General features: G+C 35.5%; 51 protein-coding genes and 1 tRNA gene (1 of these 52 running past the window's edge). 23 read left to right on the forward strand and 29 right to left on the reverse strand.

Translation table 11 applies throughout. From position 1 onward, the window contains the following. The first annotated feature begins 286 nt into the window (after positions 1-286). The 3 genes from CXF59_RS06385 to CXF59_RS06395 are packed head-to-tail and all read left to right on the forward strand — an operon-like array spanning position 287 to position 6,975. Entirely contained in the window at positions 287-4,114 is a 3,828-nt protein-coding gene (locus tag CXF59_RS06385) for a gliding motility-associated C-terminal domain-containing protein (protein ID WP_101137019.1), read from the forward strand. A gap of 56 nt (positions 4,115-4,170) precedes the next feature. Then, a complete protein-coding gene (locus CXF59_RS06390) occupies positions 4,171-5,088 on the forward strand; it encodes a type IX secretion system membrane protein PorP/SprF (protein WP_101137020.1) in 918 nt (305 codons plus the stop codon). A gap of 18 nt (positions 5,089-5,106) precedes the next feature. Then, on the forward strand, positions 5,107-6,975 hold the full coding sequence (locus CXF59_RS06395; RefSeq protein WP_101137021.1) for an OmpA family protein: 1,869 nt from the start codon (positions 5,107-5,109) through the stop codon (positions 6,973-6,975). Positions 6,976-7,048: 73 nt separating this feature from the next. Here the strand turns inward: CXF59_RS06395 and CXF59_RS06400 are convergent, their stop codons facing one another. Further along, complete coding sequence (locus CXF59_RS06400) at positions 7,049-7,630, reverse strand: tRNA-(ms[2]io[6]A)-hydroxylase (protein ID WP_101137022.1); 582 nt, start codon at positions 7,628-7,630, stop codon at positions 7,049-7,051. A gap of 110 nt (positions 7,631-7,740) precedes the next feature. Here CXF59_RS06400 and CXF59_RS06405 point away from each other — a divergent pair, with 110 nt between their 5' ends. Further along, positions 7,741-8,985, forward strand: a complete 1,245-nt coding sequence (locus tag CXF59_RS06405; RefSeq protein ID WP_101137024.1) for a glycosyltransferase — start codon at positions 7,741-7,743, stop codon at positions 8,983-8,985. Positions 8,986-9,024: 39 nt separating this feature from the next. Beyond that, on the forward strand, positions 9,025-9,222 hold the full coding sequence (locus tag CXF59_RS06410) for a hypothetical protein (protein ID WP_101137026.1): 198 nt from the start codon (positions 9,025-9,027) through the stop codon (positions 9,220-9,222). A 525-nt stretch (positions 9,223-9,747) separates the two neighbouring features. Here the strand turns inward: CXF59_RS06410 and CXF59_RS06415 are convergent. The 10 genes from CXF59_RS06415 to CXF59_RS15710 all read right to left on the reverse strand — a co-directional run bounded on the left by CXF59_RS06415 (position 9,748) and on the right by CXF59_RS15710 (position 19,364). Then, the gene (locus tag CXF59_RS06415; protein ID WP_101137027.1) at positions 9,748-10,632 is read right to left on the reverse strand and encodes a hypothetical protein; all 885 of its coding nucleotides are present in this window, start codon (positions 10,630-10,632) and stop codon (positions 9,748-9,750) included. Between the two features lie 413 nt (positions 10,633-11,045). Beyond that, the gene (locus CXF59_RS06420) at positions 11,046-12,692 is read right to left on the reverse strand and encodes a pyruvate dehydrogenase complex dihydrolipoamide acetyltransferase (protein ID WP_101137235.1); all 1,647 of its coding nucleotides are present in this window, start codon (positions 12,690-12,692) and stop codon (positions 11,046-11,048) included. Between the two features lie 7 nt (positions 12,693-12,699). Beyond that, on the reverse strand, positions 12,700-13,698 hold the full coding sequence (gene pdhA, locus CXF59_RS06425) for a pyruvate dehydrogenase (acetyl-transferring) E1 component subunit alpha (protein WP_101137028.1): 999 nt from the start codon (positions 13,696-13,698) through the stop codon (positions 12,700-12,702). A 144-nt stretch (positions 13,699-13,842) separates the two neighbouring features. Beyond that, on the reverse strand, positions 13,843-14,325 hold the full coding sequence (cdd, locus tag CXF59_RS06430; protein WP_101137029.1) for a cytidine deaminase: 483 nt from the start codon (positions 14,323-14,325) through the stop codon (positions 13,843-13,845). An 83-nt stretch (positions 14,326-14,408) separates the two neighbouring features. Then, positions 14,409-15,578, reverse strand: a complete 1,170-nt coding sequence (gene porV, locus CXF59_RS06435) for a type IX secretion system outer membrane channel protein PorV (RefSeq protein WP_101137236.1) — start codon at positions 15,576-15,578, stop codon at positions 14,409-14,411. Positions 15,579-15,685: 107 nt separating this feature from the next. Further along, complete coding sequence (locus tag CXF59_RS15690) at positions 15,686-15,817, reverse strand: hypothetical protein (protein WP_369828536.1); 132 nt, start codon at positions 15,815-15,817, stop codon at positions 15,686-15,688. A 167-nt stretch (positions 15,818-15,984) separates the two neighbouring features. Next, positions 15,985-16,662, reverse strand: a complete 678-nt coding sequence (locus CXF59_RS15695; protein ID WP_369828537.1) for a hypothetical protein — start codon at positions 16,660-16,662, stop codon at positions 15,985-15,987. Between the two features lie 267 nt (positions 16,663-16,929). After that, positions 16,930-17,199, reverse strand: a complete 270-nt coding sequence (locus CXF59_RS15700; RefSeq protein ID WP_369828538.1) for a C25 family cysteine peptidase — start codon at positions 17,197-17,199, stop codon at positions 16,930-16,932. A gap of 16 nt (positions 17,200-17,215) precedes the next feature. Further along, positions 17,216-18,886 (reverse strand): type IX secretion system sortase PorU, encoded by a 1,671-nt coding sequence (gene porU, locus CXF59_RS15705; RefSeq protein WP_369828539.1) that lies wholly within the window; start codon positions 18,884-18,886, stop codon positions 17,216-17,218. Positions 18,887-19,037: 151 nt separating this feature from the next. Continuing rightward, positions 19,038-19,364: a hypothetical protein gene (locus CXF59_RS15710; RefSeq protein ID WP_369828540.1), complete on the reverse strand. Its 327-nt coding sequence runs from the start codon at positions 19,362-19,364 to the stop codon at positions 19,038-19,040. A 295-nt stretch (positions 19,365-19,659) separates the two neighbouring features. On the opposite strand from CXF59_RS15710, the gene gldJ reads away from it, so the two are divergent. Further along, complete coding sequence (gene gldJ, locus CXF59_RS06445; protein WP_101137030.1) at positions 19,660-21,339, forward strand: gliding motility lipoprotein GldJ; 1,680 nt, start codon at positions 19,660-19,662, stop codon at positions 21,337-21,339. Positions 21,340-21,400: 61 nt separating this feature from the next. Beyond that, positions 21,401-22,687 (forward strand): UDP-N-acetylmuramoyl-tripeptide--D-alanyl-D-alanine ligase, encoded by a 1,287-nt coding sequence (gene murF, locus CXF59_RS06450; RefSeq protein ID WP_101137031.1) that lies wholly within the window; start codon positions 21,401-21,403, stop codon positions 22,685-22,687. 158 nt (positions 22,688-22,845) lie between these two features. On the opposite strand, the gene CXF59_RS06455 is transcribed toward murF, so the two are convergent. The 7 genes from CXF59_RS06455 to CXF59_RS06485 all read right to left on the reverse strand — a co-directional run bounded on the left by CXF59_RS06455 (position 22,846) and on the right by CXF59_RS06485 (position 28,824). Next, positions 22,846-22,920: transfer RNA gene (locus CXF59_RS06455), tRNA-Val, on the reverse strand. Positions 22,921-23,008: 88 nt separating this feature from the next. Next, positions 23,009-24,229: a folylpolyglutamate synthase/dihydrofolate synthase family protein gene (locus CXF59_RS06460; protein ID WP_101137032.1), complete on the reverse strand. Its 1,221-nt coding sequence runs from the start codon at positions 24,227-24,229 to the stop codon at positions 23,009-23,011. A gap of 59 nt (positions 24,230-24,288) precedes the next feature. Further along, complete coding sequence (locus CXF59_RS06465) at positions 24,289-25,086, reverse strand: energy transducer TonB (protein ID WP_101137033.1); 798 nt, start codon at positions 25,084-25,086, stop codon at positions 24,289-24,291. Between the two features lie 34 nt (positions 25,087-25,120). Further along, on the reverse strand, positions 25,121-25,513 hold the full coding sequence (locus CXF59_RS06470) for a biopolymer transporter ExbD (RefSeq protein WP_101137034.1): 393 nt from the start codon (positions 25,511-25,513) through the stop codon (positions 25,121-25,123). 2 nt (positions 25,514-25,515) lie between these two features. After that, positions 25,516-26,220 carry a MotA/TolQ/ExbB proton channel family protein gene (locus CXF59_RS06475; RefSeq protein ID WP_101137035.1) on the reverse strand — a complete coding sequence of 235 codons (705 nt, stop codon included), beginning with the start codon at positions 26,218-26,220 and terminating at the stop codon, positions 25,516-25,518. A gap of 239 nt (positions 26,221-26,459) precedes the next feature. Further along, positions 26,460-27,686, reverse strand: a complete 1,227-nt coding sequence (locus CXF59_RS06480; RefSeq protein ID WP_101137036.1) for a Glu/Leu/Phe/Val dehydrogenase dimerization domain-containing protein — start codon at positions 27,684-27,686, stop codon at positions 26,460-26,462. Positions 27,687-27,753: 67 nt separating this feature from the next. Next, the gene (locus CXF59_RS06485) at positions 27,754-28,824 is read right to left on the reverse strand and encodes an anhydro-N-acetylmuramic acid kinase (protein ID WP_101137037.1); all 1,071 of its coding nucleotides are present in this window, start codon (positions 28,822-28,824) and stop codon (positions 27,754-27,756) included. Positions 28,825-29,047: 223 nt separating this feature from the next. Between CXF59_RS06485 and CXF59_RS06490 the strand changes: the two genes are divergently transcribed. The 6 genes from CXF59_RS06490 (at position 29,048) to CXF59_RS06525 (ending at position 35,371) form a co-directional block, all read left to right on the forward strand. Then, positions 29,048-30,187, forward strand: a complete 1,140-nt coding sequence (locus CXF59_RS06490; protein WP_101137237.1) for an acyl-CoA dehydrogenase family protein — start codon at positions 29,048-29,050, stop codon at positions 30,185-30,187. Positions 30,188-31,161: 974 nt separating this feature from the next. Next, on the forward strand, positions 31,162-31,335 hold the full coding sequence (locus CXF59_RS15290; protein ID WP_232758720.1) for a hypothetical protein: 174 nt from the start codon (positions 31,162-31,164) through the stop codon (positions 31,333-31,335). 184 nt (positions 31,336-31,519) lie between these two features. Next, positions 31,520-32,008, forward strand: coding sequence for a hypothetical protein (locus CXF59_RS06505; RefSeq protein ID WP_101137038.1), 489 nt, complete (start codon positions 31,520-31,522; stop codon positions 32,006-32,008). After that, positions 31,996-32,706, forward strand: coding sequence for an NRDE family protein (locus CXF59_RS06510; RefSeq protein ID WP_101137039.1), 711 nt, complete (start codon positions 31,996-31,998; stop codon positions 32,704-32,706). The genes CXF59_RS06505 and CXF59_RS06510 overlap by 13 nt, the downstream gene beginning before the upstream one ends. A gap of 9 nt (positions 32,707-32,715) precedes the next feature. Then, on the forward strand, positions 32,716-33,750 hold the full coding sequence (locus tag CXF59_RS06515) for an ATP-grasp domain-containing protein (protein WP_232758722.1): 1,035 nt from the start codon (positions 32,716-32,718) through the stop codon (positions 33,748-33,750). Positions 33,751-34,393: 643 nt separating this feature from the next. Beyond that, positions 34,394-35,371 (forward strand): M28 family peptidase, encoded by a 978-nt coding sequence (locus CXF59_RS06525; protein WP_101137041.1) that lies wholly within the window; start codon positions 34,394-34,396, stop codon positions 35,369-35,371. Here the strand turns inward: CXF59_RS06525 and CXF59_RS06530 are convergent. Further along, positions 35,346-35,945, reverse strand: a complete 600-nt coding sequence (locus CXF59_RS06530; protein WP_101137042.1) for a GNAT family acetyltransferase — start codon at positions 35,943-35,945, stop codon at positions 35,346-35,348. The genes CXF59_RS06525 and CXF59_RS06530 overlap by 26 nt on opposite strands. 126 nt (positions 35,946-36,071) lie before the next feature. Here CXF59_RS06530 and CXF59_RS06535 point away from each other — a divergent pair, with 126 nt between their 5' ends. Together CXF59_RS06535 and CXF59_RS06540 are read left to right on the forward strand one after the other, a co-directional pair. Continuing rightward, complete coding sequence (locus CXF59_RS06535) at positions 36,072-36,749, forward strand: SDR family oxidoreductase (RefSeq protein ID WP_101137043.1); 678 nt, start codon at positions 36,072-36,074, stop codon at positions 36,747-36,749. Positions 36,750-36,804: 55 nt separating this feature from the next. Beyond that, positions 36,805-37,404, forward strand: a complete 600-nt coding sequence (locus tag CXF59_RS06540) for a SprT-like domain-containing protein (protein ID WP_101137238.1) — start codon at positions 36,805-36,807, stop codon at positions 37,402-37,404. Between the two features lie 187 nt (positions 37,405-37,591). Here the strand turns inward: CXF59_RS06540 and CXF59_RS06545 are convergent, their stop codons facing one another. From CXF59_RS06545 to gcvP, 6 genes are all read right to left on the reverse strand, one after another. Then, positions 37,592-38,353 (reverse strand): ABC transporter ATP-binding protein, encoded by a 762-nt coding sequence (locus tag CXF59_RS06545; RefSeq protein WP_101137044.1) that lies wholly within the window; start codon positions 38,351-38,353, stop codon positions 37,592-37,594. Beyond that, a complete protein-coding gene (locus CXF59_RS06550; protein WP_101137045.1) occupies positions 38,350-39,099 on the reverse strand; it encodes an ABC transporter permease in 750 nt (249 codons plus the stop codon). The genes CXF59_RS06545 and CXF59_RS06550 overlap by 4 nt, the downstream gene beginning before the upstream one ends. Before the next feature lie 87 nt (positions 39,100-39,186). After that, positions 39,187-40,038: a glycosyltransferase family 2 protein gene (locus CXF59_RS06555; protein WP_101137046.1), complete on the reverse strand. Its 852-nt coding sequence runs from the start codon at positions 40,036-40,038 to the stop codon at positions 39,187-39,189. 80 nt (positions 40,039-40,118) lie between these two features. After that, positions 40,119-40,640 carry a methyltransferase gene (locus CXF59_RS06560; protein WP_101137047.1) on the reverse strand — a complete coding sequence of 174 codons (522 nt, stop codon included), beginning with the start codon at positions 40,638-40,640 and terminating at the stop codon, positions 40,119-40,121. 168 nt (positions 40,641-40,808) lie between these two features. Next, on the reverse strand, positions 40,809-41,870 hold the full coding sequence (locus tag CXF59_RS06565) for a 3-oxoacyl-ACP synthase III family protein (protein ID WP_101137048.1): 1,062 nt from the start codon (positions 41,868-41,870) through the stop codon (positions 40,809-40,811). Between the two features lie 290 nt (positions 41,871-42,160). Beyond that, the gene (gene gcvP / locus CXF59_RS06570) at positions 42,161-45,004 is read right to left on the reverse strand and encodes an aminomethyl-transferring glycine dehydrogenase (protein WP_101137049.1); all 2,844 of its coding nucleotides are present in this window, start codon (positions 45,002-45,004) and stop codon (positions 42,161-42,163) included. Between the two features lie 136 nt (positions 45,005-45,140). Here gcvP and CXF59_RS06575 point away from each other — a divergent pair, with 136 nt between their 5' ends. Further along, a complete protein-coding gene (locus CXF59_RS06575) occupies positions 45,141-45,953 on the forward strand; it encodes a hypothetical protein (protein WP_101137050.1) in 813 nt (270 codons plus the stop codon). A gap of 57 nt (positions 45,954-46,010) precedes the next feature. Here the strand turns inward: CXF59_RS06575 and CXF59_RS06580 are convergent, their stop codons facing one another. Beyond that, entirely contained in the window at positions 46,011-48,038 is a 2,028-nt protein-coding gene (locus CXF59_RS06580; protein WP_101137239.1) for a M3 family metallopeptidase, read from the reverse strand. 202 nt (positions 48,039-48,240) lie between these two features. Here CXF59_RS06580 and CXF59_RS06585 point away from each other — a divergent pair, with 202 nt between their 5' ends. After that, entirely contained in the window at positions 48,241-48,912 is a 672-nt protein-coding gene (locus CXF59_RS06585) for a hypothetical protein (protein ID WP_101137051.1), read from the forward strand. An 83-nt stretch (positions 48,913-48,995) separates the two neighbouring features. Here CXF59_RS06585 and purE read toward each other — a convergent pair whose 3' ends face one another. The 3 genes from purE to CXF59_RS15295 form a co-directional block, all read right to left on the reverse strand. Continuing rightward, positions 48,996-49,484: a 5-(carboxyamino)imidazole ribonucleotide mutase gene (purE, locus tag CXF59_RS06590; RefSeq protein WP_101137052.1), complete on the reverse strand. Its 489-nt coding sequence runs from the start codon at positions 49,482-49,484 to the stop codon at positions 48,996-48,998. Between the two features lie 123 nt (positions 49,485-49,607). Further along, on the reverse strand, positions 49,608-50,765 hold the full coding sequence (locus CXF59_RS06595) for a 5-(carboxyamino)imidazole ribonucleotide synthase (protein WP_101137053.1): 1,158 nt from the start codon (positions 50,763-50,765) through the stop codon (positions 49,608-49,610). A gap of 55 nt (positions 50,766-50,820) precedes the next feature. Further along, positions 50,821-51,072 (reverse strand): hypothetical protein, encoded by a 252-nt coding sequence (locus CXF59_RS15295; protein ID WP_232758724.1) that lies wholly within the window; start codon positions 51,070-51,072, stop codon positions 50,821-50,823. A gap of 389 nt (positions 51,073-51,461) precedes the next feature. Here CXF59_RS15295 and hpt point away from each other — a divergent pair, with 389 nt between their 5' ends. The 6 genes from hpt to murC all read left to right on the forward strand — a co-directional run. Next, positions 51,462-51,992: a hypoxanthine phosphoribosyltransferase gene (hpt, locus tag CXF59_RS06605; protein ID WP_101137054.1), complete on the forward strand. Its 531-nt coding sequence runs from the start codon at positions 51,462-51,464 to the stop codon at positions 51,990-51,992. A 16-nt stretch (positions 51,993-52,008) separates the two neighbouring features. After that, entirely contained in the window at positions 52,009-52,581 is a 573-nt protein-coding gene (locus tag CXF59_RS06610) for an adenylate kinase (RefSeq protein ID WP_101137055.1), read from the forward strand. An 80-nt stretch (positions 52,582-52,661) separates the two neighbouring features. Next, the gene (locus CXF59_RS06615; protein WP_101137056.1) at positions 52,662-53,933 is read left to right on the forward strand and encodes a hemolysin family protein; all 1,272 of its coding nucleotides are present in this window, start codon (positions 52,662-52,664) and stop codon (positions 53,931-53,933) included. Between the two features lie 165 nt (positions 53,934-54,098). After that, a complete protein-coding gene (gene obgE, locus CXF59_RS06620) occupies positions 54,099-55,100 on the forward strand; it encodes a GTPase ObgE (protein ID WP_016988876.1) in 1,002 nt (333 codons plus the stop codon). Between the two features lie 771 nt (positions 55,101-55,871). Further along, a complete protein-coding gene (locus tag CXF59_RS06625) occupies positions 55,872-56,576 on the forward strand; it encodes a lipopolysaccharide assembly protein LapB (RefSeq protein ID WP_101137057.1) in 705 nt (234 codons plus the stop codon). 49 nt (positions 56,577-56,625) lie between these two features. Further along, on the forward strand, positions 56,626-57,671 hold the 5' portion of the coding sequence (gene murC / locus CXF59_RS06630; RefSeq protein ID WP_101137058.1) for a UDP-N-acetylmuramate--L-alanine ligase. 310 nt of this gene lie beyond the right edge of the window; 1,046 of the gene's 1,356 nt are visible here — the first part of the coding sequence; it begins with the start codon at positions 56,626-56,628; its stop codon lies off the right edge, out of view.

A 57,671-nucleotide genomic window follows, 5' to 3' on the forward strand; every position in this document is an offset into this window, starting at 1 on the left:
CAAACCCTATTCATCTATTTGAATAGGGTTTTTTAGTTTTAATCTGATTCCATAACGAATCAGATTCCAAGTAATTGTTGTTGATTTGTTTGAGGAGGTTTTTCTATTCGAAGTATAGTCAAGGTTTGTAATTAATTTGTCAGGTTATAATTGTCAACCTAAATGTTAATTATTTATTAATTTTTCATTGTGTTAATCAAAATAAACCGCTACTTTTATTTTTTTAATTTAATGTTTGGTCTATTATATTATTGACCTCTGATTTTAATCTAATAAAAAATATTATATGAAACATAAATTACTTTTACTTTTATTGTTTTTTTCGTCTTTCGGAACTGTCGTTATTGCTCAAAAAGCGGGAAAAATTAAATCAAGTTCTATTCTAAATTCGGGACTTCCAAACACGCTTAAGATAGGTAAAATAAAAGCGATAATACCTCCTCCATTGGCAACGGCAGGAAGTGGTTGTAAGGAAGAGTCTGCTAATAATATTACAGTTGTAATGGCTGCTTCGGGTGGAAGTGGAGATATTATAGAATGGTTCGCTGATCAAACGTCTTCGACTATCTTGCATTCAGGATCTATATACAGTCCAAGTATTGGTAAGACAACTACTTATTATGTATGGAGTCATTCTGGAGCAGATTATAGTATAAGAGTTCCTGTAGTGGCGTCAGTATTTGTAGCTCCAGCAACAGTGACATTAACTGTTTCTCCTACTGAGAGTCCTATTTGTGAAGGAACTTCTGTTACTTTTACTGCAAATGGGGGCGCTGATTTGTTTGAATTTTCGGTTAACGGCATTGTTACACAAGCAATGTCCGTAACTAAAACATACACGACAAGTACGTTAAAAAAAGGTCAAACAGTTAGTGTTAGAACAAGGTATGGAATAACCTTAGACGGAATATTAACAGAGACAGCTTGGGGTAAAGGATTAGCTGAAGATAATGTTCAATCTGCATCTTTGTCGCCAGGCGCTGTAAATAGCTATATTAATGGGATTAAAATCAGTCCAAGTGAAAAAGAATTAGTATTTGGATTGCCAGGAAACTTACAAAATGGTGGTAGTATTTTATTGTTTTTAGATACAAAACCTTCTGGTTTCAATTTAGTGAACTTCGGGGATGTTTCAAGTATTTCGTCGACGGTAAGAGGCTTTAATTTTTTTAACGATAATCCAAGTACGTTTGATTCTTATTTCGAAGCAGACTATTGTCTAGTCATTGCAAAAGATGATTTAGGAACAAGTTATCTCGCAGATGTTATAGAACTTAAAACGGGTAATTCTATTATTGGTTCTCCACAACCTATTATAAGTGTTAAAGAAGGTAATTTAGGTATTAATGTTTATGATCATGGTTTCGAAGTATCCGTTTTGAAATCACTAATTGGCTATAGTCAAGGAGACATTAAATTTTTTGCATTTACAATGCAAAATGATATTGTCACTAATTCCTTTTTAAGTCCAGAGCTTAGCAGTTCTTCGGATTACGGAAGCGTAGCTATAGATTTTAATACAAAAGACCCGAATCCAGTTGTTGTTTCCGCAGATGCGTTGATTCCTTGTTATAAAGAGGCAAGTATATTGATTAGCTTAGTAGAGCCACCTACGGCTGCTACCGTTGGGCCAGATCAGTTTAATTGTATATTAAACAGTAGTTCTCTTGGGGGGAATTCTCCTGCGATTGGTACTGGTGTTTGGACTTTGAAATCAGGACCGGGTACGGCAAGCTTCAGCGACGCAAACAGCGGGACATCCACTGCTACTGTTGATTTAGAAGGGATTTATGCTTTCACATGGTCGATCTCGAATGGTGTTTGTCCAACGTCGACTGCGGATATAATTGTAGAATTTAATATTCCGCCGCTGACTCCGACAGCAAGTGATCTTACTGAATGTGCTTCGTTACCAATCCAAACTCTAACCGCTATAGCTACTTCCCAAACAGGAGAGACAATAGTATGGTATGACGCAGCTACTGGAGGGAATGTAGTAGCGGATCCTTCTTTAAGCGCTTTAGGAACAATTACTTATTACGCTGAGTCAGCAAAAGACAGTACGCCTTGTGTTAGTAACTCACGAACGGCAGTTACTTTAACGATTAATCCAAACCCAATCGTTCCTGTAAGTGGGGGGGACCAAACTGCATGTGCTTTATCTCCAGTTCAAACTTTGACAGCTGCAGCTGCAGCAGAAGGTGGTGAATCAGTAGTATGGTACGATGCAGCTACTGGTGGAAATGTAGTGACAGAGCCTTCATTAAGTACATTAGGAAGCATTACTTATTACGCAGAATCTGAAGATGACGTAACATCTTGCGTAAGTGCATCACGTACAGCAGTAACTTTAACTTTAAATACTAAACCAATTGTTCCCGTAAGCGACGGTGACAAAACGGAATGTGCTTTGTCACCAATTCAGACTTTAACTGCTATCGCTACAGCGCAAGCAGGAGAATCAGTAGTTTGGTACGATGCAGCTACCGAAGGTAATGTAGTGCCAGATCCTTTTTTAAGCGAATTGGGAATAATTACTTATTATGCGGAATCAGTAAACAACACTACCCCCTGTGTTAGTAGCGCACGTACTGCAGTTACCTTAACTATTAACCCAAATCCTATCGTTCCTGTAAGTGGTGGAGATCAGGCGGAATGTGCTTTGTCACCGATTCAAACCTTGACGGCTACAGCGACAGTAGAAGTTGGAGAATCAGTAGTGTGGTATGATGCAAATACTGATGGAAATATTATAGCAGAGCCTTCGTTAAACTCATTGGGAAGTATAACATATTATGCGGAGTCTGTAAATGATGCGACATCTTGTGCTAGCACATCACGTTTAGCAATTAGTTTGACTATTAATCCGAGACCAGAAGTACCTGTAAGTGGAGGGGATTTAACGGAATGTACCGATGGAACAACGACACAAACTTTAACTGCAACTGCAGAGGGTAATTCAATATCTTGGTATACAACTGATACTGGTGGAAGTGCCGTTTCAGAGCCAACGCAGGTGGGAGTGGGAAGCACTACTTATTATGCAGAAGCGTCAGACGGAGTTTGCCAGAGTCTTACTCGTACTGGTGTCACTTTGACAATCGTAGGTATAGTAACAAATCCAACAGCAAACGATCAAACTATTTGTTCAGATGGAACGACTGATCAAACTATAACTGCAATAGCAGTTGGTGATAGCATTACTTGGTATACAGACTTGATTGGAGGCACTTTGGTTTCTAACCCTATACAAGTTGGTGTAGGTACAGCCACGTATTACGCTGAATCATCAATTGGAAATTGCTTAAGCGATGCTAGGACAGAAGTAACGGTAAGTATAACAGCAACTCCTGCAATACCTACAGCGACAGTTAGTAGTCAACCTACTTGTGCCGATTCAACGGGGGAAATAACAATCGTATCGCAAGCGGGTGTTGAATATAGTATTGGGGAAGCGTTTCAAGACAATCCAGTTTTCGCAAATCTACAGTCAGGTATCTATACAGTTAGCGTACGTTTTAAAAACAACACTTTATGCGAGATTAAAGGAGCTGATCAAATTATAAATCCAATTCCTGCAGAAATTCAATTTGAGAGTATGGGAGACTGTATTAGTAAGGAATATATAATTACCGCGTCACCATTGGCAAGTTCGTATGTTCCAAACAATGTAGAATATCAATGGAGAGATAATTTGGGGAATCCTATTGGGACAAATTCGAATACTTTGAACGGGTCAGATATTATTGCATCTAGTAGTGCAGAAGTTACTTTTCCGTTAAACTATACTTTAACAATTACTTCAACTGCTACTGGTTGTGAAACTACTAATAATATATTTATTGAATCTGTATTTTGTAATATTCAAAAAGGAATCTCTCCAGACGGAAACGGCTCAAATGATTATTTTGATTTGAGATTACTGGATGTTAAGAAGCTTCAAATATTTGATAGATATGGTATTAAAGTTTATAGCCAGATGAATTATACTAACCAATGGAAAGGTCAATCAGATAATGGTAATGAACTTCCAAGCGCAACCTATTATTATGTCATGGAATTTAATAACAGTGTGCCTAAAACAGGTTGGATCTATCTAATCAGAGAAAAATAGTTATTTAATTAAATTATGTTGGTATTTAATGTCGACAAAATGAAAAACAAATTGATATGAACAAAATATTTTTTGCTACTCTTTTAGTTCTTGTTACCTGGGTAGATGTAATAGGGCAACAAAACCCACATTATACTCAATATATGTATAATATGAATGTGATTAATCCCGCATATGCTGGTTCAAAAGAAAGTATTTCCTTTGGGGCGTTATATAGAAAGCAGTGGGTAAATATTGAGGATGCACCTACCTCATTTACTTTTTCGGGACATGCTCCAACAGGTAATAATGTGGGTTTGGGATTATCGGTTATTTCCGATAAAATAGGCCCTGTCACAGAACAAAATGTGTTTGGGGATTTTTCTTACACGTTAAAACTAAATGACACACATAGGCTTGCATTAGGTCTTAAAGCAGGTGTCTCATTTCATAAAGTTGGGCTTAGAGAAATTCAATCTTCTTTGCCAGATCCTTCCGAAGGCGTTTTTGGTGAGGATATTAATGATACTTCATTAAATTTTGGAGCAGGTGCTTTTTATTACACGGATAACTATTATGTTGCTTTTTCAATCCCTAATATGATGAATGCTGCTCATTTAGATTATAATGGGCGAGAATATGGCTCTGATGTTTCCCATTATTTCTTAACTGCCGGATACGTCTTTGATGTTAATTATGATTTGAAGTTTAAACCTTCTTTGATGTTAAAATCAGCATTTAATGTATCACCTTCTTTGGACGTCAATGCGAATTTTTTGTATATGGAGAAAATTGAAGTTGGTGCAAGTTACAGACTCGAAGATAGTTTTGGAGCTATGGTTAATTTTGCTATTACGCCTGAGTTAAGAATTGGATATGCTTACGATCATATCGTTTCTGATTTGAAGGTAACCAGTCCGTCTTCACATGAATTTATTCTGTTGTATGATCTATTTGTTCCGAAAAAAGTTTCACGTTCACCAAGATTTTTCTAATATTAAACTTTACGATTAATGAAAAAATTTACCATACTATTGTTTTTAGTGCTTACGGGTATGTCACTAATAGCACAAAATAAAGATACCAAGAACGCGGATAAATTGTTTGAGCAGTATGAATATGTTCAAGCAGCTAAGGAATATCTATCGTTAGTTGAAAAAGGGAATACAGACACTTATGTGTATAAACAGCTTGGCGATTCTAATTTTAACATGGCTAATACTGTAGAGGCTGAAAAATGGTATGAAAAGGCAATATTTGCTAAACAAGATGCCGAACTATATTATAACTATGCACAGGTACTAAAATCGAATGGTAAGTATGAAGAGTCTAATGTTCAGATGAAGCAATTTGCAAGTATGAAGCCAAATGATCAAAGGGCTATTGATTTTATAGCTGATAAGGATTATCTCTCCAAACTTTTGAAAAAGGAGAACTTATTCATGGTTAATAAATTAGAAATAAACTCTGAAAAATCTGATTTTGGAGCAGTGATGTACGGTAACACTTTGTATTTTGCGAGTGCAAGAAATGTAGGTGGGAAAACATACGGTGTGAACGACGAGCCATTTTTAGATATTTATCAATCTATGTATAATACAGATGGGACCTATTCAGAACCAAGCTCTGTTTCAGAACTTAACACGAGATTTCATGAAGGGCCAGTGTCGTTGTCTAAAGATGGTAATACTATTTATTTTTCCAGTGAAAGTTTCAATGATGATTTGTATCAAAAAGACAATGTAAATAAATTAAAGATTAGCCAGGTTAACTTATACAAAGCGACAAAAGAAAATGGTAAGTGGACTGTAATAACTCCGCTGTCTTTTAACAGTAAAAGTTATTCAACCAATAACCCATCAATAGCTCAGGACGGAAAGACGCTTTATTTTTCTTCAAATATGCCTGGATCAATAGGTGGTATCGATATATGGAAGGTTGAAGTGAATTCCGATGGGAGTTTTGGGACACCTGAAAATTTAGGAAATAAGATAAACACTCTCGGAGACGAGAGTTTTCCTTTCATTTCGGACGATAATTTGTTGTATTTTTCCTCGAAAGGGTTAACAGGTTTTGGAGGGTATGATATCTTTGCAGTGGATTTGAAAAATGGTAGTCAGCCTAATAATATTGGCAAACCTATTAATTCAGAAAAGGATGATTTTGCTTTTACTTTAAACAAAGAGAACAATATAGGTTTTATATCAAGTAACCGTTCTGGTGTTGACAATATATACAGTGCTATTCCAATCTGTAAATCACAAATAATAACAGTTGTTAAAAATTCCAAGACAGGTAATCCATTATCTAACTCTAGAGTAGCTCTTTTGGATAAAAATGATATAGTTGTAGATAAATTATTGTCTAATGAGAATGGCGAAGTAACATTTGGTGTAGATTGTAACAAAGAGTATGTTGTAGGAATAAATAAGGATGGTTTTATTTCTCAAAAAAGCGTTGCTTTGAAAACTGCGAGCGGAAGTTCAAGAGTAGATATCTCTTTGGTTCCTATAGAAGAGGTCGTTGTTACTGAAATTGAAATTATTTTAAATACGATTTATTTTGAAAATAACAGAAGTGGTATAACAACTCAGGCTGCTGAAGTTTTGGATAAGTTAGTTTACATAATGGCTGAAAACCCTGAATTGGCAGTTTATGTAAAATCACATACAGACTCAAGAGGTAAAGACGATTATAATATGGGTCTTTCCGATAGAAGAGCGAAATCTACTATCGATTATATCGTTTCTAAAGGGATTAATCCTGAAAAGATATCAGGAAAAGGTTTTGGAGAATCTGAATTAAAAATAGAGTGTGATCCTAAATGTAGCGAAGACGATCACGCTACAAACAGGCGTTCGGAATTCATGATAGTAAAATAGTAATAATTTTGTTGCATAAAAAAAGGGATTGTCGAAAGACATCCCTTTTTTTATATACTTATTTCTTTATTGGCTATCCGTGAACGGATTCGTTTTTTCCGTAGTTTACAATGATGGATGTTTCAAAATTAATCCATTCTTGCCAACGCTTGTCAACATCAACATTGTCAGCATATTTTCTAGCAAAGCCAAGAAATGTGGTATAGTGCCCAGCTTCTGATATCATCAAATCTCTATAAAATTTTGCCAATTCAGGATCTTTTATGTTTTCTGACAGTACCTTGAATCGCTCACAGCTGCGAGCTTCAATCATAGCTGAAAACAGCAAACGATCGCATAGGGCATCTTTTCTGCTTCCGTCTTTTTTCATAAACTTAAACAGCTCGTTTACATAATGGTCTTTACGCTCTCTTCCTAAAGTTAAACCTTTGCTCTTTATTAAGTCATGTACCATCTGGAGATGTTCCAGCTCTTCACGGGCAATAACTAATAGCTCAGTTACTAATTCTTCCAGTTCTGAGTTATAAGTAACGAGACTTATTGCATTTGATGCGGCTTTTTGTTCGCACCAAGCATGGTCTGTCAAAATTTCTTCAATATTTGATTCGACTATATTTACCCACCTTGGGTCTGTTGCTAATTTTAATCCTAACATGTCATATTATTTAATTAATGCAAAATTAGTGTTTTCTTTCTGATTTCTTAGTTAAATGATGATTTAGAGATCTAAATAGTATTATTTTGTAGTTGAAATTAAATACAAAGATGAATCAGTTTAAAAAACTTTTAATAATCGGTAGCGTTTGGCCTGAACCCAACTCTTCTGCAGCCGGGACCCGGATGCTGCAATTAATTTCTCTTTTCAAAGAGGAAGGATTTGTTGTAACATTTGCGAGTCCTGCGATGGATAGCGATTTCATGGTAGACCTTGAATTAGTAGGAGCTGTTAAAAAATCGATTACTTTAAATTGCTCCAGTTTTGATACGTTCGTAAAAGAACTTAATCCATCTTTGGTGTTGTTTGACCGGTTTATGATGGAAGAGCAGTTTGGTTGGCGCGTAAGCGAAAACTGTCCTAATGCTCTGCGATTATTGGATACCGAAGATTTGCATTGTTTGAGGGTAGCTCGCCAGAAAGCATTCAAAGAGAGTAGACCTTTTATCGAAGCTAATTTGTTTTTGGAAGAAGTAGCCAAAAGAGAAATAGCCAGTATTTTGCGTTGTGATTTGTCTTTGATGATTTCTGAATATGAAATGTATTTGCTTACGGAAATATTTAAAATTGATAGGTTGCTGTTACTTTACTTGCCTTTTTTATTGGAACCATTAAGCAGTACGGATTTGGGTAAACTGGCATCATTTGAAGAAAGAAAGAATTTTGTTTTCATTGGTAATTTTCTTCACGAACCCAATTGGAATGCGGTTCAATATTTGAAAGAAACTATTTGGCCATTGATAAAAGGAAGGCTTCCAGAAGCGGTTTTGAATGTTTATGGGGCTTATCCTTCGCAAAAGGTATTGCAATTAAATAATTTCAAGGAGGGTTTTATGATAAAAGGTCGTGCCGCTAATGCAAATGAAGTGGTTGAACATGCCCGTTTGGTTTTGGCACCTTTGCGTTTTGGAGCAGGAATTAAAGGGAAATTATTAGAAGCTATGCAATGTGGAACGCCAAGCGTTACCACATCTGTTGGAGCCGAATCGATGCATGGTGACTTGCGATGGAATGGTTTTATAACGGATGATCCAGAAAATTTTGTAAATGAAGCGGTACTGTTATATGAAGATGAAGAGCTTTGGCTTCAAGCTCAAAAAAACGGAATTGATATAATTAATCATCGTTATTTAAGAGATTTATTTAAGGATGATTTTAAAGAAAAAATAAAATTGCTACAAGCTAATTTACAACAACATCGGCTAAACAATTTTATGGGGTCATTGCTGCAACATCACACTTTGAAAAGTACTAAGTATATGTCGATGTGGATCGAGGAGAAGAATAAAAAGTAGTGATATAATTAGTGTTTTGGCTTGATTTAATTGTTTTTTATGGATTATAAACTTTTCTTAGCTAGTTTTTTCTTTGTAATTATTGGAGTTGTAATAATGAGAAGAAATAGATTTTATAAATATGAAGCTGATGATATGCTTTTTGCGACTAAGTTTAAAGTTTTTTTAAGTGGCGTTCTTTTTTTACTATTGGGGTTTTATGGTGTGTTTAGTGAATTAGCAAAAACCATGCTGTAAACTAGTTATCAAGAGTTATAAATAGTTTATGTATTTATGCCTATTTCTATATTAGGTATACAAGTAAATTTTACTACTGTTGTTTTCGCATGTGGGATGGAAGTGGCGTCGTCTTATGGATTGCAATGGAGTAAAAGATATAGTGTATAGCGTGATCCCGCTGTAACATCCGGATAGTATCGTGAGTGGAAGTGGGGACATGACCAAATAAAAACCCGTCTATATTGCTTAAGACGGGTTTGTTTCTATAAAGAATGAGTAATTATATCGGGAGCATTTTTTTTGTATCGTTAGTAAAACATACTGTAACCTACTTTAGTTATGATTTGGTTTAAATAAGCAAGAGATAGTATTATAGTGTTGAACAACGATGTGCTTGTTTCTAATAATTGTTCTCTATTTAATAGATCTTATTACTATTACAGCGAAATTAGTTTGATTGATGATAAAATAAATTTTTGTACACTATCTATTTTTAGGGTTAAAGCGGTAGTCGTATTTCTTTACAACAACTAGATAAAATCATCAATGGTCTGGAAGAGTGCTGTTTTTATATGAATTATGTATCACAAGTATCAGTAATCCAAAAAGCACGGCGCCAACAATTAAAACGTTATTTACTAATCCTTCCATCGAAAATGATAACTTTATTAACATAGTCGAAATGACAAACCCTGAGTTTCTGATGATTTGGTGGAATTTGTCAGAATGAAAGAAGGAGAACAGTAATAGCAGTACATCAATAATAATTAGGAGCATAAAAAAATCTTCAAAGAAAATATTATTAATATTTTTGAAGCTATTGATATGGCTTTCATTATGTTGAATGGAACCGATAAACCAGTTAATAAACGAGTATAATGCAAGAATAATTAAAACAGGTATTAAAGTAGTTGCTATTATTTTTTTTAATTTTATGAATTTTCCTATTTTAATTTTTTCCTTAGGAGTTCTACTGATTTCGGCATTGTCTTGTTTTTTAATTTTTTTATAGAATAGTTGAATCAGAAAAAACAAAATCAGGGTGGTTATTACGTCGTAGATGAATTGCAAATCATTTTCCAGCTTAAACCAACCCGAAGATAGTTCGATGTGACCAATATCTTTGAATAGCCTTCTTATTACAATCAATGTTATGATCTCATATTGTTTACCGATGTATTTTGATGTGGAACTGGGAAGGTAAAACACTAACAAGAACACTTCATAAATTAGAATGAATGAAAAGGGGGTGTATACAGCCGAAATTGGATTTTTTGTCAGTTTTGAGGTAAGATCAATGATGTCTTGGCTTACTAAAAAAATAAGCAGTAGATGCACTAAATAACTCAAAATTGCTATACCTACAATGATACGCTCTGTTTGTTCCCTAAATTTTTCAGACAGAAATTTGTCAAAGAATTTTTTCATAATTTGTTTACTTAGGCATTTGTATTATGCATTAAAAGGTATAAAATTAATTAGGTATTATTTCGTCAGCCAACTGTAAAAACAGATGGTAAATCATAGTGGGCCTTAATTTGAGGTTATTCCACTGTTATATAGTATTGAGTATACGCATATAGTAAGCGGGATGATTCAGTTAATATATTGATAGAACAAGTATTTTTTACGTTTTTTCTTAATACTTCCGTTAAAACTCAAATTTACGTAATTAATAATGCATTCCTAATTTTATTTGTAAGACTAATCGAATTTCGATTCAATAACAATTGGTCTATTCTATTGAGTAGTCGTATCTATAAGTAGCGTAGATTTTGCAGAAAAATAAAAACCCGTCAAGATTGCTCCAGACGGGTTAAATTATAAAAAAAAATCAGCTGTTATGCAAGCATAGTTACTGGGTTTTCAATGTATTGTTTCAATGTTTGCAAAAACATAGCTCCAGTGGCCCCGTCAATAGTACGGTGGTCGCAAGCCAAAGATAACATCATAGTATTTCCTACAACGATTTGCCCATTTTTAACAACTGGTTTCTCCACAATAGCTCCTACTGATAGGATAGCAGAATTAGGTTGATTGATTATAGAATTAAATTCTACGATACCAAACATTCCTAAGTTGGAAACAGTAAATGTGCTTCCTTCCATTTCGGTTGGCAATAATTTTTTGTTTTTGGCTCTTCCTGCAAGATCTCTAACGCTTCCGCCAATTTGAGATAAGCTCATTGCATCTGTAAATTTCAACACTGGGACAACTAACCCATCTTCTACAGCTACAGCAACACCAATATTAACATGATGGTTGATTGTAATTGCTTCTTCTTTCCATTGAGAGTTTACTTGTGGATGTTTTTTTAATGCCATAGCACATGCTTTGATGACCATATCATTAAAAGAAACTTTTGTATCAGGAATACTATTGATTATAGCTCTAGATTTCATTGCATCGTCCATCGTAACTTCAATGGTTAAGTTGTAATGAGGCGCAGTGAATAGAGACTCCGCTAATCGTTTGGCTATAATTTTTCGCATTTGCGAATTTTTGATTTCTTCCGTTAGTACTTCTCCCGCAGGAACAAATACTTTTGCGACAGGTGCAGCCGCAGTTGGTGCTTTTGTAGTAGCAGCTTCAGCCGGTGCTGTGATAGTTTGTGCAGCTGGAGTGAAGTTTTCAACATCACTTTTTACAATACGTCCATTTTCGCCTGAACCTTTTACTTGTGTTAACTGAATTCCTTTATCACTTGCAATTTTCTTTGCCAATGGAGAAGCTAAAATTCGCGTCCCTTCAGTTGAGGCTTCTTGAGTAACTGATGCTACTTCTTCGGCTGGTGCTGATGTAGCTTCTTCAGCTGGCTCTGTAGATTCAGTTGGACCGTCAGTGCTGTAGTTTTCAGCAATACCAGTTATGTCTGTTCCTTCAGGGCCTATGATAGCCAGTAAACTGTCAACTGGTGCTGCGTTTCCTTCTTGAATTCCTATATATAATAAAGTACCTTCATTGAAAGACTCAAATTCCATTGTTGCTTTATCTGTTTCGATTTCAGCTAAGATATCGCCTTCTTTAATTTTATCTCCCACTTTGTTTAACCAAGTTGCGACCGTTCCTTCTGTCATGGTATCACTTAATCGAGGCATCGTGACAATAACAACTCCTTCTGGTAGAGAGGCTGGTGTTACTTTTTCTTCTTTTTTAGTTTCAGATGCAACAGGAGTATTGTCACTTTCAGGTTTAGCAGCTTCCTTTTCAGGTGCTGATTTTGCTGCAATTAAAGCAGTGACGTCCTCACCTTCCTCACCGATGATAGCAAGTAAAGAATCTACGGGTGCAGTTTCCCCTGCTGGAATTCCAATGTATAATAGAGTTCCTTCGTTGAAAGATTCAAACTCCATTGTTGCTTTGTCGGTTTCAATTTCAGCCAAGATATCTCCTTCACTAATTTTGTCTCCTACTTTTTTAAGCCAAGTCGCTACCGTTCCTTCCGTCATAGTATCGCTTAAACGAGGCATTGTTACTTTTATCGCCATAATATTTTTATAGTTTGTGAGGTATGAATGGATAGTTTTCTTGTTCGTATACCACGTCATACAGTTGTTGTACTGGAGGGTAATCAGATTCTTCAGCAAAATCAACGCACTCTTGAACTAAAGCTTTTACTCTTTTTTCAATTGCTGTAATTTCTTCTTCGGTAGCATAATTTTTATCCTTTATTAAGTCTAAAACTTGAGTAATAGGATCAATTTTTTTATATTCTTCCACTTCGTCTTTAGAACGATATAATTGAGCATCAGACATTGAATGTCCTCTGTAACGATACGTTTTCATTTCCAGGAATGTTGGTCCGTCTCCACGTCTAGCTCTTTCGATAGCCTCTGTCATCGCTTCCGCTACTTTCACAGGATTCATTCCGTCAACAGGACCGCAAGGCATCTCGTAGCCTAATCCTAGTTTCCATATATCCGTGTGGTTCGCAGTTCTTTCTACAGAAGTTCCCATTGCATAACCGTTATTTTCAACGATAAAAACAACTGGTAACTTCCATAACATAGCCATGTTGAAAGCTTCGTGTAAGGAACCTTGACGAGCTGCGCCATCACCAAAATAGGTCAATGTCACTCCGCCTGTTTCAAAATATTTGTCTGCAAAAGCTAATCCTGCACCTACAGGAATTTGTCCTCCTACAATTCCATGACCACCATAAAAACGATGTTCTTTGGAGAAAATATGCATAGAGCCACCCATTCCTTTAGACGTTCCGGTAACTTTTCCTAAAAGTTCAGCCATTACACGTCTTGGGTCTACGCCCATTCCGATTGGTTGAACGTGATTCCTGTATGCAGTAATCATTTTATCTTTTGTCAAGTCCATCGCGTGCAGAGCGCCTGCAAGTACGGCTTCTTGGCCATTATATAAATGTAAAAAACCTCTGACTTTTTGTTGTATGTATAATGCTGCAAGCTTGTCTTCAAACTTTCTCCAAAGCAGCATGTCTTCGTACCACTTTAAATATACCTCTTGTGTAACTTCTTTCATCTCAATTGTTCTTTTGCTAAAGTTTTTATTGTGTTATCAACTAGTACCTATGACGCAAAAGAGTCTCCTCACACAAATTTGCGAATTGCAAAAATAAGACATTCCATCTGAGAAGTAAAATTAAAAGGCTTCTTTTTGCTTTTTTTACAAGAAGTTTTTGTCGAACATAAAGGGTAGTAAGTTTTTGAGCGAGTCTGATTTGTATATATCACCTGTTTCTCCCATGAAATAAATTTCTATTGGAGACTCTTGTCGAGTTTCATATTCAGCTATTGACTGCCTGCAAGCACCGCATGGAGGGATGGGGGCTATTGTCTTATTAGAGTCGGAAGCTGCGGTGATTGCCATTTTTAAAATTTTTGCTTCAGGATAAATAGCTCCTGCCTGAAAAATAGCGACGCGTTCAGCACATAGACCAGAGGGATATGCTGCATTCTCTTGGTTTGAGCCTAAAACAATTTGTTCATTGTCTAATAAAAGCGCGGCACCCACTCGGAATTTTGAGTACGGCGCGTAGGCTTTTTTTCTAACAGCTACAGCTTGTTCCATTAGTTTCTGGATGTCATTAGGTAATTCTTGAAGTGAGCTATAAGCCAAAAATTGGCTGGTAATAGTAATTTTTTTCATTGTTAATGGGGGAAAAAAAATCCAAATTTCATTCCGAAGCTTCGGGATTGAAATTTGGATTGTTAATTTGATTTTAGATAGTGCTAATATACATCATATTTATCTCCGAAATTAAAAGTAAGAGAGAAACGTAGTGTATTCTCTAACGGATTTTTAACTTTTGAAGCTGAAAATAAATAAGAGACGTCTACTTTGACGACATTGTATTTAAAGCCTGCTCCTAAAGAGAAGAATTGTCTCGCTCCTTTTAATGGACTTTCATGAAAATAACCCAAACGCATAGCAAAAGAGTCTTGGTATGAATATTCTGCCCCTACAGCATAAGTTATTTCTTTAGTTTCTTCGCTAAAACCATCTGGAGCATCTCCAAATGATTTAAATACGCCGGAAGCCCAGCCAATAGATCGGTAATTATCTAAATTTTGGCGTCTTTCTTCAGGAGTAACTGTTCCGTCCCCATTTAAATCTGGATTTTGAGGTGTTGGTACTAACAATTTGTTGAATTCTAGATTTAATGCGACTTTATTATAATCGTCCAAAATAAAATCAAATCCCGTTCCCACTTTTAAATTAGCCGGTAAAAAGTTGGTGCTTATTTCGTTATTGTCATAACTGATTTTTGGCCCTAAATTTTGAATGTTAAATCCAGCTCTCCATCTTCCGTTAAACTCATTGTATGCTATTTCTTCTGATTGGTAAAACCCTGCAACATCGATAGCAAATGTATTAGCCGCAGATGCATCTCCAGTATCGGTAACTACTTTTAAATTGGAGCGGATATATCTTCCGGCCACTGCCATAGAGAATGTTTCGCTTAGTTTTAATGAATAAGAACCATCAATTGCAAATTCATTTGGAGAAACTGTTCTTGGTACTTCTGTAGGGTCTCCGGTTTCTCTTAATTCGATTTCACCAAAACCAAAATAACGAATACTACCTGCAAAAGCACTTCGTTCACTTATTTTATTGTAATACGTTAATTGTCCTAAAGAAATATCATTTGCTAAATCCGTTAGGTAGGGAGTATAGCTTATGGAAACACCTTGTTTATCCGTTGCAAAGGCATATTTAGCGGGGTTCCATTGTTGCGAAAAAGCATCTGCTGAAGTGGCGACTCCTATGTCTGCCATACCTGCGGCTCTAGCGTCAGCCGAGACTAGTAAAAATGGAACAGCAGTGGTAATTACTCTATCTTGAGCATTTGCAAAAGAAATGCCGAGTAAGCAGCTTGTAAAAAGTATTAATTTTCTCATTTTGGTATAAAAATTCATTAAACAAATATAGTATATTATTAAAGTATCACAAGTTTTTCAAACTTTTCTGCTCTTTTATTGGTTAGGGTGGATTTGACGGTTAGTTTTTAGACATATATTCCTTTTCCTATTTTATTGCCAAAATCATCTTTGCCGTCCCATGTAATCTCTTTTGATAAAAATCCTTCTTTTGAAATGATTTGATTTTTTGTCCATACTACTTTACCTGTTATCGTCATAACTTGTATTTGTACCATTAGTGGTTCAAAAGGCCTGTTATGTGTAAACCAAAACTCAGTATAGTTAACAAATGATTAGGGTAATTTAATACATGTGTCAGCGTTATAGATTCATCGCCAACTATTACAAACTGAATTTCAGTAGAGATGGGGTTATTGTAAACATCTCAAGCCTTAAATGTAATAGTATGTAAGCCAACGGTTAAATTACGAAGAGGAAATCGGAGACTTCCCTTAGTGTAATCATCTAGATTTGTTTGATAGTAATCATTTAGTAGGTAGGGATTACTTACGTCTCCGTCTAAAATTGCCACAATATCATGTCCTATGCCTCTAGCGGTGTTGATCCCGTTTTCATCTTCGAGAAAAGCCAATAAAAATGGGGATGCATTTGTTATACCACCAGAAACAAAAGTTTCGTCATTCATATATAACTTAACTTTTGGACTAATATTGTCCTCAGTTGCATTTTCATTAATTCCGCCTCTCTGAATACTAGTGTTAAAGCCAGTTTCGTTTTCTAATGTTTGGTCTTTTTTAGCATAAAAACTGATTTTTCCGTTAGCTAATGAAATCCGAATGTCTCTAGGAACTACGAAACTAAACTCGAACAGACCATTTGTAATAGAAGCATTTCCTCTAAAAATGGTTTCGCCTAAGGTGTTAAAATTTATGGGCGGACTATTACCATCATTATTTAATGTAACTCTTTGGATGGTTTTATCAAATATTGTAGTGGAAACTTCACCGTTGTAATTTGTTAACAGCATGTTATTTTCATCATTTATCTCTCCACTCACTTTCATGCGGGCCAATGATTTGAAATCATCTGTTGCTTGCGACACCGGAATGTCATTTACTTTTGTAAGCTTTATTTTTGGCTTGGGTATTGCCAGGATTAAGGCGGGGTCACCTAAATAGAAAACTACATTCGTAGCGCTGTTTGGGTTGCTGTTTTTTGAAACTCGTAATGCTTCTGCAATTGACGTATATTGGCTTGAGCCAAAAGAGAATAGTTTTTCAGTTAATACATCATTGAAATTTTCGGCACTAAATTACCCGATAGAACGAATGGTGGTAATCATGGCAATGGCTCCGCCTTTTGGATTCCACTAGGTGTATTCACCAGCTGTGGGTCTCGAAGGATTATCAAAACGGGAGAATTCACAGGTAATTGTTATGAATAGGGGGTATCTATATTGGTTGCTTAAATTTTGTCCATCAGATTTTTCCCAAATTCGTTCTGCAGATAATCCGTCCTCACCTCCATGTCCTAAATAATTGAAGACCAAAGCTCCTTTTTCGAATGCATTGAACAAATCGGTTCTTGCTTTTGGATATCGAAAACCTCCTGCGGATGCTTCTTGAGTATAGGAGTCCAAAATGATTTTATTGATATTAAAAAAAAGGTTTTTGAGTAGTGATTATATCGGCTAATTTGTTTTGTCTACTTTGCAAATTGGCGTCGAAGGTTATGTCTGAATCATCGCTAATCATTACGAAATTGTTTCTCCAAATTCCGTATGATTTTATGTCATGGTAGTCAATTACTTTGTTTACCATTTCTTCCGCCTGTTGTGGTTCATTTACAATCATTGTTCCGACAGCGATATCAATGCCGCCAAAATAAGAAACAATATTCCCCTCATTGCTATCCAGCAGTCCATAAAAATCATCAGATGCAAACGAAGCTTCTCCGTTGGTACTGCTGGTAAGGGCATGATATATAGGAACGATGTTCGTATTGTTGAAAGTTCGGTTTTTATAGTCGTAGGAAGCGTCTCCAAAGAGGTTCACGTACTTTATTCTCTTCGCCGAAGTAGATGCGTTTTCATAAATATATTTGATGCAATTTCTAATTGCTGCGATATCTTGCTTTCCAGATGAAAATTCTGGGTATATTGATTCTGTTGTAATGACTTTGACATTCAATTTAGAATAGGATCTGTGGAAATTAGCTAATTTTTCAGCCTGTGTAATTAAAGATTTTGGAGTGATAATCACGTAGTCAATATCTTCAAATTGACCTTTATTGTTTTTGAAAATTGAGCCTTTTATGTTTTGGTTAGAGACTTTAGGATTATTCTCTTTTAAAGGAATATAGTAATCAGAAGGGTCAAGAGCGACATATTTCCGGAGTTCTCCTAAGGTTGCTTTGAAGGAAAAGGACTGTTGAAGAGTGTTTTCAAATTTACTTCCATTATATAGGTCAGTAATGTCCCAAACCTGGGTAATTGCTGCTGCGTTAGATAGGGTGTAACTCACGACTCCTGAGCTAGCAATTGAAGCATCGTATTGAAAGTTAAATTGTTTTCCATATCCTTGAAGTTTTCTTTTGGCAATTAATTGAATATTGTCCAGAAAGCCCTTTGAGCCGGGAACACCATTATTGTTATAGGTTAGTTTTATTTGTACGTTTTCGGATCCAGTAAAGGAGGCGTTGCCCGGTAATGAACCAACATTAAATTCAGTTTCTGAATTGGTATTTATCGCAGGAAAGGATATGGCGCCAATGGGTTGGCCACTGGAAGTAACCTGAAAAGAAGTGGGGGTGTAGGCTGCAGAAGCTGTGGTCGTTTTAATTTTAACATGTGTTGTGACGTCTATGTTTGGAAAATTAAATTCAAATTCTTGGTCTTGCTTGATGTCAAAAGATTCACCAAACCATCGCCTGCCCAGTTTTGCAATATTGATTAAATCGAATTCATGGAACTGATGGTCATCAAAAGTAATTACGCTTGCAGTGCTGTTACCGGAGGGTTGGTTTGTTTCCTTAATCCTTTTCCCATCATCGCCTGAAGTAGTGATGTAGTAATATGATTTGGTATCATATCGATTATTATAGGTTTGACTTTCTACATTATATGTATCAAGACCTTCGGCATAGAATAAAATATAATCTTCGTTATCAAAGCTCCCGTCGTTTTCTCCAATAAGTTGGATTGCGTTCTCCGTTAAATCTGAAGGGTAATAAATGTTATTTGACAAGGGCAGCATTTTTCCTCCGTCTCCAAAAATTTTTATTTTTTTAGTATTAACGGCATTCAAGTTAACGCCTATTTCTTGCATGAAACTTTTGGAGATTTTATAAACACCGGATTTTCAATATAAAAACGATACCAATCTCCGGTGGCCAAAACAGAGTTGGAAATTGAATTTGCTTCTTTATATGATTGTGAGGTCTTTGAGGTTGTATTATTGATGTTGTAGGAAAAAGATTTTATTTTTTTTTAATACCATATTCATCTTTCACGATCGGCGACAAACTGAGAAATGATTGCGTGACACCTCTTGATTGCGTATTTCTTATAGAAGCCGCTATTTTTTTTGGGATATTTTCAGGTTCTAAATCCCCAAGTTGAGCCGTACTAATAGATTCGTAAACTACATTGGTGATTTGGGTGCTGTTTTCCGGGTAAAGGACAGGTGTTTTTAGTTTTAAGGTGTAGATTAGTTTCTTTTGAGATGGGTGATACTGGTAGCTGCTCCCTTTGAATTGAGGGATGTTGATTTTATAAGATCCAAATGAAACTGCTGTTTTTTCCATCCACTCAATACGTACATCGCCTGTAGTCTGTCCATATGATATATAAGAAAAGAGTAATATACTTTATAGGATTAGTTTTTGCATTATTTGCTAAAATTGTATGAATAGTTAATTGATATCTTGAGTAAGAATATATCTTTTAGTATAAAAACAAATAATAAATAGTATAAATTTGCGTTTGAATTGTATATTATATTTTATATGAATCATCAGAATAAATTTATTCAAAACGGTGTTGCCGGTTAATTGTTTAATTATTACATTGCATCACGTAAATTATTACCTTTAAAATAATATGAAAGTAAATAAAATTATAGCCTTGCGATTGATGCTATCAGTAACAATGATTATTGGTTTTGCCAGTTGCAGTAAAAAATCAAGTTCAAAAAGTTCCTCTAGGGCTACCGGTTGGAATGTTGACAGTAAAAAAGCCTCTAATAGTAAAAAACAAGTGGCTGGGCCTGGATTGATTTTTGTCGAGGGAGGAACCTTTACTATGGGTAAAGTGCAAGATGATGTGATGCATGATTGGAATAATACTGCAACTCAACAACACGTACAATCCTTTTATATGGATGAAACTGAGGTTACGAATTTTATGTACTTGGAATATTTAGATTGGTTGAAAAATGTGTTTCCACCTAGTGAAGAAAGTTACAGATATATTTATGAAGGGGCTTCACCTGATACTTTAGTGTGGAGAAATAGATTGGGTTATAATGAAACTATGACCAATAACTACCTAAGACATCCCGCTTATGCAGATTATCCTGTCGTTGGTGTTAATTGGATTCAAGCTGTAGAGTTCAGTCAGTGGAGAACAGATCGTGTAAATGAAGCTATTCTTGAAAAAAATGGATACTTAAAAAAGGGAGCTAAAACAAATGATGTTTCTGCAGAAAGTTCTTTTAGCACGGAGACTTATTTGAAAGCGCCAACAATGACTTATGGGGGAAATGAAGAAATCGTTTTAAAAGAAGGAGCCAGAAAAAGTCCTAAAGCTGGAAAAGACGGTAAAGTTGTTGAACAAAAAAATGTATATGCACAACGTTCGTCAGGTCTTATTTTACCGGAATACAGACTTCCTACTGAGGCAGAATGGGAATATGCAGCTGCAGCCGATGTGGGGCAGAGAGAATATAATATTTACAAAGGTCAGAAAAAATATCCTTGGTCTGGAGATTATACTCGTTCTGGGAAAAGACAAAGTAAGGGAGATCAATTAGCGAACTTTAAGCAAGGTAATGGAGATTACGGTGGAATTGCTGGTTGGTCTGATGATGGAGCTGATATAACTAATGCCGTTAAAAAATATCCTGCAAATGATTTTGGTCTTTATGATATGGCTGGAAATGTAGCCGAATGGGTTGCTGATGTTTACCGACCTATTATCGATAACGAGTCAAATGATTTCAATTATTTTAGAGGAAACCGTTACACTAAAAATAAAATTGGTGCAGACGGTAGAGTGGAAATTGTCACTTTAGAGACAATGAAAAAAGATACTCTAAGTAACGGAAAGATTATAGTAAGAAGTTTTCCAGGTCAAATCGCACAGGTTCCTGTTGATGAAAACGAAACGTACTTAAGACAAAATTTTGATAAGAGTAATAATATTAATTATAGAGACGGTGATAAACAGTCTTCTAAATATTATGATTTTGGATCTGCTGAGTCTAATACAGGCAAGCAAAAAGCGGATGAAGCAATGTATAATTCACCGAGGCATAACGTGACAACAGATAGTTTAGGTTTGATGGTTAGAAAATACGATAGGTCAAGCAAGAGAACAACTTTGATAAATGATGATGTACGAGTTTATAAAGGTGGGTCTTGGCGAGATAGGGCATATTGGTTAGACCCTGCTCAAAGAAGATATTTTCCTCAAGACATGGCTACTGATTATATTGGCTTTAGATGTGCAATGTCAAGAGTTGGTCCGAAAGCTGATAAAAGAAAAACACCGAGAAATTAATTTTTTTATAAAATAATAATTAAAGCCCTTTCATTAGGGCTTTTTTTTTAATCGTTTTTAAATGGATATAGCTAAAATTCATAGTTTATTTTTGAACTGTAAATCAGTTTCAATTGACACGCGTAAAATAGAGTTGAATTCACTATTTTTTGCCATAAAAGGGGATCGGTTTGATGCCAATACATTTGCAGTGGAAGCTTTAGAAAAGGGAGCTTCTTTTGTGATAATTGACAATGAATCCTACTATATAGATCAAAGAACAATCTTGGTTGAAGATAGTCTGTCCACTTTGCAGCAATTAGCAAAATTCCATAGAAGGCATCTAAATCTGCCAATCATTGCGCTTACGGGAAGTAACGGGAAGACAACCACAAAGGAGTTGATCCATGCTGTTCTTTCCAGAAAACACAGAACAAAAGCAACAGTCGGTAATCTTAATAATCATATTGGTGTTCCGTTAACGTTGTTGTCTTTCAATGCAGAAACAGAAATAGGTATTGTAGAGATGGGAGCCAATCATAAAAAGGAAATTGAATTTCTTTGTGAAATTGCAACACCCGATTATGGCTACATAACGAATTTTGGCAAAGCGCATTTAGAAGGATTTGGCGGCATTGCAGGCGTTATTGAGGGCAAAAGTGAAATGTACAAGTACTTATCTCAAAATGATAAATTCGCTTTTGTAAACCTTGGAGATCCTATTCAAGTTGAAAAAACAAAAAATCTAAAGTCATTTTCGTTTGGTGTGAATAAGGATTATGCAGATGTGTGTATTAAATCTGTTAAAGCGAATCCATTTGTGGAAATTGGTTATGCGGATATTTTAATTTCATCTCATTTAATAGGGCTTTATAATGCCAATAATTTAAATGCAGCAATTACTATAGGTAAGTACTTCAAAGTGGATAATTTGTCTATTAAAGAGGCTTTAGAGGGTTATGTTCCTGAAAACAACAGGTCGCAATTGTTAACGAAGGGAACAAATCAGATTATTTTGGATGCATATAACGCAAATCCAAGTAGCATGGCTGTGGCAATTGAAAACTTCCTGCAATTAGATAGTGCTAATAAAATAATGATCTTAGGAGATATGTTTGAATTAGGGGCAGAAAGTACAAAAGAACATCAGGAAGTTGTTGATTCGCTTTTGAATGAGAAAGCAGTACAATGTTTCTTTATTGGTGCGGGTTTTTATTTAAGTAAGGTTAGTAATCCTCAATTTCATTTCTATGAATCATTTGATTCTTTTTCAACGGATTTAAAGAACAGAACTATCGAAAACAGTACGATTCTTATAAAGGGGTCACGTGGTATGGCGTTAGAGAGGGTACTGGACTATTTATCATAATAGTAGGTTTTTAGGTAGTAAAAAAAAACACGATCTAATCATATTAGATGGTGTTTTTTTTGTCTTGGTTCATTTTCGATAAAAGTGAATTCAGAGTTGTTTATAAATTCAGAAAATAGTGTATAAAAAAACTCCATTATTTCTAATGGAGTTTTTTGTGGGCAATGAGGGGTTCGAACCCCCGACCCCCTCGGTGTAAACGAGGTGCTCTGAACCAGCTGAGCTAATTGCCCTCTTTGCAGTTTTGGTAATTTTCATTCCCTTATTGCGAGTGCAAATATAGGCCTCTTTTTTGAATATGCAAGCAGAAAATAAAAATAATTATAAAATTTCTGCGACTACAAAGGTGCTTCCGCCAATGTATATTAAGTCCGTGTCCTTGGCTGCTTGTAGAGCATTTTGGTAAGCTGGTGTAATTGAATTGAATACTGCTCCTGTTAGGCCGTGTTCTCGTGCTTTGTGCGCTAAGATTGTCGCGTCTAACCCCCTTGGATTATTTGGTTTTGAAAAATAATAAACAGCATTTTTTGGAAATAGGGGTAGGATTTCGTCTAAATCTTTATCATTGACAACACCTAAAATAATGTGTAGCTGTTCAAATTTTTCTTTTTGAATTTGATTAAGCACAATCTCTAGTCCGTGTTTATTGTGTGCGGTATCACAAATTATTTTTGGGGAATCCCCCATTTGTTGCCATCTTCCTTGAAGTCCAGTATTTTTTACTACGTTCAAAAGACCAATTTTAATATCATCTTTGCTGATTTTAAATTCTTGCTGTGAGTTAAGTATTTCAATAGTCTGTAAGGCGGTTTTTTTGTTATAAACTTGGTAGTCGCCTCTTAAGTCAGAAGGATAATTTTCTGAAATCAAGTCGGAAGCAAAATAGATTGCTGAGTTAGTTTCTTGAGCTTTAGCCAAAAAAACAGGTTTGGTTTTGGTTGTGTATTCTCCAATAACTACAGGTGTATTTGGTTTTGTAATACCGGCTTTCTCGCCAGCTATAGCTTCAATGGTGTTTCCGAGAAACTGTGTGTGATCTAAGCCAATGTTTGTAATTACTGATATTAAGGGAGTGATGATGTTTGTAGCGTCTAATCGGCCGCCCATTCCAACTTCTATAACCGCGATATCCACTTTTTCTTTTGCAAAGTAACCAAAGGCCATCCCGACGCTCATTTCGAAGAAGCTGATGTCATTCGATTCAAAAAAAGATTTGTTTTCATTTATAAAATCACAGACAAAATTTTCTGTGATATCGATACCGTTTATTTTGATGCGTTCCCTGAAGTCTTTGAGGTGTGGAGAGGTATACAGTCCTACTTTATAGCCCGCCTCTTGAAATACGGATGCCAGCATATGGGAAGTGGACCCTTTTCCATTTGTACCGGCGACGTGAACGCACTTTACTTTTTTATGTGGATTGCCAAGGTGATTAATCAACAAGTGCGTATTTGTTAAATCCTTTTTATAAGCAGATGCGCCGTGAAGTTGATACATCGGGAGTTGGTTAAACATCCAATCCGTAGTTTCTTTATAGTTCATTTTTTTTATTGAGTATTGATTTTTTGATAGTTAAGAGTATGGCAAATTATCAAAAAAAGTTATTCCCCTAATTTGAAATTAACGGTAATAAAGCCAATTTGAGTTTCAGGTGCATTTGAATCGGGTTGCCATCTGTATTTTCTGGCTGTTGCCAATGCCGGTTCTATGAGGCAAGGATTTGTGTTTGTTGTTCCTTTAGTGTATTTAGCAGCAATAACATTTCCGCTTCTGTTTACTGTTATCTGTACAACGACAGTGCCAAATTCATTACATTTCTGTACTTCTTTTCCTCTTGAGGCGATGCTTCGTCCGTTTAAGCCCCATCCGCTTCTATTTCCGGTACCGCTTCCGGATCCGTAATAACTGTTGGCGTATGGATCACCATTTAAACTTCCTTTGTCTCCCGCAATATTGTCATTTCCTTCTCCGCCTTTTGCTTTACCATCTGATTTTGGTCCGTTTAAGATGCTTGATAAAGCATCAGAAGTACTTTTTGAAGGTTGTGGGTTTTCTTTCGGTTTTGGTTTAACCTCTTCTTTTGCTGTTTCTTTTGAAGGCTGTATTTTTTTGGTTTGCTTCATGACAACAGCTTCCTCAATATCCTGTGAAAGAATATCTTCGTTACTTGATGCCGCTTGCTTTGCTGCGGTTGCTATTGGTGCAGATTGGATTGGTTCTGTCGGTTGAATGTTTCCGGATCCAAACTCAGTTGTTCCAAAATTTATGGCAATTCCGTTTTCAGGTGGTGGTTCTAAAGAAGTTAATCCTAAATAAAAGAACAAAACAAATAAAATCACAAAAATGATTGATGTGATTGCAAATGATTTTTTTTCGTCTTCTGTTTCTAAATATTTCATGTAGAATAAATCTTTTTTTCAAGGACAGGTAGTGTTATTTTGGCCTTACCGCTAAAACTACTTTGATTTGGTTGCGGTTTGCAATATCTAAAACATTGACCGCTTTTTCAATTGGCACCCCTTCTTCAGCTCTTAAAATAATTGCTTTTGTCTTATCATTCGAAAAAAGGGCTAATAATTTTGTCTCCAATTCGGTTTCTGAAACAGGTTCTTTATCAATAAAAAATTGTAGTTCTTTATTAATACTAACCGCTATATTTTTATTACTGTCTGTTTTTCCTTTTGCTTTTGGCAGCACCAAGTCTAAAGCATTTGTAGTTACCATGGTTGATGTTAGCATAAAGAATATCAGTAATAGGAAAACAATATCTGTCATAGATGACATATTGAATTCTGCGCTAACTTTATTTCTTCCTCTTAAATTCATAATTATGCGGGGTCGTTTAATAAGTCTAAAAAGTCAACTGCATTGGCTTCCATCTGGTGAACAATTTTATCGGTCTTTACAACTAAATGATTGTATCCAACGTAGGCGATAATTCCAACCACTAAACCAACCACTGTTGTCGTCATTGCGGTGTAAATGCCTTCCGATAGAGCGCCAACTTCTATTTGCCCGCCAGCACTCGCCATCTTATGAAAAGCTTGAATCATCCCCACCACGGTTCCTAAGAAACCAGTCATAGGACCTGCTCCTGAAATGGTAGCTAGCATGCTTACATTTTTTTCAAGTTTGTATATCTCCAATTTTCCTGCATTTTCAATTGCCGTATTGATGTCCTCAAGAGGCTTGCCAATTCTGGAAATACCTTTCTCTATTAATCTGGCAACAGGAGATTTTGAATGGGCACACGCTATTTTTGCATTATCAATGCGACCATTTCTAATATTCTCTCTGATTTGTCCCATGAAGTTAACGTCGATTGTTGATGCAGCATTAATTGCCATTAAGCGCTCAAAGTATAAATAAAGTGCGACAAAAAACATTAGAAATAGCGAGGTCATGATGATGTTGCCTGCTAATCCTCCGCTTGTTAGTAGCTCTAAAATGGATAGGGTCTTTTCAACAGGAACCGCTTCGGCTAAACTTTCTTGTGCAACAGATAGGGTGTCTGTTTGTAGCAATATACTCATACAAATTTTTCTTTATTATGAAACGCTAATATATTATAAAAATTGTTACTTTTTTAGATTAATATCCTAAACAAATATTAAATAAGGAGGAGAGAAATGCGACAATAAAAAAGAAGTGTTTGGTATAAGGTAAAAAAAATCAGTTCGACGAATTCGCTTTCCGGGCGGCTCCATCGAACTGACTAAATAGTATGCTTTCAAGCTGGGTAGAAATGAAAGGGAGTTAATTTATAGCGTGATTACACTAACTGTTTCAAAGCGATTTCAAAAGCAGTAGCACTAATGTTAGTTTTATCGCTGTTTAAAGCGTGTGCTTTTTCGATTGCTTTTTTAATTATTTCTGAGGTATCATGGAAAATTGCCTTATCTGTCATCTGCACTTTTTTCTCCATGAAATAAGCAAATACACGAGCCATGCCACAATTCGATATAAAGTCTGGAATCAAGCTCACTTTGTGATCTACATCTTCCATTATTGGACCAAAAAAGATTTCTTTGTCAGCAAAAGGAACATTGGCACCACAAGAAATTACTTCAAGTCCATTAGCAATTAAGCTGTCAATTTGGGATTGAGCAACTAATCTTGATGCTGCACAAGGGGTGAAAATTTCGGCACCTATTGTCCATATTTTTTGATTGATTTCTTCAAAAGGAATCATGTTTTCGGCAACTAATTTGTTTCCGTCCTTGGCAAGGAATAATGCTCTTATTTCTTCGAAAGTGAAACCATTTTCATTTATTAAACCTCCGTCTCTGTCAATTATACCAACAACTTTTGCACCCATTTCAGCCAAGTAGAAAGCGGCTGCTGAACCTACATTTCCAAAACCTTGCACGATGGCTTTCTTGCCTTTCACGTCACCGCCATAAGTATCGTAATAATGACGTACTGCTTCAGCAACACCGTAACCGGTAATCATATCTGCAATGGTATATTTTCTGGAAACATCCGGAGAGAACTTTGGGTTTTCGATTACTTTAACCACACCTTGACGCAATTGACCAATTCTGTTGATTTTGTCTGCTTCAGTCGGTTTGAAATGACCATTAAAGACTCCTTCTTGCGGATGCCATACACCACATTCTTCTGTCATGGGTATCACTTCATGGATTTCATCCACGTTTAAATCACCGCCCGTTCCATAATAACTTTTCAATAATGGAGATACCGCTTTGTACCATCGTTGTAAAACGCCTTTTTTTCTAGGATCATTTGGGTCGAAATTAATTCCGGATTTTGCACCGCCAATAGCCGGGCCGGAAACCGTGAATTTTACTTCCATTGTTTTTGCCAATGACAAAACTTCATTGATGTCTAATCCTTTTCTCATTCTTGTTCCACCACCGGCAGCACCACCACGAAGAGAGTTGATAACAGTCCACCCTTCGGCTTCTGTTTCGGCATCTTTCCAATTAAAAACTATAACAGGTTCTTTATTTTCGAATTTCTTTAATAAATCTTTCATTTATTGCGATATATTTAATTTTGACAAATATAAAAAATTGTATAATGCGAATTGTGTATTCAGACTATTATTTTGGTGTATAGATATTTCCGCTGCTATGATCTGTTTTGGCTCCTGTTACACTAGACAATACATTAGTTTGTCCACGTAATCTTAGTATACCCAGTAAAGCGAAAATCACGGCTTCTTTAAATTCCAGAATTTCATTGTCAGGAATTATGATTTTTATCGAAGGTAGATGAAACTGTATGCGTTCAATAAGAAAATCGTTGTAAGCTCCGCCGCCGGTGACAAAAAGGGTTCCTTTTTTATGGGGTAAGGCGATTGCAATTTGCACAGCAATATGTTCAGTAAAGGTTCTCATTTTGTCAGTAATGTCTATTTCGAAGCGCTCTATAGAGGGTATAATAGTTTCTTTTACAAATTCAAAACCGAGAGATTTAGGATATGTTTGTTGGTAAAAAGCCAGGTTATTCAACTCGCTCAACAAAGAGTCGTTGATTAGACCGGTTGCAGACATTTTTCCTTTATCATCATAATCGAATCCCAACTGATTTGCATAATAATTCAAAACCGTATTTACTGGTGAAATATCAAAGGCAATTCTGCTGCCTTTTTCTTCAAATGATACATTCGAAAAACCACCTAAATTCATACAGTATTCATATTCATGGAATAAGAGGCGGTCTCCAATAGGAACTAAAGGGGCGCCTTGTCCGCCTAATTGTACATCTTGCACTCTAAAATCGCATATTACTGTTTGCTGCACTAGATCTGAAATTTCAGGTAAATTCCCAATTTGAAGGGTAATACCTTTTTGAGGTTGATGCAGAATGGTATGACCATGGGAGCAAACGGCGTCAAGATTTTTGATTTTATGGCTGGCTATGAAATCAGAAATAATGGAAGCAAGCAGAGAGGTGTATTCGTGATTTAATTTTTTCAGATTGGGTTTAGAGAAATCTACCGCTGCTTTTAGTGTGTTTACCCAGTTTGAGTTGTACGGAATGGTCTCACTTTCAGTAATGTTGAAGGTCCATTTCATGTCTTTAACACGAAATTGAATATGTGCTAAATCAACTCCATCAAGAGAAGTTCCTGACATCACTCCGATAACGTTATAGTGTTCTTCTTTCATTATCCAAAATTACAAATCAAAATTGATAATTTCACAAGAAAAAAGTATCTTTGACTACTTGTTTTAAACAAAAAGCAGAGTGAATTACACAATATACAATAATCATCAATTCTAATCCTTAATGGAATATTAAAACGGTGCCGATTTTTAATTTTAAATTCGATGTTTTGAATATTTTATTTTGGTCTTAGAATTATATAAATTAATAAAAAGAAATACAGTTATGGATTTTAATCTAACAGAAGAGCAGTTAATGATTCAACAAGCCGCTAGAGATTTTGCTCAAAGTGAATTGTTGCCTGGGGTAATTGAAAGAGATGAGTTTTCTAAATTCCCAACAGAGCAAGTCAAAAAAATGGCTGAGCTTGGTTTTATGGGAATGATGGTTGATCCGAAATACGGAGGTTCTGGATTAGACAGTGTTTCATATGTTTTAGCAATTACAGAGATTTCAAAAATTGATGCTTCTACTGCCGTAATTATGTCAGTAAACAATTCTTTAGTTTGTGCAGGATTAGAAAAGTATGCTAATGAAGAGCAAAAAATGAAATATTTAGTACCCCTAGCTAAAGGAGAAGTTATTGGTGCTTTTTGCTTGTCAGAACCAGAGGCGGGGTCTGATGCCACCTCGCAAAAAACAACTGCGATTGATAAAGGAGATCATTATTTATTAAACGGTACTAAAAACTGGATTACTAACGGTTCTTCAGCTTCGACTTATATCGTAATTGCACAAACGGATATCGAAAAAGGACATAAAGGAATTAATGCTTTCATAGTTGAAAAAGGATGGGCTGGCTTTGATATTGGAATAAAAGAAAAGAAAATGGGGATTCGTGGATCAGATACTCATTCTTTAATGTTTAGTGATGTGAAAGTACCAAAGGAAAATAGAATTGGAGCTGATGGTTTTGGATTCAATTTTGCTATGGCCGTATTGAACGGTGGTAGAATTGGTATTGCTTCTCAGGCATTAGGGATAGCAACTGGATCTTATGAATTAGCATTAAAATATTCGCAAGAGCGTAAAGCTTTCGGAAAAGAAATTTTCAAACACCAGGCTATCGCATTTAAATTAGCGGATATGGCCACTCAAATTATGGCAGCCAAAATGCTATGTCTCAAAGCAGCTTCTGAAAAAGATCAGGGGATGGATATTTCCCAATCTGGTGCGATGGCTAAATTATTTGCTTCTCAAACGGCTATGGATACAACAATCGAAGCAGTTCAAATTCATGGTGGTAATGGGTACGTAGCAGAATATCATGTAGAGCGTATGATGCGTGATGCTAAAATTACCCAAATATACGAGGGAACTTCAGAAATACAACGAATTGTAATTTCGAGAACTTTAGTTTCCTAGTAGTTAGAATAAAAAATAGATTAAACCATTAAGGGATTAAGAAATTAGGGCATAGTATGACTTAATGATACTTAATTTCTTAATGGTTTTTTAATTATAAAGTAGTAATACCGTTACTGTAAAGAAATCTTTTATGTACCAAATATTTTAAATATTGGTGTTTACGAGGTCTAAAATCATTTGTACTTTAAGACAAACGATAATAAAATTGCTCAACGAAATGGAAATAAAATTGATGTTGCTTTACGGTAGAACAGAAATTAGTATCACGAATATCGGAAAATTTTAAAATTAATCAGACCTACATATTAGTTGATTTAAAATAGTAAGATTATAGTGGTAAAAGAATCAGATGGACTGAATAGCACTTTTCTGATGATTTTATTGTAAATTTATGTGGAGAAGTATATTTTTAGTATGTTATGCATGATTTCCGATGATTTATTAGTTGCAATTGCGAAGTCTTTAAAATAGAGAGTGATGAAAAGGTTTTTATTCGTCATTTGTATAGTATTCACGCTTGTTGGTTTTTCACAGAGTGAAAGCAAAAGAGTAGCGCAATTTAATTTAAAAGGAAAAGGCGCTATACAAGGATAGTAGTTGGTCGCGTACTTGAAGCAAGGGAAAGCAGTGAAAGGGAAAAAGGAATTATAATCCTTTTATGAAGGTGTTGTATATCTTTTTTCTTCGGAAGTAAATAAAGAAATATTTCTAAGAAACTCATCGGTAAATGAGACTCAATATGGGTGTTGGTGTGTTTTTTTAATGGGAGATTCAGGAGATAAAGTAGAGATTTACCCCAATATTTTCAAGATCGTTGAAGATAAATTGTACCTGTTTTTTAATTCCTATTTTAGAAACACTTTGAAAAGATGGAATTTAAATCAAGTGTATTTAAAAGCTAAGGCCAATTCAAATTGGGAAAAGATAATTCAATGATCTAACATCATGAATCATCATTATTTAGCTGGTTATTGCGTATCGTTGTTGCCGCTATTTTATTGCCGCTATTTTATTTTAAATTTTCGGGAGCAGAAGAAAGTAGCTATATCTGTAAGACATTAGAAATGGAGCCTTATGAGCGTATTGGTTCCGGTATCGTTGCGTTGATTGCATCTATTTTAATTCCAAGAACTACTCTATTATAGGTATTACTTGGTCTTGGAGTAATGATTGGGGCTATTCCGTAGCACCTTTTTGTTTTGGGAATTGAAGCGCAAAACCACGGAGGGATACTTTTTGTGTTGGCGATAATTACCTTTCTTTGTTGTTCTGTTTTACTAGATCAAGATAAGAATAAAACACCAAATTTGTTAAAATTAAAATGATAAGATGCTTATTACTGCCATAAATAATAGTTTAAAAGAACTGATTGATTTACTCACGCAGATGTCAAATGCAGAGTATTCTAAACGGTATCCCTCGTTAAGTAATTCTACCATTGGGGAACACACCCGGCACATTGTAGAAATGTTTCAATGCCTCGAAAATAATTATGAATCGGGAATTGTTAACTATTATAAAAGGCCAAGAAATAAACTAATTCAAACGGATGCTAATTTTGCAATTACTCAAATTTTAAATATTCAGCGTTTGTTGGAAAAGGAAAACAAAAAAATTGAGTTGGAACAAATTATTGATGAAGAAGAGATTAGAATTGACAGCAATTACTTTAGGGAATTACTTCATAACCTTGAGCATTGTATTCATCATCAGGCACTAATAAAAGTGGCCGTTTTAGAAAGTGATACTATTTTTGTAGATGAAAATTTTGGTGTTGCACGTTCCACAATTGAATATAGAAAGCAATGTGCACAGTAAGCTTTGTAAAAACCGATACTAAAATTATTATTACGTCAAATCGGGACGAAATGGTGACCAGACCCAGTGCGATAGCTCCCCAAAACTATATTGTAAATGGCAAGAATGTTATTTACCCAAAAGACCCAAAAGCGGGGGGGACTTGGTATGTAGTTGATGAAAAGGGCACGATACTCGTTCTGCTGAATGGAGCTCATGAAAAGCACACCATGGAATTGAGTTATAGGAAGAGCCGCGGATTGATTGTTTTGGATATTATCGGTAATGTGTCTCCGAGGGATTTTTGGAATACAATTGATTTGGATAAGATCGAGCCTTTTACCATAGTGTTATTTCAAGAGCAGGAGCTTTTTCAGCTTCGGTGGAATGGAGCTAAAAAAGAAGCAATAAAATTAGACATAGAAAAAAAGCATATTTGGTCTTCTTCCTCATTGTACCCCATGGAAATCAGAGAAGAACGTTCCAGTTTATTTGAAGCATTTTTAGGAAGAAACACGATGGTGTCAGAAGTCGAAATGTATGATTTTCATCGGTATGCTGAAGAAGAAAATCAAGAAAATGGCTTAGTAATTAATAGAAACGAAGAGTTGAAAACCTTCAGTATTACCCAGGCTGTAATCGAAAGAAATAAAGTGACTATATTCCATCATGACTTGATTGCTCAAGAAGATTCCAGCACCTCATTTATCACCATTTAATATACTTTAGTGAAATTACTACTTCATAAGATGACGCACTGGGAATATTGGCCTTTTCAGCTGGTCTACATTCCTATTTATTTTCTTTGGGCTTTTTATTCTGTGAAAGCAAAATCCATTTTTTTCTTTAATGCATCGAATCCGTCGATGAAAAACGGGGGCTTTATCATGGCTTCTAAAAAAGAAATTTATAATTTGATTCCGCAACAATATTATCCGATAACGGAGCTTATAAAAGAAGGGACGTCATTAGAAGAGATTAAGACAACAATAGAAGAGGCTTCTATTCAGTATCCTTGCATTGCAAAACCGGACATTGGTTTGCGAGGCTCCGGAGTAAAAAAAATTAATACGGTACAAGATTTAGAACAATATGTGGTAAGGGCAAATTTTGACTTTGTTGTGCAAGATTTAATCCCCTTTCAAAATGAAGTAGGTATATTTTATATTCGTTATCCACATGAAAAAAAAGGAAAGATAACGGGTATCGTTTCTAAGGAATTTCTAATTGTTACGGGAAACGGAGTTGCTACGGTGGAGGAATTGATAAAAGTAAATCCACGTTACGAGTTGCAGTTAAAAGTATTGAAGCAGGAGTATGGTAATACGCTTTTAGAGGTCTTACCGAAAGGAGAAAAACTAAACCTTGTACCTTATGGCAATCATGCTAGAGGAGCGAAATTTATTGATGGAAGCCACTGGGTCACTCCAAAGCTGGAAGATAGTGTCAATGAAATGTGTTTGCAAATTCCGGGTTTCTTTTTTGGGAGAATGGATGTGATGTACAATTCTTTTGCAGAATTAGAAAACGGAAAAAACTTCTCCATTGTAGAGCTAAATGGTGCAGCAAGCGAACCTACACATATTTATGACCCCAAGCATTCCTTGCTTTATGCCTGGAAGGAATTAGCGCGACATATTACCTATATGTATAAGATCAGTGTAGCTAATAATAAAAGTGGAGTACCCTATTTAGAACATAAAGCAGGTATGAAAGAATACCGATTGCATCTCGAGCAAACCAATAAAATTGTTAACTTCTAATTAGATGAAGGCAATAAAGAATATTTTGGTCGGTTTTCTGGTGGGCTTTATAGGCTCGATTCCGTGAGGGTATTTGAATATTATTGGATTTCAAATTAATACGGAATTTGGCATTGAAGACTTGATGTTATATTTATTTGGGGTTGCTTTTCTTGAAGATTTTGTGATTTATTTTACCCTTATTTTTGCAAAAAAACTAGTTAGTAACATCAAATTAATGCGGATAATTGATGTTTTTGGCGTATACCTTTTATTCCTATGTGAATCAAACGGAAACGGATTCTAGTTATTTGGAAAAGTATATAATTTCCCCCACCTTTCTTAATTGGGCTGATGTTGAGCAGTATTAATTTTCTCCAACTTCTATTTTGGACGAGACGGGATGCAATTTGTATTTGATCAATGGGAACGACATTGCAAGCAAAAACACAGTTAAATTTTATTACGTTGCCGGAACATTAGCCGGGACTTTTGCAGGAATGATGGGATTTGTTTTTTTTTTTTTAATACGATCTCCCACAACGGGGAGCATTTTTCAAAATACCTATTCGCTGTAATAATTCCATTATTTTTCATAGTTTTGGCTTGTCTTTAGGGATATAAAGTTTTTAAGAAATATATTAGATAACCATATACTTAAAATATGAAAAAAATAGTGATGCTGCTTCCTTTTATTCTACTAGGATGTAAACCCAATGCTAGTCTGGTTTCAAAACCAATTGCCGTAACAGTAAATAAGCCCGCTGAAATTCTATATAAAGTCAAAGAAAACGAAGTCGCCGCAACTTTGAAATATCTTTCTTCTGATGAATTAGAAGGAAGAGAGAGTGGTACAAAAGGAATGGAGAAAGCCGCAGATTACTTAGAGCAATTTTTTATAAAAAATAATGTAAAGTCCTATTTTTCTTCTTATCGCGATACGTTATCTGATTTTAAGGGAACAGCTTATAATGTTGTGGGTTATATAGAAGGAACTGATCCTGTGCTTAAAAAAGAGTTTTTACTGATTAGCGGTCATTATGATCATATCGGTTTGGCAAAAGAGGGTGTTAATGGAGATTTCATAAATAATGGCGCTAATGATGATGCTTCAGGATCCACTGCAGTAGCCGAAATGGCAAAATACTTCAGTGTTTCCAAATCAAATAAAAGAAGTGTTCTTTTTGTCTTCTTTGTAGGGGAAGAAAAAGGATTATTGGGATCAAAGCATTTAGCGAAAAAGCTAAAACAGCAAAATTTTAATCTCTATGCACAATTCAATATTGAGATGATAGGGGTGCCAATGAAACGAGATTATTTGGCGTATATAACTGGTTTTGAAAAATCCAATATGGCCGAAAAAATTAATGAATACACCGACAAAAATAGCGTTGGTTTTTTGCCTAAAGCCGAAGAGTATAAGTTGTTTTACAGATCAGATAACTATTCGTTTTATGATGTTTTTAAGGTTCCGTGCCAGTCTGTGAGTACTTTCGACTTTGAGAATTTTGACTATTACCATCATGTGTCCGATGAGTTTAAAGCGATGGATATTGGTCACATGACTCATTTCATTCAGGAAATGTTACCTGCCGTGACTAAAATGTCAAATTCTCCTACTCAGGAAATTTACATGAATTAGCTGCTCGAGGCACAGGCTGATTCATACCATAAGCTAAAATATAATAATTGTTATTGTTAAATTGAAAATCAGCAATAATGGTCCATTTTAATTTTTCAGTATGCGCTTTAGTAGAGGGGATGTTGATCTTGTTGATAAAAGTCAAACTCAAAGGATATTTTTTTACCATATGGATTCTCATAAATTCAAAAAAGAAATTAATTAGTCCTTTACCGCGATATTCTTTATCGATGCAAATAGGTCCATATTGAAAAGTGTGTGTTGTCGTGATGTCGAAATCTAAGAATTTAAGTTCGTGAAATTGTGCCGTTATGTGATTAAAAATAGGCCATTGACTAAAGAAACTCCAACTTCCGGCAAAGATGTACGCGATGATTTTACTGTTGTCTTTAGCTATAAACAATCCTTCGTGTGCCATAATTTCAACTAGTTGTGGCGTAGTGAATGGAGTGGTCACAAATCCAGCTTCTTTTTCTTTATCTGATAAATTAGAAATAAGGTATAACTCTTGTAGTGCCAATATTCCATCGATATCGATTAATTGGGCGACTTCTAATTTGATGTTTTCAATCATCTTATTTTTGACTAGGTTGGTTGCGTTCAAATTTAAACAAAATCGATAAAACTTCAAGTTTTCTATTTCAAAGAATGATTGGGGCTAAATGTTCAATATTTTAAAGCTTTTGTTTATTTTTGCTATATGAAAAACATTATTATAACAGGAACAAGTAGGGGGATAGGATATGAACTAGCTTTGAAATTCGCTAATGCGGGACATCAAGTGTTAGCTATTTCTAGAAAAACACCAAGGATTCTTATAGAACATAAAAATATCAGCTGTCTTTCAGTTGATTTGTCTAGCGAATCAGATTTAGTAAAAGTTGAAAAGCTGCTGTCCACTTCATGGAAAATGGTAGATGCGATTATACATAATGCAGGAAGTTTTTTGTCAAAACCTTTTGCCGAAACCACTCAAGAAGATTATGAAAATGTCTATAAAGTGAATGTGTTTGCTGTCGCTAATTTGACTCGTATCTGTTTGCCTTATTTGCAAAAAGGAAGTCATGTGGTTACCATAAGTTCGATGGGAGGCATTCAAGGCAGTTTGAAATTTGCTGGACTTGCAGCTTATAGCTCGAGTAAAGGAGCTGTAATCACGTTGTCAGAGTTGTTGGCCGAAGAATATAAAGAAAGGGGCATTGCATTTAATGTGTTGGCTTTGGGAGCAGTTCAGACAGAAATGTTAGAAGAGGCTTTTCCAGGGTACCAAGCGCCAATTAAAGCGAACGAAATGGCAGATTACATCTTTGACTTTACGTTGACTGGGAATAAATATTTTAATGGCAAAGTATTGCAAGTGTCGTCTACGAACCCTTAATTTAAAAATCAAATTCCAAATTCCAAATTCCAGATTCCAAAAACCAAAGAGCGAATTGAGCGAAACCTTAGCAAGATATATCCCGGAACACGCTGTGAAACCAGTTTTTGAACTCATCGTTGTCAATCAAGTCCATCTTAAGATTGTCAATGAGAGGCAAACGCGTCATGGAGATTATCGAAAAGGACTCAACGGAAAACATGAAATAACGGTTAATTCAAATCTCAATAAATATAAGTTTTTGATTACCTTGATTCATGAGATTTCTCATTTGGTTGCTTTTGAGAAATTTGGAAGAAAAATCAAGCCTCATGGTAATGAGTGGAAATATTCTTTTCAACGGTTAATGATTCCTTTCATACGCCCAGAAATTTTCCCAAGTCAATTGTTGCCTTTATTGGCGCGTCATTTCAAAAACCCAACTGCTAGCAGTGATACGGATACGACTTTATCGCTTGCACTAAAGCAGTTTGATGCACAAAATGATAAAAATTATATGTTTGAGATTCCATACGGCAGTGTTTTCAGAATTGAAAACGGAAAAATTTTCAAGAAAATAGCTGTGCGGGTCAAACGTTTTGAATGTCTCGAAGTGAGCTCCGGAAAAATGTATCTTTTTAATCCAAATGCTGAGGTGGAACTGCTGCCAAATTAGTTACAAATCAAAAAAAGCACAGTCATAAAGAGGATGTGCTTTTTTTGTTTTATTACGAAAATGAAAAGTCGTTTATAGCCCGGTAGCAGTGAAAATCCTTTTATCCTGAATTTATTTCAGGATAAAAGATTGAAGCGGATAGCGAGAGGAATAGTAATTGTGAAAACAGCTATTTCTGCTCGTAAATTTACTCTTTCAAATACGCTTCTCTTACTTTCTTGAATAAATTAGAAGAATAAACGAAGTCTACAACTGCTTGATTGTCTGTCTTGAAAATTTCTTCTTTCGTTCCTTCCCAAGCTTTTAATCCGTCTTTAAGAAACAAGATGCGTTCCCCAATTTCCATTACGGAGTTCATATCGTGGGTGTTAATTACGGTAGTGATATCGTATTCTTCGGTGATTTCTTTGATTAAATTATCGATTAATATAGCGGTATTTGGGTCTAACCCAGAATTTGGTTCGTCGCAAAACAAGTATTTTGGCTTGTTAACAATCGCACGAGCAATTGCAACACGTTTTTGCATTCCTCCAGAAATTTGAGAAGGTAGTTTGTCATGTGCGTCTGTTAATGCAACTCTTTCTAGTACAAAGTCAACGCGTTCTTTTATTTTAGCTTTGTTGTCGGTCGTAAACATTCTTAATGGAAAAGCTACATTTTCGGCTACTGTCATAGAATCAAATAAAGCGCTTCCTTGAAAAACCATACCGATTTCAGTTCTTAGTTCTCTTTTTTTATCAGGTTCAATTTCTGAATAGACCCTCCCGTCAAAACAAATTTTACCGGATTCGGGGGTATGTATTCCTAAAAGACTTTTTAGTAAGACTGTTTTACCTGATCCACTTTGTCCAATAATTAGATTCGTTTTACCAGTTTCAAAAACAGTTGAGATGCCTTTGAGAATCATGCTGTCTCCAAATGATTTTTGTATGTCTTTTATTTCTATCATGATCCCAGTAACAATTGTGTTAATATATAATTGAATAGTATTATGGAGACCGACGTCCAAACAAAGGCAACTGTACTTGCTTTTCCTACTTCCAGTGCTCCACCTTTCATGTAGTAACCATGAAAAGAGGGTATGGTTGCTAGTAACATTGCGAAAATTAAGGTCTTTAAAAAAGCATAAAAAATATGAAAGGGAATGAAATCCATTTGGGCACCATTGATAAATTCAGCACTAGAAGTAAATCCTCCATAGACACCTGCCATCCAGCCTCCTAAGATCCCTAAAAACATACTAATACCAATTACAAACGGATATAGCAGCAAGGCGATAATTTTTGGAAAAACCAAGTAATTCAATGCGTTAACACCCATAACTTCCAGTGCGTCGATTTGCTCTGTAACACGCATGGTACCGATACTCGAAGTGATGAAGGAACCCATTTTTCCTGCCATAATCACAGAGATAAATGTAGGAGCAAACTCCAGTATTACTGATTGTCGTGTGGCAAAACCAATAAGGTACTTGGGGATTAAGGGATTGGTAAGGTTTAGTGCTGTTTGAATCGCTACCACGCCTCCAACAAAGAAAGAAATGAAGGCTACGATCCCTAGGGAATCGATAATTAAGTCGTCAATTTCTTTAAAGATTAATTTTTTCATAACAGACCATTTGGTTTGTTTGATAAAAATTTCTCTAAGCATCAGACAGTATCTGCCTATTTGCGTTATGTATCTAATGAGCATCATATGTTTACAAATATGGGCTAAATTAAGGATTAGTAGCCGGTTTACAGGTTGGAGTTTGTAGTTTTTTAAAAATAACGAAAATTCAAATTAGTTAAAAAGTTTTTCTTTCATTTTCTCAATGCGATACTCTCTTATGAATTTGGCTTGCGCTTGGGTTACTAATAAAGGGGTTTTGGCTGTTTTAGCCTTCAGAAAGCCTTGTATATAGTCAAAAAACAACAATGGTTTCTTTTTCAGAAAAGACAATTTAGCCGAAGCTATTGCCGCAATTATAAATCCGTAGCCTAAAGTGTAAAATGCTTCACCTTGTTTGTAACGTGCTGTTTTGTTGTAATTGGCTCCAGTTGGTTTTAGATGTTTTACTATTAGAGAAGCATCGGTAACTACTTTCCATCCATAGAATTTAGATAGTAATTCGTCCACAGTATCCCATCCCATTGCGGCTTTTAATCCGCCAATTTGTTTAAAACAGGCTTTGCGATACGCTTTAAAAGCGCCACGAATATGGTCTTTGTCTGTCAAGTTCTCCAAAATCCAATCTCCGTTTTTCTCTATGTAAGCAAATCCACCGGCCATTCCTGTCGTTGGGTTTTCTTCGAAATGTTGAACAATCGTTTCAAAATAATTGTCCGGTAAAATAAGGTCGGCATCTAGTTTTACAATGATGTCGTAATTGTCGTCCAAGGTTTCAAATCCTTTTTGAAAAGCCTGAATGACTTTGCTTCCAGGTAAATGAACGGCACTTGATGTTTTTTCTACTAATGAGATAAACGGATTGTCTTTGGCGAAAGCCAGAACAATTTCTGCAGTTTTATCAGTTGAATTATCATTAACTACAACTACTTTTGAAGGTAAATGGGTTTGAGAAATCAAAGATTGTAAGGTTAAAGAAATAAATGCTTCTTCATTATGTGCCGGTATAACTATATAGTAATTCATGTTTTTTTGAATAAAATTCCAATTTTTGAAATTCTAAATTGGAGTAAGTTTGAATTAGGTATTTATTTTGGAATTTGCGTTTAGGCTCTTTCCGCATAAACAATATAATATCTATTAGTAAAGTAACGCAATAAAGGACGGATGCCAATTTTCTTAACGGGATTAGTCCATTTTTGGCGATCAATGATTTTCCAACCTGTTTTTTCCAACAGCCAGTCTAATTGCCAATCTTCAAATTCATGATAATGCCTGTCCCACATGTCCGTTTTACTTCGATAGGCAGGGGAGAACCACAAGCACATCGGAATAGAAATGAAAAGTTTATCTGATTTTATTTCGCTTAAAATGGTGTAGGGATTCAATAAATGTTCGAAGATTTCAAAAGCGGTAACAACATCTTGTTTTTCTGATGAAAATACGGATTGATTGTTATCTAAATCTTCGCCCGATGTGTTTGTAACCGAAAAACCTTCTTCTTTCATTATTTTTGAAAAGGGGTTTTCGACACCTAAGTCTAAAATGGTTTCAGAAGGTGAGATGTGTTTATTTAAAAATTCTAAAGTATGTTTGAATCTTTTATTGGGAAACGTTTTTTCGTACATAGTCATTGCGAGGAACGAAGCAATCTTTCGTTCATTATGGTTTATAAAAGTTCAAAGATACAAACATATGGCTCTTATTTCACAGATTCGTGGTGTAGATAGAATCGAAAAAACCATACTTCAAAAGTATGGTCTTGTATTGTAAAGCTAGATTAGATTCTATAAAACTTAATATCTGTAAACAAATGCATTGACATTCATTCCTCCTCCAACAGAAGCAAATAGTAGAACATCCCCTTTGTTGATTTTTTGGTCTTTTATTTGATCTCTAATTAATAAATCAAAGAGGGTAGGTACTGTGGCGACGCTGCTATTTCCTAATTCATGAATGCTCATGGGCATAATGTCTTGAGGAACTGGTCTGTCATACAATTTATAGAATCGTTGGATGATTGCTTCATCCATTTTCTCGTTAGCTTGATGGATAAGAATTTTTTTGACATCATCTATGGCAATACCACTTTTGTCTAAACAGCTTTTCATCGCGGCAGGAACCGTAGTTAATGCAAATTCATAAATTTTACGACCATGCATTTTGATATAGCGAGTATCGGGGTCTAATTCTGGGTTGTATGATTTTCCAAAAAATAAATAGTTAGCTTCATCCATGGCATAAGTGCCACTTTCATAGGAAAGTAATCCAGTTTCATCGTCATCGGAAGCTTCTATAATGGAAGCGCCGGCACCATCTGAATAGATCATTGAATCTCTATCATGGTCATCTACCACTCTTGATAAGGTTTCAGAACCAATAACCAAACAACGTTTGGCCATCCCTGATTTGATGTAAGCATTTGCTTGAAGCACGCCTTCGATCCATCCTGGGCATCCAAAAAGGATATCATAGGCAACACACTTTGGATTCTTTATTTGTAATTTATGTTTGACACGGGTAGCCAAGCTTGGAAGTGTATCTGATTGCGTAGTACCATGGTTTACGTCCCCAAAATTGTGCGCAAAAATAATATAATCAATAGTTTCGGGGTCAATAGCTGCATTTTCTATAGCTTTTTTGGATGCCAAAAACGCTAAGTCCGAAGAGTTTAAATTGTCATCAGCATAGCGCCTATGCTCAATTCCGGTTATGCTTTTAAATTTTTTGATGACCACATCATTCGGGTAACCAAAAGTTGTACCATCTTCATTTAAAAAAACGTGATTGCTAAAGTCTATATTACTTACTTTTTTCTCAGGAATGTAACTTCCTATTCCAGTTATTTTTATTTTCATCGGTATGTTTTCCAAAAAATTTATGCTAATTTAATAATAAAAATTTGATTATAGCTATGTTATTTACTATGCATGCATATAATTATCAAATATTAATTATTTGGCCAATTTACTGATGATTTTTGAACAATTATTCGAAAACACTTTAGTTTTTTAGTTTTGGTTCTTAGTGATGGAATCCTGTCTTTTTTGATTTAAACAGTTTTTTAATTGTTTAGAGCCAGAAAATAAAGCAAAAAAAATGCCTCGATAGTGTCGAGGCATTTTATAGTAATTTGTAGTAGTAAATACTACATATAAGCTTCAATAGGAGCACAGCTGCAAATTAAATTTCTATCTCCGTACGTCTCGTCTACTCGACGAACACTTGGCCAGAATTTATTAGCTGCAACATAGTCTAATGGGTAAGCCGCTTTTTCTCTTGAATAAGGTAATACCCAAGTATCAGCAGTTAACATAGCTAAGGTATGGGGAGCGTTTTTTAATATGTTATTTGGTTCGTCAGTTAACGATGCTTCAATCTCTTTGCGAATTGAAATCATAGCATCACAAAAACGATCTAATTCAGCAACGTCTTCAGATTCAGTTGGTTCAATCATTAAAGTTCCTGCAACTGGAAACGAAACCGTTGGAGCATGAAAACCATAATCCATTAAGCGTTTCGCAATATCTACTACTTCAATCCCTTTTTCTTTGAAACTTCTACAATCTAAAATCATTTCGTGAGCTGCTCTTCCTGTTTCGCCAGTATACAAAATAGGATAATGTTCTTCTAAACGTGCTTTCATATAATTTGCATTTAGAATAGCGTATTTAGTTGCATCTGTAATTCCTTCAGAACCTAGCATACAAATGTATCCATAAGAAATTAAACAAACTAAGGCAGAGCCATAAGGAGCGCCAGAAATAGCGGTAATTGCTTTTTCACCTCCTACTTGTACTAATGGATTACTTGGTAAAAACGGGACTAATTTCTCGTTTACACAAATTGGCCCAACACCCGGACCACCACCGCCATGAGGAATAGCGAAAGTTTTGTGTAAGTTCAAGTGACATACATCAGCGCCAATAGTTGCAGGATTAGTTAATCCCACTTGTGCATTCATATTCGCACCGTCCATGTACACTAAACCTCCATTGTCGTGGATGATTTGAGTAATTTCTCTAATGGCACTTTCAAAAACACCATGTGTAGAGGGGTAAGTTATCATTAAACAAGACAGTTGGTCTTTATACTGTATCGCTTTTTCTCTTACATCTTCTACATCTATATTACCGTTTTCCATCGTTTTAGTAACGATAATTTTCATTCCGGCCATCGCAGCCGAAGCTGGATTTGTTCCGTGAGCGGAAGCAGGAATCAAACATATTTTTCTTTGATCATCGCCTCTCGATAGGTGATACGCTCTAATGGTCATTAAACCAGCATATTCTCCTTGTGCACCAGAGTTTGGTTGTAGCGTTGTGCCTGCAAAACCTGTGATCACATTTAATTGATGTTCTAACTTTTTAAGCATCGTCGTGTAGCCTTTCACCTGATCTAATGGAGCGAATGGGTGAATAGAATTCCAGTAAGGCATACTTAAAGGCAACATTTCTGCTGCTGCGTTCAATTTCATTGTACAAGAACCCAAGGCAATCATCGAGTGTGTCAATGATAAATCTTTACGTTCTAATCTTTTGATGTAACGCATCAAGCTGGTTTCAGAATGATGGTTATTGAACACGTCATGCAATAAAAAATCAGATGTTCTGGATAAGTGAGTTGGATAGTTATTTTCTGCTGTATATTCATTTACTACAAAAGCTTCTTTCTCTAAGGCTTCTGCAAAAACAGCAATTACCCCGTCAATGTCTGTAAGTAAAGTCGTTTCGTTTAACGAGATAGAAATCGTTGCATCATCGATATAAAAGAAATTAATTTCATTCTTTTCTGCAATTGCTCTAATCTTTTTAGCATCTGTTTTTACAACAATAGTATCGAAAAAGGCAGTGTTGGTTTGATAAACGCCTAATTTATTTAAAGCATCTGCTAGAGTAGAAGCCATTCCGTGTACTTTATCGGCAATATATTTCAATCCTTTTGGTCCGTGATACACAGCAAACATTCCTGCCATCACAGATAATAAAACCTGTGCAGTACAAATGTTAGATGTCGCTTTCTCACGTTTGATATGTTGTTCACGTGTTTGTAACGCCATACGCAACGCACGATTTCCATTAGCATCTTGTGATACACCAATGATTCTTCCTGGCATGGAACGCTTGTACTCTTCCTTTGTAGCAAAATAAGCGGCGTGTGGCCCACCGTAACCCATTGGGATTCCAAAACGCTGTGTTGTTCCCACAACTACTGCAGCCCCTATTTCACCGGGAGGAGTTAATTTCACTAGTGATAAAATATCTGCAGCCACAGCCACTTTTATTTCATTATCAGCTGCTTTTTTAATAAATTCGGCATAGTCATAAACTTGACCGTGTTTTCCTGGATATTGAAGTATGGCTCCGAAAAATTCTTTTGAAAAATCAAACTCTTGGTGGTTTCCAATAACTAACTCTACTCCGATAGGTGCAGAACGAGTTTGTAAAACGGATAAAGTCTGTGGTAGTATTTCTTCAGAAACGAAGAACTTATTTACATTGCTTTTCTTTTGATCTCTGGAACGAACATCAAACAATAAAGCCATTGCTTCCGCAGCGGCAGTACTTTCGTCGAGTAAGGATGCATTGGCAATTTCCATTCCGGTTAACTCAATAACCATAGTTTGGAAATTCAAAATGGCTTCTAATCTTCCCTGTGCAATTTCTGCTTGGTACGGGGTGTAAGCTGTGTACCAACTCGGGTTTTCAAAAATATTTCTTTGAATTGCCGCCGGAACAACTGTTGGGTGATAACCCAAGCCGATATACGATTTGTAAACCTTGTTAGTCCGACCTAATAATCTGATGTGATTTGCAAATTCGTATTCAGTCATAATATGCTCCAATTCCAAAGGGTTTTTTAACCGAATGTCAGCTGGAATAGTCTCGTTAATTAGTTGGTCTAAAGATTCAACACCTATAGTTTCTAACATTTTAGGCAAATCGTGATCTCTTGGTCCTAAGTGTCTTAAAGCAAATGAGTCTGTTTTCATGTAAGTGTAGTAATGTTGTGTTTTTTAGTTGTGCAAAAATAAGTATTATAAACAATCTAATTCGGTTTTTAGACTGATTTTTTATCAAATTTTCAACTAAATGCTGTATTTGTTCGTAATTGATTAATTTTGTTTAATGATGGGTTTTAAAAAAATATTTGATTTTTATATCAAGAGCAGTATTCACGTGGCTTTGGCTGTATATGCACTATTGCGAATGACACATTTCGTGTTCCACATTTCTGCTGATCAAGCCATGGCTAATTTTGCTTTTTTTGGTACAATAGTAGGTTATAATTTTGTGAAGTACGATGCTTTGGCAAGAGCCCAAAAAAAACAAATGCGAAACGAGTTAAAAATCATTGCCGTCTTGAGTCTTTTCTCATTAATAGGAGTGGGATATTATTTTTTTCAACTGCAGCTAATCACCCAAATTGTTTCCGTGGGTGTTCTGGGATTGACGCTTCTATATACACTGCCTTTTTTTCCTAATAGAAGAAACGCGCGTAACTGGGCTGGGGTCAAGATTTATATCGTGGCTTTGTGTTGGGTAGGGGTAACATTGGTATTACCTGTCGTTAATGCACATATTTCGTTAGGACTTGATTTCTATCTCAAATGTGTTCAACGTTTTATATTGGTTTTTGTGTTGATTCTAATTTTTGAAATTCTTGATTTGGCTAATGACGATCCTCACTTACATACAGTTCCACAGCAAATAGGAGTGAGAAAAACGAAGATGGTTGGTTTATTATTGTTGCTTCCATTCTATTTTTTAGAATTTTTGAAAGCTAATTTTATAGAAGAGCAGTTAATTGTAAACTTGGTTTTAGTTCTGGCTCTTACGCTTTTTATTATTTTTGCCAATGAAAAAAGATCCAGCTATTATACTTCCTTTTGGGTCGAAAGTATTCCTATTTTTTGGTGGCTGATGGTCGTTTTCTTTTGATAAAAAAAAACCGAAGCATTGCTGCCTCGGTTTTGAAATCAAAATCCGTATTGTGATTTATACTAGTCCCGCTCTCTTTAATAGTGCCTCTGGGCTTGGTTCGTGCCCTCTAAAGCTTTTGTATAAAGACATCGGATGTTCTGTTCCTCCTTTAGATAGAATATTGTCTTTAAATTTAGTAGCGACCTCCTTGTCGAAAATTCCTTTTTCTTGGAAGAATTCAAAAGCGTCAGCATCGAGAACTTCAGCCCACTTGTAGCTGTAATATCCAGCAGAATATCCGCCTTGAAAAATATGAGAGAAAGAGGTGCTCATCACATTTTCATTTACCTCAGGATACAATTTAGTAGCTGCAAATTGTTCGGTTTCAAAAGCTTTAATATCCGTTATAGCTGATGGGTCTTGTCCATGCCATCCCATGTCTAGTAAGCCAAAGCTCAACTGACGCATAGTGGCCATTCCCTCTTGAAAGTTAGAACTTTCCTTGATTTTTTGAACTAATTCAATTGGTATGATTTCGCCCGTTTGATAATGTGTTGCAAACAAAGCTAAAGCCTCTGGTTCGTAGCACCAGTTTTCCATTACCTGACTAGGTAATTCCACAAAATCCCAATAGACTGAAGTTCCAGATAAACTCGGGTAGGTTGTGTTAGCTAACATTCCGTGTAGGCCATGGCCAAATTCATGGAACAAAGTAAGTACCTCGTTAAAAGTCAATAAGGAAGGTTTTGTTTCTGTAGGTTTTGTAAAATTACATACATTGGAGATGTGTGGTCTTTCGTTGGTTCCGTTTTTTACAAATTGTGATTTGTATGAAGTCATCCAAGCACCATTACGTTTTCCTTTTCTGGGAAAAAAATCAGCGTAAAAAATAGCAACTAATTCATTTTTTTCATCTGTTACTTCATAAGTAGTCACTTCTTCGTGGTACTTGTCAATATCAAAAATTTCGGTAAAGGTCAGGCCGTATAGTTTGCTTGCGATAATAAAAGCGCCATTCAACACTTTTTCTAATTGAAAATAAGGTTTTAGTTTTTCGTCATCTAAACTGAAGAGTTCTTGTTTCAATTTTTCGGAGTAATAAGCTCCGTCCCATTTTTCTAGTTGCTCTAGTCCATCGAGTTTTTTGGCAAAAGCTGTTAAATCGGCAAATTCTTTTAAGGCAGCTGGTTTTGCTTTTTCTAATAAATCTTTAGAGAATGTATTTACTTTCTCAGGACTCTCAGCCATTCTTTCCTCAAGGACAAAGTGGGCATGAGTAGCGTATCCTAAAAGTTGGGCTCTATCAAAACGCAATCTGGCAATTTTAAAGACATTTTGCTGGTTGTCTAATTCATTGTTATGGAAACCTTTTGCGCCAAAAGCAATAGCCATCTTCTTGCGTAGCTCCCTATTATCAGCGTAGGTTACAAATGGAACGTAGCTAGGGTAATCTAGAGTGAAGATCCAACCTTCTTTTTCTTGGCTTTTCGCCAAAGAGCGAGCGGCTTCTATAGTTCCCTCGGGTAGTCCAGATAAGTCTTCTTCATTGGTAATATGCAATTCAAAAGCTTGGGTTTCTGCTAATACATTTTCGCCAAATTGCAAACTTGCCTTTGATAATTCTTTGTCAATTTCACGTAGTTTGTTTTTTTTATCCTCTGCTAGATTAGCACCGTTTCGAGAAAAGCTTTTGTATTTTTCATCCAATAAAGTGGTTTGCTCTGTGTTGAGGTTCAAAGTTACTTTTAGCTCATGTACAGCCTTCACTTTAGCAAATAATTCTGCATTCAGTCGGATATCATTGCCGAAATCAGATAACAATGGAGAAACCTCCTGAGCGATTTTTTGTATTTCGTCATTGGTTTCTGCTGAATTCAAATTGAAGAAAATACTAGAAAGACGGTCCAATGTGTAGCCGCTAAAGTCCAAAGCTTCAATTGTGTTTTTGAAAGTGGGTGCCTCTTCGTTTTCTACAATAAAATCAATTTCTGCTTTTGCTAATGCTATTCCTTCGATAAAAGCAGGAAGGAATTCCTCGTTTTTTATTTTCGAAAAAGGCGCTGTATCGTATTTTGTGTTAAATTTCGTCGTTAATATTTTCATTTGATAGTCATTAATTAGTATTCGTTGAAACAGCATAGTTTCAATAGCAAAGATAGGGATTTATTAAAAAAAGAAAGATTGCTCTAGGGATTGATTATTGTTAAACTTAATGAAATGCCGCAACTCTTGCGGGAGAAAAAGGGTATATTGGTAACTGGTTTAGGCAGTAAGGAAGCTAATTATTAAAAATTAAAAATACGATATGAAGTATCAGGTAAAAATACAAACCATCAATACGGTTGAGGAAATTAAAGAATATTGGAGTAACGATGACTATGTTCAATTATTGGGAAAGTTTGCTTATCCAGAAGCGTCTAGTGCTAAAAAAGAAAACTTAAGTGAGTTGCTATCTATGGCGATTACCGATTTTGAGCCTAATGAGGCTGCTGCAATAGTGTTGAATTATAAGTTGTCTGATTCTTTGAATGAAGGGCAGATCCAGCAGATTTCAAACGATATGCTTATTGACAAGATCAGTGAAGAATATCCTGAAATAGCGATGCAGGCCCCTTTATTTAATATCAATCAACTGCTTTTTAAGGCGTATAATGGGAAATTTCCAAATGCGAAAGCCACTATTATAGAATTTTCAATGACACCTTCTAAGGAGGAAGCTACGAAAAAATTGACTAAAGAAAATGTCTTGAAGTTATTTAGTACAGGACTATCTGACCGAAATATCATCAAAAGATTGTTTGATGATCAAATGCATCAAAATGCCGCTTTTCCTGAAGCTGAAAATATTCTGTGGGATTTAACCACTTCAGATGACATCAATTATAAACTGAACACTTCTGAAAATTGGTTAAAAAGTGAAGACTTTATCGCCTCTGAGTTTGAAGGTGTTTTAGAAGAAGTTGCAGAAGAGGCGTAGTTTAAAAACAGCTTTTTCCAATAAAGAAATACATGTAAACTAAAAAAGCTTCTCGTATTGAGAAGCTTTTTTAGTTTACTAAATTATTGTTTAAGAAGACTTTCAGAAGCAATAATTACGGATTCTTTTAGTCCCAATTTATATTGTATCACTTTATCTAATACGCTTTTGTCATGACTTCCGATGATTTGAGCTGCCAATATCCCTGCGTTTTTAGCGCCGTTTAACGCTACAGTGGCTACTGGAACTCCTCCCGGCATTTGTAGAATTGACAAAATACTGTCCCAGCCATCGATTGAATTGCTTGATTTTACAGGAACCCCAATTACGGGTAGAGGAGACATAGAGGCTACCATACCAGGTAAATGTGCTGCGCCGCCGGCACCGGCAATAATTACCGAAATCCCACGTGTATGTGCATTTTTACTGAAATCGAATAATTTTTCAGGAGTTCTGTGTGCTGAAACGATATCAACTTCTATTTCGATTCCGAAGCCTTTTAATACTTCGATGGCTTCTTGCATTACGGGCATATCTGAGATACTTCCCATTATTACGGCTACTTTGCTCATTTTCTTATTTTCTTAATTCAAAATTCAGGATTGAATATTCAACATTTATTTAATTTAAAACCTTTTAATTCTAGTTTTTTTCATCATCGACGTGGTGACAGCATAACTGTAGCTGTAAGTTGATTACTGCAAACTGATCACTCTAATTGTGTTTTTAACGTCTTCGGCAATTCTCCGTGCTTCTTTAATGTCTGTATTAACAATGGTAACATGCCCCATTTTTCTGAAAGGGCGCGTTATTTTTTTACCGTAAATATGGGGTGTAACTCCATTCCATCCTAATATTTTTTCGATGTTTTCGTAAATAACGTTACCAGAATATCCTTCAGCCCCCACTAAGTTAACCATTATTCCGGCTACTTTACTGTCTGTATTACCCAAAGGTAAATCGAGAATGGCTCTAAGGTGGTTTTCAAATTGCGAAGTAAAACTAGCTTCGATAGAATAGTGTCCTGAGTTGTGAGGTCTTGGCGCCACTTCGTTTATTAAAATTTCATCGTCTTCAGTCTGAAACATTTCAACAGCTAATAAGCCTACGTGATTAAATTTCTCAGAAACGTATAAGGCGATAGCTCTTGCTTTTTCGGCCACTGCGTCATCAATTCTTGCGGGACAAATAACATATTCTACTTGATTAGCTTCCGGGTGAAATTCCATTTCTACTACAGGATAGGTTTTGATTTCCCCTGAAGGATTTCGACAAACAATAACGGCCAACTCATTTTTGAAAGGAATAATTTCTTCAGCGATACATTCTACATTGGGTAGTTCGTCCAAATCAGAGATTTGTCTAATAACTTTGACTCCGTTCCCGTCGTAGCCAAATTCAGTGCATTTCCATACGAATGGGAACTTCGTTTTAGAATCCAAGATGTCAACGATTAGACTTTTCAGATTATTGAATCGTCCGTAATTTGCTGTTGGAATATCGTACTTTCTATAAAAATCTTTCTGAACCCCTTTGTTTTGAATCAGTTTTAGTGTTTTTGGCGAAGGATAAACTTTCAATCCTTCTTCTTCTAATTTTAGCAAAGCCGCAAGATTAACGAGTTCAATTTCGAAAGTTAAAACATCAACTTTCTTTCCGAAATTGTAAACGGTTTCAAAATCCATTAAGTCCCCTTTAAAGAATTTATCACAGGCTATTTTGCAAGGCGCTTCCTCACTTGGATCAAGAACATACGTTTGTATGTCAAATTTCCGGGTGTCAAAAAGCATCATTTTGCCCAATTGTCCACCGCCTAGAATACCCAATTTAAAATCAGAAGAAAAATAGTTCATTGTATTGTTATTTGTTGAAAGCAAAGATACTTTATAATGATTGAATAGGGAAATGCTATTTTATTTTCTTCAAAATTTCTCTAGCAACGGCTTTGTAAGCAGCAGAATGTTTGTGGTAATCGTCACTAAGAATACGTTGTAATTCAGGATGAATCCAATCGTTTTTTTTGCCTAATTCAAACAAAGCACGAATTGCGTAGGCTTTTTTAGCTACTTTTCGATCTCCGTTAATAAGCCATTCAAAGCGGCTTTCTGTAATTTGGTCTTCTTGTAGGTTAAATAAAATAAGGTGTTGAATTAAGAACAAACAGATTTTGGAAATAGAACGCAAGGCGCTTTCATTTGTGAATTTTGAGAGGCTAAAACTAAACACTGGAAGATGATCTGTAACAAAATGGATCTATTTTTCTAAAACTAATTCCAGAATCTAGCAGGCTTTGTAGTGGTTTTTGTCGTCTAAGTTTAAAGCCAATTCGAGTAAATCAGGAAATAAGTTAGCATTAACTAAAATAAGTTGAGCGTTTTCGTCTCTACCGATTCTGTAGGCAGAGCCGTTGGCTATATTTGTATAAAGTTCGCTTTTAATATTAGAGTAAAAAACATCTTATTTCAGATGTACACTATTCTTATGGTTCTAAATCTGAATTCCCAACTCAGAAATTCCTATATTTGCAAATTATTTAAAATAGGATAATAATGATTCAACTTCACGATAAACAATTTGTTCCGTTTATTTCTGCTAAAGAAATAGAGCTTGCAATAACAAAAATGGCAGCACAAGTAGAAGCTGATTTTGGAGATGAAATTCCTGTCTTTGTAGGAGTTTTAAATGGTGCTTTTATGGTTGTTTCCGATTTTATGAAGGCTTACAAAAAGCCCTGTGAAGTCAGTTTTTTAAAAATGTCTTCCTATGAAGGAACTGCTTCGACAAATGAAGTAAAACAGCTAATCGGTTTAAATCAGGATTTGACTGGGCGTTCCGTTATTGTGATCGAAGATATCGTTGATACAGGGAATACATTGGTAGAATTAAAAGAATTATTCAAAGCGCAAAATGTAAAACATTTTAAAATAGCTACCCTCTTCTTTAAACCGGAAGCCTATAAAAAAGATATTAAAATAGATTATGTCGGAATCAGAATTCCAAATAAGTTCATAGTTGGTTATGGTCTTGATTACGACGAATTAGGCAGAAATTTACCAGAAGTATATAAACTAAAAGAGTAATTAGATAACGCACATTATGATCAACATTGTTTTATTTGGAAAACCAGGAGCAGGAAAAGGTACTCAAGCAGAATTTTTGAAAGAAAAATATAAATTAACCCACATTTCTACAGGTGATGTTTTTCGTTTTAATTTGAAAAACGATACCGATTTGGGAAAACAAGCGAGAGTTTACATGGATGCGGGTGATTTAGTGCCTGACGAATTGACTACCAAAATGCTTATTGATGAGGTTAACAAACATCCAGATACTAATGGTATTTTATTTGATGGGTATCCAAGAACGATTTCACAAGCCATTGCTTTAGATGAGTTTCTGAAATCTATAGATTCTGAGGTAACCGCTACGATAGCATTGGAGGCTGATGATGAAATTTTGGTTCAACGTTTGCTCGAAAGAGGAAAAACAAGTGGTAGAATTGATGATCAAGATGAGGGTAAAATTAGAAATCGCTATCAGGAGTATAATGAGAAAACAGCTCCTTTAATGCAGTATTATAATGACCAAGGGAAGTTTTATGCTGTAAATGGAATTGGAAGTATTCAAGAAATCACGGAGCGTTTAAGTACGGTTATTGATAATTTGTAGTTACAAACAGTGCTTGATTTTGAAGTTTGAAGTGGGCTATACGAGCACTGCTCTTTGAACTTTAGGCTTTAAAAAGATACATGGAAATATTAATAATACTTTTTCTGATTTTGTTAAATGGGGTTTTCTCCATGTCTGAAATCGCATTGATTTCGGCTAGAAAAAGCAGGTTAGAGTCTTCGGCAAAAAAAGGAAATAAAAGCGCTCAAATTGCGCTCAATTTGGCTAATTCACCAAATAAATTCTTGTCGACGGTTCAAATAGGAATTACGCTTATTGGTATACTTACCGGTATTTACAGTGGGGACAAGATAACAACAGATGTGGAGACCTTTATTGTAGGCTTTACAATCTTGATGCCATATGCACATTCTATAGCAGTGAGTATTGTTGTTGTTATATTGACTTTTTTCTCGTTGGTTTTAGGAGAGTTGTTGCCTAAAAGAATTGGTTTGAATCATCCGGAAGCGATAGCTAAAGCTTTTGCCATGCCGATGAAAATAGTCTCCGTTGTAACGGCGCCATTTATTTGGCTATTGACTAATTCTACAGAGTTTTTATTAGATATTCTAAAGATTAGACCTTCCTCTGACGGTAAAATTACGGAAGAGGAAATTAAGGCCATCATAAAAGAGGGTACGGAAACAGGAGAGGTTCAGGAAATTGAACAAGACATAGTAGAGCGTGTTTTTTATATAGGTGACAGGAAAATAAATTCGTTGATGACTCATAGAAAATCAGTGGTTTACCTTCCTTTAAATTCAAGCAAGCAAGAGGTTAAGGAGTTTATGCGTCATGAATTGCATTCAGTTTATCCCGTTTACAGTAAGAATTATGATGATATTGTTGGGGTTGTGAATTTGAAAAATATTTTCGCGCATATTGATGATGATGATTTTAACTTGTCAGATTTAATGACGGAGGCTCCCTATATGATGGAACAGACGACGGCATACAAAGCCTTGGAGCGGTTTAAGACAACGGGCGTTCATTATGCTATGGTAGCAGATGAATACGGAATATTTCAAGGTGTGATCACTTTAAATGATATTCTAGAGGCCTTGGTTGGTAATGTCTCGGATTTTTATAGAGAAGAGTTTGAATTGGTAAAAAGAGAGGATGGAACATGGCTGGTCGATGGGCATTATTCATTGCATGATTTTCTGACTTACTTTGACTTGGATGAATTAATAAATGATTACGACGTGACAACGGTGGGGGGATTAGTAATGACGGAACTTTCGCATATTCCAAAACAAGGAGAAAAATTGATATGGAAGAAATTTCAGTTGGAAGTGATTGATATGGATGGTGTAAAGATTGATAAGATAATGGTGAAAGCCTTAAAATAATAGTGTTCAGTATTTCGTTTTTAGTATTCAGTAAGTAGCTGCTCATTAAAAAATAGAATACTGCCCACTGAATACTAAAAGTTATGACAGAAGATTTGAAATTAAAAGGAGGACAGCCAGTGGCTGTCGGTCACTTTAGATCCTGTCAAAATTAAATAAAGAATTATGACAGAAGGGAATTTTGTAGATTACGTAAAAATATTTGTTTCGTCCGGAAAAGGAGGAAAAGGATCTACGCATTTGCATAGAGAGAAATTTATTGAAAAGGGAGGCCCAGATGGTGGTGATGGAGGTCGTGGTGGACATGTTTTTCTTGTAGGTAACAAAGGACTATGGACTTTGTTTCATCTTAAATTTGCTAGACATATCAAAGCTGGAAGCGGCGGTGATGGTAGTGGTGACAGAAGTACTGGGGCGGATGGAGAAGATAAGTTCATTGAAGTCCCATTAGGAACTGTTGTAAGAGACAAAGAAACTGGAGAGGTTTTGTTTGAAATTACGGAAGACGGAGAAAAACAAGTTCTTTCGAGAGGTGGTAAAGGAGGTTTAGGAAACTGGCACTTTAGAAGTGCTACAAACCAAACGCCAAGATATGCTCAGCCTGGGTTACCGGGATCGGAGATGGATGCAATTCTGGAGCTAAAAGTTTTGGCAGATGTAGGCTTAGTAGGTTTTCCAAATGCTGGAAAATCAACTCTTTTATCTGTTTTGACATCAGCTAAACCAAAAATCGCAGATTACCCGTTTACGACTTTAAAGCCAAACCTTGGAATTGTAGCCTACAGAGATTTTCAATCTTTTGTAATAGCAGATATTCCTGGTATTATAGAAGGTGCTGCAGAAGGAAAAGGATTAGGACATTATTTTTTACGTCACATTGAGCGTAATTCAACCTTGCTATTTCTTGTTCCTGTTGACACCCCAGATATTAAAGGAGAGTATGATATTTTGGTAAACGAACTAACAAAATACAATCCAGAAATGCTGGATAAGGAACGCATGGTTGTTATTTCTAAATGTGATATGCTGGACGATGATCTAAAAGCAGAACTGAAAGAAGAATTAGATGTATCCTTCAAGGGTATTCCTTATATGTTTATCTCGTCTGTTGCCCAGCAAGGGTTGACAGAATTGAAAGATAAATTATGGAAAATGTTGAATGACTAATTAAGCATTTTACACTTATAAACAAAAAACCGTTTCAAGAAATTGAAACGGTTTTTTGTTTTCTATTTAATTGCTATCCTACGTCCTTTAGCCATAATAGGAAATGGTCGTCAGGGCAGTCTGTCGAAGCTCTATAGGTGATTTTATATCTGTTTTCGTAATAGTAATCATTCAAACATTTACCATAAACAAAATTAAGAATTGCTTTTGATGGCTCAGAAACGTCTTTATTTCGCGTTTCAGATTGTTTAAAAATTGGTTTGTGTGTCTTGTTCTAGGGTTTGAATTAAAGAAAAAACATTCTATAATCTCTGTCTCATTATTACTCGAAATGGCTTTGGTGTATATTTAATCTACAAAAGTAGTTGTGGATTTAATTTCACTTTCTTTTTCTAAAGTGATCATCGCATCCCGTTTTTTGTCAAATTGTTAGGCTATTACAGGGACAGACATCATAAGTAAGAATAGGAATAATTTGTTATACAGTTTGAGGATAAGAGGAATTGATTTTAAGTGAATTTAAGTCTATTTGTTGTAAGTTTTTTCTAAAAATCAGTACAATAATACTTATGGTAATGAGAGCTAGTCTATTTTTTTGTTTGGTAAAAAGCAATTGCAAGACAAATTATGAAAGATATTGATTGATTAATACATGTTCAGAAAGTATTTAAATCTTCCTGAACACTAAATGAGGTCGATTTTTTGTTTTAAAATGTCAAAGCTTTCCCAATGATACAAGATTCCAATTATAAATTTCCTTATTTTTGAAGAATGAAACAAATTATATATCTCTTTTTATTCCTACCAATGATGATTTGGTCTCAATCCAATTTTGACGAAGCAGAAAAATTATTCAACGATAAAAAGTATGAACAGGCGCAGCCTATATTAGAAGCACTTCTAAAAGCGAGTCCGTCGAATTTAAAAACGATCGAATATTTAGGAGATATTGCAGGCAGTAGTAAGAAATGGGATGCTGCGATGTTTTACTATAAAAAGTTGAAGCAAATAAAACCATCTGAAGCAAATTATTTTTACAAATATGGAGGTGCTTTGGGAATGAAAGCCTTAGAAGTTAATAAGTTTAAGGCTTTAGGAATGATCGGCGAGATTAGAGAGTCATTCGAAAAAGCAATAAAACTCAATCCGGCGCATATTGATGCTAGATGGGCTTTGATAGAATTATATATCACACTTCCCGTCATTATTGGTGGAAGCGAAACGAAGGCACTCAAATACGCTAACGAATTATCGAAAATTTCGAGCGTAGACGGTTATTTATCAAGAGGACATATTGATGAATATTATCGAAGGTACGAAGCTGCAGAGAGGCAATATAAAAAAGCATTTTCAGTGGCTTATTCTAAAGTAAGCTGTCAAAAGCTCGCAAACTTATATAAAAATAAGATGAATGATCCTGAGAAAGCTAAAATAACTTGGGACGAATTCAACAAGAAAAATAAAGCGATTAAGTGATAATTCAGGGATTAAATTAATATATAAACGCATAATTGAATAAACGTAAATGACAACACATTTCATAGCTATAGGAGGGAGTGCAATGCACAACTTAGCATTAGCATTACACAATAAAGGATATAAAGTAACGGGAAGTGACGATGCAATCTTTGAGCCTTCTAAATCACGTCTGGATACTAAAGGAATTTTGCCTGCAGAAATGGGCTGGTTTCCGGAAAAAATCACAAATGACATTGATGCAGTAATACTGGGAATGCATGCTAAAGCAGATAATCCGGAACTTTTAAAAGCACAGGAAAGAGGGTTGAAAATTTATTCCTATCCAGAGTTCTTATATGAGCAGTCCAAAAATAAAACACGTGTAGTTATAGGCGGATCTCATGGAAAAACTACAATAACCTCAATGATTTTGCATGTGATGCATTACAATGACATAGCGGTGGATTATATGGTGGGGGCGCAATTAGAAGGTTTTGACACGATGGTTCATCTTACGGATGAAAATGATTTTATCGTTTTAGAAGGAGATGAGTATTTGTCTTCGCCAATTGATAGAAGACCAAAATTCCATTTGTACCAACCTAATATTGCTTTGATATCAGGAATTGCATGGGATCATATTAATGTTTTTCCTACCTATGAGAACTATGTAGAACAGTTTGAAATTTTTGTGGATCAAATCAGCCGTGGTGGTATATTAGTTTATAATGAAGAGGATTTAGAAGTAAAACGTGTGTCAGAAGGAGCAACAAAACCAACCCGTAAATTAGCTTATACTACTCCGAATTATAAAGTGGAGAACGGAACGACGTTATTAGAAACGCCGGAGGGAGATATGCCTATTGAAGTTTTTGGGGCTCATAATCTAAATAATTTGGCTGGGGCCAAATGGATTTGCCAGAACATGGGTGTCGATGAAGCCGATTTTTATGAAGCGATTGGTAGTTTTAAGGGGGCTTCAAAACGATTGGAAAAAATTGCTGAAAGTAGAACTACAGTAGCATATAAAGATTTTGCCCATTCACCGAGTAAAGTGGCAGCAACTACAAAGGCAGTTAAAGAACAGTATCCAGATAGAACATTGATGGCTTG

The organism is Flavobacterium sp. ALD4 (assembly GCF_002836475.1).
Lineage (GTDB): Bacteria > Bacteroidota > Bacteroidia > Flavobacteriales > Flavobacteriaceae > Flavobacterium.

Excerpts from the sequence above, each read along its gene's own strand:
- CXF59_RS06385 (WP_101137019.1), top strand. The coding sequence starts at position 287 with ATGAAACATAAATTACTTTTACTTTTATTGTTTTTTTCGTCTTTCGGA.
- CXF59_RS06390 (WP_101137020.1), top strand. The coding sequence starts at position 4,171 with ATGAACAAAATATTTTTTGCTACTCTTTTAGTTCTTGTTACCTGGGTA.
- CXF59_RS06395 (WP_101137021.1), top strand. The coding sequence starts at position 5,107 with ATGAAAAAATTTACCATACTATTGTTTTTAGTGCTTACGGGTATGTCA.
- CXF59_RS06400 (WP_101137022.1), bottom strand. The coding sequence starts at position 7,630 with ATGTTAGGATTAAAATTAGCAACAGACCCAAGGTGGGTAAATATAGTC.
- CXF59_RS06405 (WP_101137024.1), top strand. The coding sequence starts at position 7,741 with ATGAATCAGTTTAAAAAACTTTTAATAATCGGTAGCGTTTGGCCTGAA.
- CXF59_RS06410 (WP_101137026.1), top strand. The coding sequence starts at position 9,025 with ATGGATTATAAACTTTTCTTAGCTAGTTTTTTCTTTGTAATTATTGGA.
- CXF59_RS06415 (WP_101137027.1), bottom strand. The coding sequence starts at position 10,632 with ATGAAAAAATTCTTTGACAAATTTCTGTCTGAAAAATTTAGGGAACAA.
- CXF59_RS06420 (WP_101137235.1), bottom strand. The coding sequence starts at position 12,692 with ATGGCGATAAAAGTAACAATGCCTCGTTTAAGCGATACTATGACGGAA.
- pdhA (WP_101137028.1), bottom strand. The coding sequence starts at position 13,698 with ATGAAAGAAGTTACACAAGAGGTATATTTAAAGTGGTACGAAGACATG.
- cdd (WP_101137029.1), bottom strand. The coding sequence starts at position 14,325 with ATGAAAAAAATTACTATTACCAGCCAATTTTTGGCTTATAGCTCACTT.
- porV (WP_101137236.1), bottom strand. The coding sequence starts at position 15,578 with ATGAGAAAATTAATACTTTTTACAAGCTGCTTACTCGGCATTTCTTTT.
- CXF59_RS15690 (WP_369828536.1), bottom strand. The coding sequence starts at position 15,817 with ATGACGATAACAGGTAAAGTAGTATGGACAAAAAATCAAATCATTTCA.
- porU (WP_369828539.1), bottom strand. The coding sequence starts at position 18,886 with ATGCAAGAAATAGGCGTTAACTTGAATGCCGTTAATACTAAAAAAATA.
- CXF59_RS15710 (WP_369828540.1), bottom strand. The coding sequence starts at position 19,364 with ATGGAAAAAACAGCAGTTTCATTTGGATCTTATAAAATCAACATCCCT.
- gldJ (WP_101137030.1), top strand. The coding sequence starts at position 19,660 with ATGAAAGTAAATAAAATTATAGCCTTGCGATTGATGCTATCAGTAACA.
- murF (WP_101137031.1), top strand. The coding sequence starts at position 21,401 with ATGGATATAGCTAAAATTCATAGTTTATTTTTGAACTGTAAATCAGTT.
- CXF59_RS06460 (WP_101137032.1), bottom strand. The coding sequence starts at position 24,229 with ATGAACTATAAAGAAACTACGGATTGGATGTTTAACCAACTCCCGATG.
- CXF59_RS06465 (WP_101137033.1), bottom strand. The coding sequence starts at position 25,086 with ATGAAATATTTAGAAACAGAAGACGAAAAAAAATCATTTGCAATCACA.
- CXF59_RS06470 (WP_101137034.1), bottom strand. The coding sequence starts at position 25,513 with ATGAATTTAAGAGGAAGAAATAAAGTTAGCGCAGAATTCAATATGTCA.
- CXF59_RS06475 (WP_101137035.1), bottom strand. The coding sequence starts at position 26,220 with ATGAGTATATTGCTACAAACAGACACCCTATCTGTTGCACAAGAAAGT.
- CXF59_RS06480 (WP_101137036.1), bottom strand. The coding sequence starts at position 27,686 with ATGAAAGATTTATTAAAGAAATTCGAAAATAAAGAACCTGTTATAGTT.
- CXF59_RS06485 (WP_101137037.1), bottom strand. The coding sequence starts at position 28,824 with ATGAAAGAAGAACACTATAACGTTATCGGAGTGATGTCAGGAACTTCT.
- CXF59_RS06490 (WP_101137237.1), top strand. The coding sequence starts at position 29,048 with ATGGATTTTAATCTAACAGAAGAGCAGTTAATGATTCAACAAGCCGCT.
- CXF59_RS06505 (WP_101137038.1), top strand. The coding sequence starts at position 31,520 with ATGCTTATTACTGCCATAAATAATAGTTTAAAAGAACTGATTGATTTA.
- CXF59_RS06510 (WP_101137039.1), top strand. The coding sequence starts at position 31,996 with ATGTGCACAGTAAGCTTTGTAAAAACCGATACTAAAATTATTATTACG.
- CXF59_RS06525 (WP_101137041.1), top strand. The coding sequence starts at position 34,394 with ATGAAAAAAATAGTGATGCTGCTTCCTTTTATTCTACTAGGATGTAAA.
- CXF59_RS06530 (WP_101137042.1), bottom strand. The coding sequence starts at position 35,945 with ATGATTGAAAACATCAAATTAGAAGTCGCCCAATTAATCGATATCGAT.
- CXF59_RS06535 (WP_101137043.1), top strand. The coding sequence starts at position 36,072 with ATGAAAAACATTATTATAACAGGAACAAGTAGGGGGATAGGATATGAA.
- CXF59_RS06545 (WP_101137044.1), bottom strand. The coding sequence starts at position 38,353 with ATGATAGAAATAAAAGACATACAAAAATCATTTGGAGACAGCATGATT.
- CXF59_RS06550 (WP_101137045.1), bottom strand. The coding sequence starts at position 39,099 with ATGATGCTCATTAGATACATAACGCAAATAGGCAGATACTGTCTGATG.
- CXF59_RS06555 (WP_101137046.1), bottom strand. The coding sequence starts at position 40,038 with ATGAATTACTATATAGTTATACCGGCACATAATGAAGAAGCATTTATT.
- CXF59_RS06560 (WP_101137047.1), bottom strand. The coding sequence starts at position 40,640 with ATGTACGAAAAAACGTTTCCCAATAAAAGATTCAAACATACTTTAGAA.
- CXF59_RS06565 (WP_101137048.1), bottom strand. The coding sequence starts at position 41,870 with ATGAAAATAAAAATAACTGGAATAGGAAGTTACATTCCTGAGAAAAAA.
- gcvP (WP_101137049.1), bottom strand. The coding sequence starts at position 45,004 with ATGAAAACAGACTCATTTGCTTTAAGACACTTAGGACCAAGAGATCAC.
- CXF59_RS06575 (WP_101137050.1), top strand. The coding sequence starts at position 45,141 with ATGATGGGTTTTAAAAAAATATTTGATTTTTATATCAAGAGCAGTATT.
- CXF59_RS06580 (WP_101137239.1), bottom strand. The coding sequence starts at position 48,038 with ATGAAAATATTAACGACGAAATTTAACACAAAATACGATACAGCGCCT.
- CXF59_RS06585 (WP_101137051.1), top strand. The coding sequence starts at position 48,241 with ATGAAGTATCAGGTAAAAATACAAACCATCAATACGGTTGAGGAAATT.
- purE (WP_101137052.1), bottom strand. The coding sequence starts at position 49,484 with ATGAGCAAAGTAGCCGTAATAATGGGAAGTATCTCAGATATGCCCGTA.
- CXF59_RS06595 (WP_101137053.1), bottom strand. The coding sequence starts at position 50,765 with ATGAACTATTTTTCTTCTGATTTTAAATTGGGTATTCTAGGCGGTGGA.
- hpt (WP_101137054.1), top strand. The coding sequence starts at position 51,462 with ATGATTCAACTTCACGATAAACAATTTGTTCCGTTTATTTCTGCTAAA.
- CXF59_RS06610 (WP_101137055.1), top strand. The coding sequence starts at position 52,009 with ATGATCAACATTGTTTTATTTGGAAAACCAGGAGCAGGAAAAGGTACT.
- CXF59_RS06615 (WP_101137056.1), top strand. The coding sequence starts at position 52,662 with ATGGAAATATTAATAATACTTTTTCTGATTTTGTTAAATGGGGTTTTC.
- obgE (WP_016988876.1), top strand. The coding sequence starts at position 54,099 with ATGACAGAAGGGAATTTTGTAGATTACGTAAAAATATTTGTTTCGTCC.
- CXF59_RS06625 (WP_101137057.1), top strand. The coding sequence starts at position 55,872 with ATGAAACAAATTATATATCTCTTTTTATTCCTACCAATGATGATTTGG.